Annotated in this window: 48 protein-coding genes and 1 tRNA gene (1 of these 49 running past the window's edge); 25 read left to right on the top strand and 24 right to left on the bottom strand. The window is 57.3% G+C overall.

The window, feature by feature from the left end; genetic code table 11:
- Both gabT (LIX91_RS24190) and gabD read right to left on the bottom strand, forming a co-directional pair.
- Positions 1-1,008, bottom strand: the 5' portion of a protein-coding gene (gene gabT / locus LIX91_RS24190; protein ID WP_003344741.1) for a 4-aminobutyrate--2-oxoglutarate transaminase. The gene continues 273 nt to the left of window position 1, outside the view; the window shows 1,008 of its 1,281 coding nt (coding positions 1-1,008); its start codon is at positions 1,006-1,008; its stop codon lies off the left edge, out of view.
- A gap of 179 nt (positions 1,009-1,187) precedes the next feature.
- Positions 1,188-2,630, bottom strand: a complete 1,443-nt coding sequence (gene gabD, locus LIX91_RS24185) for an NADP-dependent succinate-semialdehyde dehydrogenase (protein ID WP_003367662.1) — start codon at positions 2,628-2,630, stop codon at positions 1,188-1,190.
- Between the two features lie 334 nt (positions 2,631-2,964).
- On the opposite strand from gabD, the gene LIX91_RS24180 reads away from it, so the two are divergent.
- Entirely contained in the window at positions 2,965-3,318 is a 354-nt protein-coding gene (locus tag LIX91_RS24180; RefSeq protein ID WP_226489324.1) for a gamma-glutamylcyclotransferase family protein, read from the top strand.
- 68 nt (positions 3,319-3,386) lie between these two features.
- On the opposite strand, the gene LIX91_RS24175 is transcribed toward LIX91_RS24180, so the two are convergent.
- Positions 3,387-4,022, bottom strand: coding sequence for a LysE family translocator (locus tag LIX91_RS24175; protein ID WP_004408840.1), 636 nt, complete (start codon positions 4,020-4,022; stop codon positions 3,387-3,389).
- A gap of 45 nt (positions 4,023-4,067) precedes the next feature.
- Positions 4,068-5,453 carry an FAD-dependent monooxygenase gene (locus LIX91_RS24170; RefSeq protein ID WP_226489323.1) on the bottom strand — a complete coding sequence of 462 codons (1,386 nt, stop codon included), beginning with the start codon at positions 5,451-5,453 and terminating at the stop codon, positions 4,068-4,070.
- A 23-nt stretch (positions 5,454-5,476) separates the two neighbouring features.
- Here LIX91_RS24170 and LIX91_RS24165 point away from each other — a divergent pair.
- A tRNA-Arg gene (locus LIX91_RS24165) sits at positions 5,477-5,553 on the top strand.
- 284 nt (positions 5,554-5,837) lie between these two features.
- On the opposite strand, the gene LIX91_RS24160 is transcribed toward LIX91_RS24165, so the two are convergent.
- From LIX91_RS24160 to LIX91_RS24115, 10 genes are all read right to left on the bottom strand, one after another.
- A complete protein-coding gene (locus tag LIX91_RS24160) occupies positions 5,838-6,941 on the bottom strand; it encodes a hypothetical protein (RefSeq protein ID WP_226489322.1) in 1,104 nt (367 codons plus the stop codon).
- Between the two features lie 80 nt (positions 6,942-7,021).
- The gene (locus tag LIX91_RS24155; protein ID WP_226489321.1) at positions 7,022-8,818 is read right to left on the bottom strand and encodes a DUF262 domain-containing protein; all 1,797 of its coding nucleotides are present in this window, start codon (positions 8,816-8,818) and stop codon (positions 7,022-7,024) included.
- Between the two features lie 31 nt (positions 8,819-8,849).
- Complete coding sequence (locus LIX91_RS24150; protein ID WP_226489320.1) at positions 8,850-9,824, bottom strand: 5'-nucleotidase; 975 nt, start codon at positions 9,822-9,824, stop codon at positions 8,850-8,852.
- 257 nt (positions 9,825-10,081) lie between these two features.
- Entirely contained in the window at positions 10,082-10,975 is an 894-nt protein-coding gene (locus LIX91_RS24145) for a hypothetical protein (protein ID WP_226489319.1), read from the bottom strand.
- Positions 10,975-12,696 (bottom strand): AAA family ATPase, encoded by a 1,722-nt coding sequence (locus LIX91_RS24140; RefSeq protein WP_226489318.1) that lies wholly within the window; start codon positions 12,694-12,696, stop codon positions 10,975-10,977. Before LIX91_RS24140 ends, LIX91_RS24145 begins: the two co-directional genes overlap by 1 nt.
- A 308-nt stretch (positions 12,697-13,004) precedes the next feature.
- Positions 13,005-14,138, bottom strand: coding sequence for a restriction endonuclease subunit S (locus LIX91_RS24135; RefSeq protein WP_226489317.1), 1,134 nt, complete (start codon positions 14,136-14,138; stop codon positions 13,005-13,007).
- Positions 14,135-15,739: a class I SAM-dependent DNA methyltransferase gene (locus LIX91_RS24130; RefSeq protein WP_226489316.1), complete on the bottom strand. Its 1,605-nt coding sequence runs from the start codon at positions 15,737-15,739 to the stop codon at positions 14,135-14,137. Before LIX91_RS24130 ends, LIX91_RS24135 begins: the two co-directional genes overlap by 4 nt.
- 33 nt (positions 15,740-15,772) lie before the next feature.
- Entirely contained in the window at positions 15,773-17,629 is a 1,857-nt protein-coding gene (rmuC, locus tag LIX91_RS24125; protein ID WP_226489315.1) for a DNA recombination protein RmuC, read from the bottom strand.
- A gap of 2 nt (positions 17,630-17,631) precedes the next feature.
- Positions 17,632-21,018 carry a DEAD/DEAH box helicase family protein gene (locus tag LIX91_RS24120; protein ID WP_209996831.1) on the bottom strand — a complete coding sequence of 1,129 codons (3,387 nt, stop codon included), beginning with the start codon at positions 21,016-21,018 and terminating at the stop codon, positions 17,632-17,634.
- 50 nt (positions 21,019-21,068) lie between these two features.
- Entirely contained in the window at positions 21,069-22,550 is a 1,482-nt protein-coding gene (locus tag LIX91_RS24115) for a sigma-54 interaction domain-containing protein (RefSeq protein WP_226489314.1), read from the bottom strand.
- Positions 22,551-23,729: 1,179 nt separating this feature from the next.
- On the opposite strand from LIX91_RS24115, the gene LIX91_RS24110 reads away from it, so the two are divergent.
- Positions 23,730-25,088: an MFS transporter gene (locus LIX91_RS24110; RefSeq protein ID WP_024661156.1), complete on the top strand. Its 1,359-nt coding sequence runs from the start codon at positions 23,730-23,732 to the stop codon at positions 25,086-25,088.
- A gap of 364 nt (positions 25,089-25,452) precedes the next feature.
- On the opposite strand, the gene LIX91_RS24105 is transcribed toward LIX91_RS24110, so the two are convergent.
- A complete protein-coding gene (locus LIX91_RS24105) occupies positions 25,453-25,896 on the bottom strand; it encodes a hypothetical protein (RefSeq protein WP_057407505.1) in 444 nt (147 codons plus the stop codon).
- Between the two features lie 430 nt (positions 25,897-26,326).
- Positions 26,327-26,953 (bottom strand): TetR/AcrR family transcriptional regulator, encoded by a 627-nt coding sequence (locus LIX91_RS24100; protein ID WP_226489313.1) that lies wholly within the window; start codon positions 26,951-26,953, stop codon positions 26,327-26,329.
- Between the two features lie 113 nt (positions 26,954-27,066).
- Between LIX91_RS24100 and LIX91_RS24095 the strand changes: the two genes are divergently transcribed.
- The 10 genes from LIX91_RS24095 (at position 27,067) to LIX91_RS24050 (ending at position 33,997) form a co-directional block, all read left to right on the top strand.
- A complete protein-coding gene (locus LIX91_RS24095; RefSeq protein ID WP_226489312.1) occupies positions 27,067-27,987 on the top strand; it encodes an NmrA family NAD(P)-binding protein in 921 nt (306 codons plus the stop codon).
- On the top strand, positions 27,984-29,138 hold the full coding sequence (locus LIX91_RS24090; RefSeq protein ID WP_226489311.1) for an epoxide hydrolase family protein: 1,155 nt from the start codon (positions 27,984-27,986) through the stop codon (positions 29,136-29,138). The genes LIX91_RS24095 and LIX91_RS24090 overlap by 4 nt, the downstream gene beginning before the upstream one ends.
- 148 nt (positions 29,139-29,286) lie before the next feature.
- A complete protein-coding gene (locus LIX91_RS24085; RefSeq protein WP_003413907.1) occupies positions 29,287-30,051 on the top strand; it encodes a hypothetical protein in 765 nt (254 codons plus the stop codon).
- 58 nt (positions 30,052-30,109) lie between these two features.
- Positions 30,110-30,880 (top strand): SDR family NAD(P)-dependent oxidoreductase, encoded by a 771-nt coding sequence (locus tag LIX91_RS24080; RefSeq protein WP_226489310.1) that lies wholly within the window; start codon positions 30,110-30,112, stop codon positions 30,878-30,880.
- Between the two features lie 78 nt (positions 30,881-30,958).
- Positions 30,959-31,318: a hypothetical protein gene (locus LIX91_RS24075; protein WP_010428536.1), complete on the top strand. Its 360-nt coding sequence runs from the start codon at positions 30,959-30,961 to the stop codon at positions 31,316-31,318.
- A 319-nt stretch (positions 31,319-31,637) separates the two neighbouring features.
- Positions 31,638-31,994, top strand: a complete 357-nt coding sequence (locus tag LIX91_RS24070; RefSeq protein WP_003413911.1) for a DUF4190 domain-containing protein — start codon at positions 31,638-31,640, stop codon at positions 31,992-31,994.
- 16 nt (positions 31,995-32,010) lie between these two features.
- Complete coding sequence (locus LIX91_RS24065; protein ID WP_003413914.1) at positions 32,011-32,451, top strand: DUF805 domain-containing protein; 441 nt, start codon at positions 32,011-32,013, stop codon at positions 32,449-32,451.
- A gap of 85 nt (positions 32,452-32,536) precedes the next feature.
- Positions 32,537-32,974, top strand: a complete 438-nt coding sequence (locus tag LIX91_RS24060; RefSeq protein WP_226489309.1) for a GFA family protein — start codon at positions 32,537-32,539, stop codon at positions 32,972-32,974.
- Positions 32,975-33,202: 228 nt separating this feature from the next.
- Positions 33,203-33,568 (top strand): histone-like nucleoid-structuring protein, MvaT/MvaU family, encoded by a 366-nt coding sequence (locus LIX91_RS24055; protein ID WP_003413918.1) that lies wholly within the window; start codon positions 33,203-33,205, stop codon positions 33,566-33,568.
- 129 nt (positions 33,569-33,697) lie between these two features.
- The gene (locus tag LIX91_RS24050; protein ID WP_003413920.1) at positions 33,698-33,997 is read left to right on the top strand and encodes a hypothetical protein; all 300 of its coding nucleotides are present in this window, start codon (positions 33,698-33,700) and stop codon (positions 33,995-33,997) included.
- Positions 33,998-34,126: 129 nt separating this feature from the next.
- Here LIX91_RS24050 and LIX91_RS24045 read toward each other — a convergent pair whose 3' ends face one another.
- Positions 34,127-35,017 carry a hypothetical protein gene (locus LIX91_RS24045; protein WP_226489308.1) on the bottom strand — a complete coding sequence of 297 codons (891 nt, stop codon included), beginning with the start codon at positions 35,015-35,017 and terminating at the stop codon, positions 34,127-34,129.
- Positions 35,018-35,111: 94 nt separating this feature from the next.
- Positions 35,112-35,999, bottom strand: a complete 888-nt coding sequence (locus tag LIX91_RS24040; RefSeq protein WP_100073852.1) for an SDR family oxidoreductase — start codon at positions 35,997-35,999, stop codon at positions 35,112-35,114.
- Positions 36,000-36,096: 97 nt separating this feature from the next.
- Here LIX91_RS24040 and LIX91_RS24035 point away from each other — a divergent pair, with 97 nt between their 5' ends.
- Complete coding sequence (locus tag LIX91_RS24035; RefSeq protein WP_003413924.1) at positions 36,097-36,918, top strand: helix-turn-helix transcriptional regulator; 822 nt, start codon at positions 36,097-36,099, stop codon at positions 36,916-36,918.
- Positions 36,919-37,146: 228 nt separating this feature from the next.
- Positions 37,147-37,821 (top strand): HAD family hydrolase, encoded by a 675-nt coding sequence (locus LIX91_RS24030; RefSeq protein WP_226489307.1) that lies wholly within the window; start codon positions 37,147-37,149, stop codon positions 37,819-37,821.
- A 100-nt stretch (positions 37,822-37,921) separates the two neighbouring features.
- On the opposite strand, the gene LIX91_RS24025 is transcribed toward LIX91_RS24030, so the two are convergent.
- On the bottom strand, positions 37,922-38,170 hold the full coding sequence (locus LIX91_RS24025) for a hypothetical protein (RefSeq protein ID WP_003318137.1): 249 nt from the start codon (positions 38,168-38,170) through the stop codon (positions 37,922-37,924).
- Between the two features lie 83 nt (positions 38,171-38,253).
- The gene (locus LIX91_RS24020; protein WP_226489306.1) at positions 38,254-38,724 is read right to left on the bottom strand and encodes an Lrp/AsnC family transcriptional regulator; all 471 of its coding nucleotides are present in this window, start codon (positions 38,722-38,724) and stop codon (positions 38,254-38,256) included.
- 254 nt (positions 38,725-38,978) lie between these two features.
- On the opposite strand from LIX91_RS24020, the gene LIX91_RS24015 reads away from it, so the two are divergent.
- The 9 genes from LIX91_RS24015 (at position 38,979) to LIX91_RS23975 (ending at position 51,953) form a co-directional block, all read left to right on the top strand.
- Positions 38,979-40,133 (top strand): cysteine desulfurase family protein, encoded by a 1,155-nt coding sequence (locus LIX91_RS24015; protein ID WP_226489305.1) that lies wholly within the window; start codon positions 38,979-38,981, stop codon positions 40,131-40,133.
- A gap of 1,201 nt (positions 40,134-41,334) precedes the next feature.
- Positions 41,335-42,162: an energy transducer TonB gene (locus LIX91_RS24010; protein WP_410524764.1), complete on the top strand. Its 828-nt coding sequence runs from the start codon at positions 41,335-41,337 to the stop codon at positions 42,160-42,162.
- Positions 42,163-42,236: 74 nt separating this feature from the next.
- Entirely contained in the window at positions 42,237-42,923 is a 687-nt protein-coding gene (locus LIX91_RS24005) for a MotA/TolQ/ExbB proton channel family protein (protein ID WP_003425751.1), read from the top strand.
- A complete protein-coding gene (locus LIX91_RS24000; RefSeq protein ID WP_002555939.1) occupies positions 42,923-43,324 on the top strand; it encodes an ExbD/TolR family protein in 402 nt (133 codons plus the stop codon). The genes LIX91_RS24005 and LIX91_RS24000 overlap by 1 nt, the downstream gene beginning before the upstream one ends.
- Before the next feature lie 99 nt (positions 43,325-43,423).
- Entirely contained in the window at positions 43,424-46,249 is a 2,826-nt protein-coding gene (locus LIX91_RS23995) for a TonB-dependent receptor (protein WP_226489303.1), read from the top strand.
- A 144-nt stretch (positions 46,250-46,393) separates the two neighbouring features.
- Positions 46,394-48,277, top strand: a complete 1,884-nt coding sequence (locus LIX91_RS23990; protein WP_103751202.1) for an extracellular solute-binding protein — start codon at positions 46,394-46,396, stop codon at positions 48,275-48,277.
- Between the two features lies 1 nt (position 48,278).
- A complete protein-coding gene (locus tag LIX91_RS23985) occupies positions 48,279-49,346 on the top strand; it encodes a microcin C ABC transporter permease YejB (RefSeq protein ID WP_003413943.1) in 1,068 nt (355 codons plus the stop codon).
- Positions 49,346-50,368, top strand: coding sequence for an ABC transporter permease (locus LIX91_RS23980; RefSeq protein ID WP_004408873.1), 1,023 nt, complete (start codon positions 49,346-49,348; stop codon positions 50,366-50,368). The genes LIX91_RS23985 and LIX91_RS23980 overlap by 1 nt, the downstream gene beginning before the upstream one ends.
- Before the next feature lies 1 nt (position 50,369).
- Entirely contained in the window at positions 50,370-51,953 is a 1,584-nt protein-coding gene (locus tag LIX91_RS23975; protein WP_226489302.1) for an ABC transporter ATP-binding protein, read from the top strand.
- Between the two features lie 9 nt (positions 51,954-51,962).
- Here the strand turns inward: LIX91_RS23975 and LIX91_RS23970 are convergent, their stop codons facing one another.
- From LIX91_RS23970 to gabT (LIX91_RS23955), 4 genes are all read right to left on the bottom strand, one after another.
- A complete protein-coding gene (locus tag LIX91_RS23970) occupies positions 51,963-53,459 on the bottom strand; it encodes a methyl-accepting chemotaxis protein (RefSeq protein ID WP_003413951.1) in 1,497 nt (498 codons plus the stop codon).
- A 377-nt stretch (positions 53,460-53,836) separates the two neighbouring features.
- Positions 53,837-54,325: an Lrp/AsnC family transcriptional regulator gene (locus tag LIX91_RS23965; protein ID WP_002555947.1), complete on the bottom strand. Its 489-nt coding sequence runs from the start codon at positions 54,323-54,325 to the stop codon at positions 53,837-53,839.
- Positions 54,326-54,372: 47 nt separating this feature from the next.
- Positions 54,373-55,029 carry an HAD family hydrolase gene (locus LIX91_RS23960; protein ID WP_046236849.1) on the bottom strand — a complete coding sequence of 219 codons (657 nt, stop codon included), beginning with the start codon at positions 55,027-55,029 and terminating at the stop codon, positions 54,373-54,375.
- Between the two features lie 81 nt (positions 55,030-55,110).
- Positions 55,111-56,415: a 4-aminobutyrate--2-oxoglutarate transaminase gene (gene gabT / locus LIX91_RS23955; RefSeq protein ID WP_103696558.1), complete on the bottom strand. Its 1,305-nt coding sequence runs from the start codon at positions 56,413-56,415 to the stop codon at positions 55,111-55,113.
- A gap of 285 nt (positions 56,416-56,700) precedes the next feature.
- Between gabT (LIX91_RS23955) and LIX91_RS23950 the strand changes: the two genes are divergently transcribed.
- Complete coding sequence (locus LIX91_RS23950) at positions 56,701-57,630, top strand: 2-hydroxyacid dehydrogenase (RefSeq protein WP_226489301.1); 930 nt, start codon at positions 56,701-56,703, stop codon at positions 57,628-57,630.
- Positions 57,631-57,671 lie beyond the last annotated feature (41 nt).

Below are 57,671 nucleotides of genomic sequence, written 5' to 3'. Positions count from 1 at the left end.
GAGCGAGGTCACCAACTGCTCGCCAACCGCCTTGCAGCGTTCCAGCAGGTGCTCTTCTTCGAAGATGTCCAGCACCGCCAGCGCCGCAGCGCAGGCCACCGGGCTACCGGCATACGTGCCGCCCAGACCGCCGGGTGCGATGGCGTCCATGTATTCAGCCTTGCCGCACACGCCCGCCAGCGGGAAGCCGCCTGCGATGGACTTGGCGAAGGTGGTCAGGTCAGCCGCAACGCCCATCTGCTCCATCGCGAAGAACGTGCCGGTACGGCCAGCGCCGGTCTGCACTTCGTCAGCGATCAGCAGAATGCCGTGCTTGTCGCACAGCTCGCGCAGACGCAGCATGAAGGCCTTCGGCGCCACGTAGAAACCACCCTCGCCCTGTACGGGTTCGATGATGATCGCAGCGATGTCCTTGGGCTCGGCGTCGTTCTTGAAGATGCGCTCGATGCTGGCGATGGAATCATCCACGCTCACGCCATGCAGTTCGCACGGGTACAGCGCGCGGAAGATACCGCCTGGCATCAGGCCCATGCCGGCCGAGTACGGCACGACCTTGCCGGTCAGGCCCAGGGTCATCATGGTGCGGCCGTGGTAAGCGCCGGTGAAGGCGATAACGCCCGCACGACCCGTCGCAGCACGGGCGATCTTCACGGCGTTTTCCACCGCTTCGGAACCGGTGGTCACCAGCAGGGTTTTCTTGTCGAAATCGCCTGGGACTTTGGCGTTGATTTTTTCGCACAGCTCGACGTAAGGCTCGTAAGCCAGGACCTGGAAGCAGGTGTGGCTCAGCTTGGTCAGCTGTTCTTGCACGGCGGCGATGATCTTCGGGTGCAGGTGACCGGTGTTCAGAACGGCAATACCGCCCGCGAAGTCAATGAACTCACGACCTTCCACGTCGGTAACGGTCGCGTTCTTCGCCGAAGCAGCGAAGATCGGGTGGATCTGACCAACGCCACGCGGGACGGCTGCATGGCGGCGTTGCATCAGGGATTCGTTAGTCTTGCTCATGTATTCCTCATTCGCCGCTCATCGGTCGGCGTGGGTCAAGGATCAAGCGGACCGGATCAACTGCGGCAGCATACGATGATCGACTGCTGCAGCCTTCAGGCCACCAGGAAACTGCGGTACAACAAAAGCCGATGACACGTCGCTCTCGCGCGCCATCGGCTGCAATACCCGAGTGTCGGTCAGACCGACAGGCAGAGGTATTTGATTTCCAGATAGTCTTCGATGCCGTACTTGGAGCCTTCACGGCCCAGGCCGGACGACTTGATGCCGCCGAACGGTGCCAGCTCGTTGGAGATCAGGCCGGTGTTGATACCCACCATGCCATATTCCAGCGCTTCGGCGACACGAAACACGCGGCTCATGTTCTGCGCGTAGAAGTACGACGCCAGACCGAACTCGGTGTCATTGGCCATCGCGATCACTTCGGCCTCGTCCTTGAAGCGGAACAGCGGGGCCAGCGGACCAAAGGTTTCTTCCCGGGCCACAGCGGCGTCTTTCGACACGTTGACCAGAATGGTCGGCTCGAAGAACGAGCCTTCCAGGCTGTTGCCACCGGTCAACACGGTTGCGCCCTTGCTGACGGCGTCGGCGATGTGTTCCTTGACCTTGGCCACCGCCTTGTCGTCGATCAACGGGCCGGTGGTGACGCCTTCTTCCAGGCCGTTACCGATCTTCAGCTTGCCGACCGCCGCTTTGAGCTTCTCGGCGAACGCGTCATACACCGCGTCCTGCACGTAGATGCGGTTGGCGCACACGCAGGTCTGGCCGTTGTTGCGGTACTTGGAGATCATCGCGCCTTCGACCGCTTTGTCGAGGTCGGCATCGTCGAACACGATGAAAGGCGCGTTACCGCCCAGCTCCAGAGAAACCTTCTTGATGTCCTTGGCGCATTCGGCCATCAGCTGGCGACCAATGTCGGTCGAGCCGGTGAAGGACAGTTTGCGCACGATCGGGTTACCGGTCAGCTCGGCACCGATATCGCCTGCGCTGCCAGTCACCACGCTGAACACGCCAGCCGGGATACCCGCACGCTCGGCCAGTTCAGCCAGGGCCAGTGCCGAGAACGGCGTTTGCGACGCAGGCTTGAGCACCATGGTGCAGCCCGCCGCCAGTGCAGGACCGGCCTTGCGGGTGATCATCGCCGCCGGGAAGTTCCACGGGGTGATCGCCGCCGTCACACCAATCGGCTGCTTGAGCACGATCAGGCGCTTGTCCGGCTGGTGACCAGGGATCACGTCGCCATAGACGCGCTTGGCTTCTTCGGCGAACCACTCGATGAACGACGCGGCGTAGGTGATCTCGCCCTTTGCTTCGGCCAGTGGCTTGCCCTGCTCCAGCGTCATCAGCAGACCCAGGTCGTCCTGGTTCTCGATCATCAGCTCGAACCAGCGGCGCAGCTTGTTGCCACGCTCTTTGGCGGTCAGCGCTCGCCAGGCCGGCAGCGCCTTGTCAGCCGCCTCAATCGCCCGACGCGTCTCGGCTGCGCCCATTTTTGGCACAGTGCCGAGGATCTCGTTGTTGGCAGGGTTGTTGACCTTGATCGACTGACCACCGTCCGCGTCCAGCCATTGGCCGTTGATATAGGCCTGCTGGCGGAACAGTGTGGAATCTTTGAGCTGCATGTCGGCCTCCTAAACAGCATCGCCCGAAAGGCGACGCGAACAATTGATATCGATGCACCCCATTTGGAAGCCATCGTCAGGAAAACATTCCATCGGGTTCCAGCGCTGCGCAACGCATGAAGACAGGAAGACCGAACAAGAGCGTTTGAAATCTCAAACGAATCCTAGGCATTGCGGGGGGAAAGGACAATAGCCCGTTCGAAAAAAAGAACGGATACGGGTCGACTGCTTTTTTGCATCGGCGTTAAGCTTGGTCAGCCCATGGAAGTCATACAGCCTGACTGAGATGGATTTGAAGATTCTTAATGCGCTTATTGACGATTCGAAGGCAAAAATGACGCAACCTCAGAGTTTCACGATACTGCTCTTCTCCTACGGCACGTTGCAGGACAAGGCGGTACAACTGGCCAACTTCGGCCGGGAACTGACAGGCCACGCCGACCAGATGATCGGCTACAAGCAGTCCTACGTCGAAATCACCGACCCGCAGGTGCTTGCCGAGAGTGGCAAGACGCATCATCCCATCATCAGCCCGAGTGAGGATTTGAGCGATACCGTCTCAGGGACTGTTTTCCAGATCAGCGCGCAAGAACTGGCAGCGGCAGACGCTTATGAAGTTTCAGACTACAAGCGCATAGCCGTAGGCCTCGCCTCAGGCCTGACCGCGTGGGTCTATGTTGAGGCATAACCGTGTTCCCGAAAGGGTGCTTAAGGTCAGTGCCTGAACATATGCCTGTTCAAGCGCGGCTGGTTTTATCAGGCTGCCCTGCCCTTCAACGTGAACAGGCTTAGCCCCAGGCCAATGAACGACGCGCCAAACACCCGATTGACGTTCTGGCGCCTGCGGGCCGAATTGAGGTGGCGCTTGAGCGTCTGTGCCAGCAGCACATAAAAGACGTGAGCAACCACAGAGCAGCCGGCGAAGGTCACGATCAGCACGCCCGTCTGCTCCACCTGAAAGGTGCCGGGCTGGATGAATTGCGGCAGAAACGCGATGAAAAACAAGATCGCCTTGGGGTTGGTCAGCGCCACCGAGATGCCTTTGATAAACAGGCTGCCTGTGGACACCGCTTTGGGCACGTTGGCCAGCGCGTCGAATGCACTGCGCGCGCTACGCCACTGCTTGATCCCCAGATAAACCAGATACCCCGCGCCTGCGATTTTCAGGACCAGAAAGGCACTGGCGGACGCTACCAGGACCGCGCCCAGCCCGGCCGTTACCGCCGTGGCAACCACTATGAGCCCCAAGGCGTTGCCGAGCGAACCGACCATCGCCCTCGCCGGCCCGTGGGTGATTGAATTGGACAGCGCCATGATCACCGCCGGCCCCGGCGTGAGCGTAACGAACAAGGCAATCATCGCGAAGCTGAGCCACTGTTGTAGCGATTCCATTTTTTATTCTCCCTGTGGCGCAGGCATTAACCCACGCCTGTAGCGCTATCGATAATCCGGAAGCGTGAAAGCCTGCACCGCCGGGGTCAGCGCCCTGGCAGCACGCTTGCTGATAAAGGGTGTTGCCACCAACCGCTGCACGGCGCGCAGGATTTTCACCCCGGTCTGAGTGCGAGGATGGACCAGACGCGGCACAAGTTTTGGCACGCTCTGCGACTTTTTCACCACAGGGCGCAGGACATATTCGTACGAGGCAAGCGCCTCTGCAATCGTATCGGTCCGGGTGAGTTCACCCGCCAGTACATACGCGCCAATAAGCGACAACGAAGCACCGACCCCACCCAGCGGCGTGACACACCACGCCGCATCGCCCAGCAGCACCACCGGGCCATTCGACCAGCGATCGATCTTCACCTGACGCAAGTCATCGAACCAGAAATCCTCCGCAGCCTCCATCCCTTCCAGCAGACGAGGCACCTCCCAGCCCGCGCCTGCAAACGACGCCCGAAGAAACGCCTTCTGCTCGGCAACACTGTTGCCGACCGTCAGGTGGCTTCGGCCCTGCACATTAAAGAACGCACGCGTCGTACCGCGATTGTCCGGACGAACGCCCGCGCTGCGCCCGCCCACCGCGTTGTACCAGCGCGCGGTCTGACTATCGGTCGGCGCACGAGGCACGGTAAAGAACGCGCTGGCCAGGTCCATCCGGCGCGGCTGATTCTCGCCGGGGAACACCAGCTCCCGCGTGCGCGAACCGACACCTTCGGCAATGATCAGCAGATCAAAACGCTCCTCGCCACCGCCCTCGAACGTAACCGAAACGCCCTCCGCATCGTGCTCGACCGAGACGATGCGATCACCGAAGCGATAGAACGCATCAGCAGACGACGCCTCATACAGCAGACGCGCAAGGTCACCGCGCAACACCTCAAGCTCAGCCGTCGGGCCGTCTCCGTCCAGACCGGCCAGATCGATGCGCGCTGCCGTGCGGTTATCCTCATCGACCCACGCAAGCCCCGTCTCGCCGGTGTTGAGATCCTTCACCGCCTGCTCAAGCCCCATCAGGCGCAAGACCTCCCGAGCCGCGCCCCGCACATCCACATTCTGCCCACCATCGCGAAAGGCAGGCGCCTGCTCGACAACCGTGACATCGCAATCGCGCCGCGTCAGCCACCAGGCCGCGGCACAACCCGCGATACTGGCCCCGGTAATAAGAACGCGGCACGGGCTGCGCTCGATGCTTTTGAACTGATTGATAAGAGGCCCTCGGTGAGAACGAACTGACGGAGTGATATGGGGAGCATCATGCACCAGCTGGTGGTTGTGCCGGTAGCGGTGGGCTGTTCCTTTGTGGGTGGAGGTGGATGTGGGGTGATGGAAGGCGGATGATTTGTGTCGCACACCGCCCGCAACTGGACGCCCCGTACCCATGTGAGTATCATGGCGCCCGCGTCGCACCAGTAGCTCAGCTGGATAGAGTACTGCCCTCCGAAGGCAGGGGTCGTGGGTTCGAATCCCGCCTGGTGCACCATATAAGACAAGGGCTTAGGTGAAAACCTAGGCCCTTTTGTTTATGAATGTGCCCATTCTGTGCCTAAACCGTGCAGCGCCATCTCGCACCACCCATGCGTATAGCTTTAGTTAGAACACTAGCCACGCGGGCTGGAAGCGCCGAGAAAATGCATCCACCCCTGAAACCGGCTCAGCCCCACGCACCTTTCACATACCCCGAGTCCTGACTGGCGGCCAGGGGTATTAGGTCTACGGTTTGGCGGCGCAAGACTTACAATTGCTCATAACAGCTGTGGGAAGGTGTCAGAAACGCTGGCGGCTCAACTTGGCGATAAACATATCCACTATTTCCCCTGAATCCAGGTCAAATTTTTGCTCTTCACTGATGCTCCAATCATCGTCATACGGTGATTGCCATGCGGGCCAATTCAGTTCCGCTAGAGATGCCTCTAGAGAGCAGTTAGGCGCGGAGATCGAGAGCATAAGACCCAGCAGGATCTTTTCGCGCAGAACACCCCTTGGAACGCTATCAGCGGACTTCGCCAAAGCCTGAAAGAGCTTCTGGAGGTAGTTGATGAAGTGTTGCACTGCCTCGTCGTCTAGCGGCTCTGTGGTTCCAAGCTCGTAAACTTCCACGAAAAGGGAGGCTTTCTCATCGCGCACTTCTTCTGACGCTTGCTGATGGAAGCTATCCGTCAGGTGCAAGATATCGGTCGGCATCTCGCTTACGACGAAACTCCCCACGGAATACTTCGGCACCTCTCTCGAGCTGCCATAGAAAACTCTGGCCGCATCAGCGACCTCTTCGATTTTCTCACCTGGAAACGTTGCATGCACACCGAATCCTACTTGCTCAACATCAGCGAGCGTAGATCGGACTAACTCGATCAGCTCGACCCTATAGTTTCGATTGGTCGCGCCTTGGTAATCGAATATATGCCCATGTCCGACATTCTCAACCTTGCCCAGCAAGCGACGCAGACCTCGCCACCCGCCTGAGTAAAAGTTGCGCCAGCCCCATGAATCGCTAGTTTCAATCGAGGGGAGTGGAGTGGGAGCAGCTTGAGGAGGCGTCGACCGCTTCTCCGAGTTTTGATCCAACCTGGATTGCACCTCCTTGAGGGCCCGTTGTTGGCGGCGAAGTTCGCTGGCTAAACCCAGACCCAGTGAGCCAAGGCGCGTTTGGCCCGCAATCTCCTGATGGTTGATGGCAACCCGCGGGCGAAGCCCTGAGCCGAACACCTGCTCACACCAAGCGGCATAGGTCAAATTTTCGCCAGTGGTGCGGGGCAGTCTGTTCGCCAGCTTCTTAAGGAGGGAAGTCTCCAGATATGAGCAATCGACCAAAACGTCGAACCTCTTCAAAATCCTGAACTGAACCCACTGCTCTAACTCTTCACGGTCCATCCAGTTACTCCACATCAAGTAGGATCAATGTTCTGTCTAATCTTATTCAAACACCGGACAGCTTGGCCTCTGGGCGCGCCTCACAAACCCCAATAGTACTGCTTGATCTTCTGCGCCATGAGCCGGCGGCGCTCGGCTAGAAAGGCTTCAAATTGCTCAGGCTGATAGGCGGCCAGATCCTCAGGGAGGCAGTTGCTGGCTAGGTTGACTTTGAGATCATCCAGGCGCGTGATAGCTCCATAGCGCGCCAAGCCTCTATCACACTGAGCGAGCACATCGGCCATGTAGGCTGCCGGGGCGGTGTGGCCGATCTTGATGTTCACTTCCTGCTGCACGTACACGTAGTTGGCAACCTGGTTGTACTTGCTTCGTTGCAAACCCCGCTGCTTCAAGAAGTTTTTCGGGAAGATGTGGTGAATATCACCATGGTGCGTGAGCATGTCCCGGACGGTGATGTCTTTTGACAGGAAGCCTTTGTCGCCGCGATTAGCCTGCGCTGCCCAAAACACTTTGATTGCTGGCGCATTAACGGACGATGTAGTCAACGACTGTGGCAAACCGAAATCCCAGAAAGCGTCGGAAAGCTCAGCTGCCTCGATCTCGCCCAGCACCTCCTCGAACTTGCGCTCATGAACGGCCTTGATGTCCTTGTCGAAGCGCGACTCCGGCGAGCCCGAGTAACGCCCGGTCAACAGCGACATGACAAACCAGCGGCGGACCCAACTTTCGATATTAGGGTTGTTGCCCAAGTCGCGTTTGAGCTTGAGGTACAGGACGTAGGCGAAATTCAGCGCGTTGACCGAGCCGATCATGGAGCTGTCCACGAAGCCGGCCGAGCGAATGATCATCAAGAAGCGCTTGAAGTGCGTTTCGTTGATGAATTCCCTGACCCCTTCGCTCAGGACCCTGAACGACTCTTCCTCGATTTCTTTCTCATAGCTTCGCGTATCGAAGTTGCGACCCGAGAGCAGCCCGACCAGATCCGATAGGCGACCACGATTGAATTTGGTAGTGAAGGCCACGCGCAGCATGTCCGAGTAACTTGGGTCGTACAGATCATCGTTTTCACCCCTCAGCCAACGCATAGCCTTGAAGTAGTCCGTTTGGACGAAGGCTTTGTCGTTGTTCTCAATGTGGGCGTAGAACTCGGGCGCGATGGATAGGTGGCAGAAGTAATCGATGGCCTTGCGAAGGGTATTGCCGTCGAACTCCTCGTTGGCAGCGATCTTCGACATCACAAAGTCCGCCTGACTGAGCACAACACCTTTTGAGTTGATGCGAATGAAGATCTCCGTAACAGTCTCGATGTCCAGATCAGCCGCCAGCTCGATCAGACCGATCTGCTTTTTGGTGATATCGCAAAGCCTGTCCAATCGCTCATAGACAAGATCTTCATTCAAGTCAGGGTTTGCAGTCAGATAATCCCTGGCGGCTTTGTGCGACTTCAGCTCGCCGTTGACGATGGGCGCGATATCGGCGAACCACGCCTTGTCCTTCTCGATAGCTGGGTTGCTGACCTCGAAGCGCTCCTCGATGGGGTGGAAGGCAATGCGGATACGCACCTGCTGATAATCCTGGTTGATCACCTGCTGGCCAGCGATCGCCGCGGTCAACGCAGTGACGCGTTGCTGGCCGTCAATTAGTACCTTCTTGCCCTCGGCCAGCGAGCCGTCTTTGAGTTTAACCGTGGGGTTACGCCACGCAATGATGTAGCCGACCGGGAAACCTTGATACAGGCTGTCCATCAAGTCGCGGACCTTACTGGCATCCCAGACGAAAGGGCGCTGAATTTCCGGGATTGCAATTTCTCCAGACTTGACCCAGCTCAGGAGAGTTTCGATCAGGTGCTGGTTAACGGAGTACTTCTGGGCTGACATTGGCATTCCTTTGCATGCATAAGCGGCGAATCTATTCAGCCGGAGCCAGCAACTGATCCACGGGGTCAGGCCTGGTCAAGTATGGCACTTTGCCCGAGGGTACCAGATTTGCCGCAGCTTCCAAGTGGACGTCCTGGTCATCAAAGAAAATGTGGGGATTGAAGGCCGTAAGCACTTTGGGCTTGCCCACACCACCGAGGAAGAAAGCTTCATCAACGTACACGCCCCAGGCACGCAGAGTGTTGATCACGCGCATTTCCGATGGGGAGTTTCGAGCCGTGACAATGGCGATTCTGATCGGTGAATCCTTGCTACCGGTGGGTAAACGCTCCTGCAATTTGGCCAGTTTCATGAGCAGGCTGGCATAGGGTCCCTCTTCCATGGGGGTATGCTGCAGTGCATCTTCCTGCGCCTGAAAGGCATCCAGCCCTTGGGTTTTGTAGACCAGCTCGCTGGCGTCGGAAAACAGCACTGCGTCACCGTCAAAGGCGATTCGTACTTGCCCTTTAGGGATTTTGGGGGCGTTGGCTGGCGGCGCCTTGAGGATCGCAGCGGCGCATTGCTTGGAGTCGATAACCTTTTGAGCATCGTCCACGTTGGTCGTGAGAAACAGATCGACATCGAAGGCATCAATGTAGTCAGCCACCGACTCGCCACCGGTGAACGCCGAACGCGTGATCGCCAACTGATCCCGGCGAATGGTCTTGAGTACGCGAATACCGGTATCTGGGCTGTTGCGTGACATCACCACCACTTCCACCAGCGGTGCATGGTCGCCACTTTTCATATGTCGATTAAGATCAAGCAGTGCCTTCACCAGATGATATCCGGTACCCGGTGTCAGCGGATCACCCTCACGCTCTTGCATGTAGCGGCGATAGTTGTCGATCACGCTTTCCGGATCAGCCTCAAGCCCAGCCTTGAACATCTGGTCGGACTCGCTCATGTCGAATAGCGCAGTGGCGGAGATCCCAACGACCAACGTGTTACTTAAATCAAACGCCATTGTAGCCATCCTTTGTGCCTGCAAAACAACCCAGTATAAGTTGGGTAAAAACCCTTGAAGTAAGTCCAAGGACAGATAAAATAATTTATTAGGTCACAGAGGTTCTCGCCGCGCCGAATAACTTTAAATCTTACGCTTAGTGATAAGCTGCTCCTAGAGCTTAGCTCGTCCACATCACGACTGCGACTTTTCAGATATAACACTTTACCTAGTGATTTCTTGCCCTTATCACAATACCTGCAGAAGGCCTCAATTTTTCAAAAGCTGAGCTGATCAAAAATCTTCAAACACTCCTGTCTTTCAATAAAGCGAGTCCACAACTCATTGACAACTGCAGTATCCAGGCAAATCACGTCAGTGTCATGTTCACGTTCATCATAAGCTTCGGGCTCAACAAAACCTCGATCAAAGCGCAGGCCTGCGCGTTGATTAAATAGGTAGCGTGCATGGAAATCTTGATCCAACTGATCACCTGCCACCCGAGAAACGTTAAATCTGACGCCTTGGTCTATCCATGCGCTAAGCAGCCTCTCATACTCATCCTTCACAACTGCCGCGCTACGGGAGTCGTTAGTGTAATCTGAAAATATGATCATTTGGCTCGGTAATGCACCATTTGCCTGGCAAATATGAAGCATAGAATCAAGAACTTTTGTATATTTGCGCCTAGGCTGAAAATAGGGGTCAACAATTACGATCTTATCCGAGACTGCGAGTACGTACTTAGCCGCCTCCGCCAGGGCACTCGCATTACGTTTCACATGAACTTCCCGTCGATTTTCAAAGAGGTTTTCGTGAGCATCATCGATATTATAAAGCTTATCTGAGGTAGGCTGGCTTTTTATCAATACAGCGAATAGTTCATTTAAAACGGATTCATCATTAACACTTGTCAGCCAATTAGCCCCCTCGTAGCGCAGCCCCATACGCACAAGACGATCATCCTTGACGGTTCGTAACTTTTCCTCAACCCGCGCCAACTCAATGTCGCCCACCCCATTTGAGTGACAAGCATCCATTACCATCTTCATCCAGCTTTTCGGATAGCGTGCGATTAGCAAGCCCTTGCTATAACCAAACTTTTCCAAGACATAGCGCAGATCTTTCCAGTTGTTGATAGCATCCGGCTCTATAGCGAATATGGCGTGCATCAGAACAGTTCCTCCCGACGCTCAGCGAAGAAACCATTGGGCCAGCGAGTGGTAAACTCGCCAGAGCTATCAATTTCGATACGCCGGGTTCTGACCCCAGCCTCTCCTGGCTCCATATAGACGATTGAAACATCAGTTGGAGAAACAGGCTGCAGCCCCTCCGGTAACACACCTTCGGAGGTTTCACGGATTCGGCGCAGGATCCGCAGGACAAGGTGCTCGCTGTGGGTTTCGATCAGGAATGTGCTGTTGTTGTTGGCTTGAGTGAGCAAATCGCCGATACCGATTTGAATCCTCGGATGAACATGCAGCTCTGGCTGCTCGCAGGCGATGATGCCCTGCTTGGATTGCAGGGCCGCAACCACCAGCGGGAATAGCTGAGAAATCCCAACACCCACCTCCGAAAAGGCCACCTCGATCTTGTTGAGCTCATCCCACAGTACCCACTTGCTGTAGTGCTCCTTATCTACAAGCTGTCGGGCTTTGGCTCCAGCAGGCCTAGTCTCTGCCTCAAGAATTTTCTTGAGTACACCTAGGTCAATCGAGCGCTCCTCAAGCAGCGGATTATCCTCAGCATCAGCACCCGTAAAAGTGAGGCTAAGCTCATCCCCCAAAGTCTCAAAAAATGTCCCCAACTCATCGAGCGTGTCGCCGCCTCCCGAGTAAATGACCTGGCTGATCACGGCCTTCGAACGCAGCGAATATCCAAGGCTCAAAGTGCGGGGATTATTCAACCAGCTATTCATCTCTGCCATACTGGCATCGTTCAACCCAGCAGTTACATCCCAAGCGGCAGAACCGGAATACCAATCTTTTTGCTTCGGGTAGGGGTTGGGCTGATGCAGGGCGTCCGGGATAAGGCGCAACGGGCCAATGCACAGGCTTTCGTTGAGCAATGCCAAAAGATTGTCGAGGGGAGCGACCACGACATCCGATAGGATCTCGTGTAGACGCGCCGTCAGGATTGGGTCATCCGCGTCGATTACCGTCTCAAGCCGTTTGCCTAGCATAGGCAAAGCACCTGCGAGACCTTTGAAACCGATGACGGCATGCTCATAAGAAACATCTACGTTTTGCTCTAGATCCCTTCTAGAAACTGTTTCAGGCTTGCGATCGGCGTTGAGAAGTTCGTGCAGACGGCTGACAATTTCTCCTTCCGCATGGTTGTCCATATCAGCATCGGTCAACAAAGCCGGGTACCGATAATTGAGCCATGTGATTACAGGCTGCTTGAGACCTGAATCGCTAACAAGTTCAGCGATCAGACTGTCATTTAGCCAAATCTTATAACAGGCCACATAAGCTGTATTTTTAGCCTTTGACCAAGCGATATGAAATTCAACCGCCAGCCGATCTGCATCGGCAGTAGGGCTATCGACGGGCAGCGAAAAATCGTCCCCTACCAGATCTACCACTTGGTTGTAGCTGGAGCCGATAGACCCAGATTTATCGAGGGTCAGCTTGATAACCATCCGCTTGGTGGTGTCCCTGCCGTTAACCAGTCTCTTAAACCCCCCCACATGCTTTTCACCTAAAGCATCGATGCGTTGAGGATCGCATTGCCCTTTTTCCAACATCTGCTGGATATAGAACAATGCCATAAGCACTGAGCTTTTGCCTACGCTGTTCGGCCCGAACAGCAATGTCACAGGTGCCAGCGCAATAGTTTGGGTAGCCTGAAAGGAGCGAAAGTTGGTAAGGGCGATTTCAGTGATGCGCATAATTTCTTTGCTCCGCTGCTTTCAATAGGGCAGCTCATGGCTGGAGAGTGAGTATGTGATGATTAAGCCGCTGCCGCGCGCCATCTGGAAGAATCCAAATAGCTTCGTACTCTGACCGCCGCCTCGGGCTGAAAATTCGCGCAATCCCGTACGCGGTAAACCATTGCCCAGTCGAAAGCCGCTCATACTGGCCTTGAAGGCTGGGACGGCACAGATGGTGTTTTTTCATCATCACGACCAAAGAATCTTCGGCAATAGCTTCGCTGACTTCTGCGTTTTAAGGCCAAGGCGCACGAGCACTTTCTTATCTACAAAAGGCCTGAAAAAGCTCGGTGCGAGAGACATTGAAAGGTGCGCTCATTAGCGAACCGAAGCGTCTTTTTCTTATAATCCAACACCCTAGAAACTATCGCCTCAAATTGAACTTGTACGTGTTTAGGTGGAAGCATAATCGGCACACTATTACAAACTGACTTATTCATATACGGAAGGGTTGTACTTGAAGCCATTTTCAGCATATAACTTTTCTGCCAAGCCAAAGAGTAAGATAAGAATGTGGGACTCAATTCTTCACTAGGTAAGAAAGCATGTAACTGCTGATTAATCACCATGTCCTCCCCTGCGATAGTGACTACACCAAGATCTCCCACACAGGTCATGATAACAGAATACTTCGGAACAACCCTTGCTCGAACTTCTGCAATCTCGTCTGCAGACAAACCAATGCCCTCCTCCTTTTTAAAAGTAACACCTAAGTGGCTAAGCTCATTAGTCGTAATCCATGGAGTCGAGCCAGAAAATGACTTTGGCTTATCTCTTCCTGGAACAACACAATCACAGATATCGCCAACTGGCTTGACCTCCCAACCCTTGGGATTGGTGACAGGGTTGCCGAACATTTCCAGAAACAGACTCCTGAGAAATTCGTCGGCGAGCTTAATGGACCGCTCGCGTTTGGTAGATATATCGTCTGCCTTGTCGAGAATAGAGGCGATCCGCCTTTGTTCGGGCAGGGGTGGGAGCGGAATCTCAACAGCTTCCAGCTTTCCCTTAGTAATATGCTTCAACCCTACTCCACCATGAGCTTGATCAATAATTTGGTCGAGCTTTGAATTAATTGCATACCTTAAATAGTTTTTGTCTGCACGATGGTGATCTACATCCACTCTAAAGATGTGCTGATTCAAATAAGCCTTTCCTCGACGCCAGAAAAAGGCGCCGAACGAAGTGCCTGGAGTGCCTGACCACGAAAAGAGCAAGTCTCCTGAGTGGATGTGGAAGCGCTGCTCCACCTCAAAGTCACAGTAATTAAACGGCTTCGTTTCATCATTTAGATTCTGAATTCGCACAATAGGTGTGCCGGCGTCTGACCACTCCTCCGACTTAAATGCCCTTCCATTCTGCAAGGTGCAGGTACTTCCAAAGGCAACAGTACTTATCATAGCATCCCCTCCAGCTCATCCAAATCCGCCAGAATTTCCTGCTCCAGTCCTTTCAGCCGTTTAAAAATCATCTTCGGATCTTCGTATTGCTCCTGCTGGTACACCAACTCTCTGTAGCGGTTGATAGAGAGGTCATACTTGCTGGCCACGATATCCTCGGCGGGTACGACAAAGGCTTGTTTGCGCTTGTCGCCAAACAGAGTGTTTATCGTATTAGCACTGATATTGCTTTCGAGCATGTGGCGGTATTTTTTCCACTGGGCTATGGCGTCAGGAAGGTCGTTAGTGCCCTCGCCTTTTAGCTCAGTACGCTTGTCGTCCAGCGAATAGCCATCGGCCTGCAGGTCGTAGAACCATACACGTTCGGTGGTGCCGCCCTTAGTGAAGATGAGGATGGCTGTGCTGACACCGGCGTAGGGTTTAAACACGCCGCTGGGCAGGCTGACGATGCCTTCGAGTTGATTGTCGTCGATTAGCTGTTGGCGCAATTGCTGGTGGGCCTTGCTGGAGCCGAACAGTACTCCGTCCGGCACAATCACCGCTGCACGGCCGCCAAGCTTGAGCGAGCGCAGTATATGAGCAACAAACAGCAGCTCGGTCTTCTTAGTTTTCACCAGGCCCAGCACGTCTGGGTTAGTGTTGCTTTCGTCAAGAGTGCCTTTAAACGGCGGATTGGCCAGCACCACATCGAAGAAGTCCTGCTCCTGACGCGGGTAGTACTCTTTGATGGATTTGCTCAGGGAGTCCTGATAGCGAATGTTCGCGCCATTCACCCCGTGCAGCATCATGTTCATACTGGACACCCGCAGCATGGTGGTGTCGAAGTCGAAACCCCAGAACATGTCCTTGTTGATATGGTCGCGATACGGCTCAAGCAGGTCACCGCTGTAATGCGGATTACCGTCCTCATCCTTGAAGATACCGGCGTCACTGGAATGCACTTTGTTGAGGTATTCCATGGTACGAGCCAGGAAGCCTGCGGTGCCGCAGGACGGGTCGCAAATCACATCGGTGGGCTGTGGCGCGATCAGTTCGATCATGGCATCAATGATATGCCGGGGCGTGCGGAACTGGCCGTTGATGCCGGCGGTGGTGAGTTTGCTCAGCAGATATTCGTAGATATCGCCCTTAACATCGCTCTGGGTGAGCGGCAGCGCGTTGACCATCTCGACAGCGGAAGTTAGCACTGACTCGTTTTTGATCTCCAAGTCTGCGTCCTGCATGTATTCGCCGATATGGCCCAGACCTTCCAGCGCACTGCCTTCATCGCCCAGGCCGTCCGCCGCATCGGACTTCTTGCCCAGTTTGGCGAAGTAGGGATAGACGTTCTGCTTGAGATGCTTGTGCAACTCCTTGCCACTTAGGTGGTGGAAATTCTTCCAACGCAGCAACCGGCCTTCCGGCGTATTGGGGAACAGGCGATCGAAAGACTTGCCGGTACGATTGGCCTTACGCTCGGCCACGTCTTCCTGCATATCGAGCATACGGGCGAACATCAGGTAGCTGATCTGTTCGATCACGGTCAGCGGGTTGGTGATACCGCCAGTCCAGAACTTTTCCCAGAGCTTGTCGATATCATTGCGGATTTTGCCAGTAAGCATTATTTGCTACTTCTCTTTTATCTGAATTCGGAATTACTGCTGGGCGGACAATTCGCCAGCAAAAGGATCATGTGCGCCAGCGAGCAAAGGCCCGTTTGACGCGGGAGTTTCTTCGATTGCTTCGACGATCAGGGATAGACGCTCCGCCTCGAAATCCATATGGACTGGCTCAAGCTGCGGCAGAGTCTTGCTGACTTTTGCAGACAGTTTGTCGAAGCGCTCCACCTTGCCATAGAGGCCCTGCTGACCTGCCAGGGCCTTCACGGTCGCGTTGTAATGATTACTCGCCGTATTGAGGCTACCGCCCAGTTTGCTGAGTCGCTCTGCAACAATGCAGACCTGGTTGTAAATTTCCCCGGCCTTTTCACTGATTTCACGCGCATCGGCATTGCTGCGTTCAAGCATCCATAGATTGGAGACGGTGCGCAGAATCGGGATCAGCGTGGTGTGTGAGACCAGCACGATGCCTTTCTTGTAACCGTACTCAAACAGGTCCTTATTATGCTTCATGGCCTCGATATAAGCTGGCTCGATGGGCATGAACATCAGCACAAAGCTCGGGCTACGCATACCAATCAGGTTGGTGTAATCCTTGGACGCCAAGTCGTCGATGTGTCTGCGCACAGACTTTACGTGCTCCACCAATGCGAGCTGATATTCCTCCGGTGTGTTGGCTGAGACGGCGCGATCATATGCGACCAGCGAAACTTTGCTGTCGATAATCATGTGCTTGCCGTCTGGGATCTTGATCAGGTAGTCCGTCTGCTTGCTCCGGCCTTCAGAATCCTTGAATGCGCTCTGCACTTCGTAGTGCGCCTCCTCGACCAGCCCGCTCATTTCCAACGTGCGACGCAATTGTGCTTCGCCCCACGCGCCACGTTGCTGAGAATCACCCTTGAGGGCCGAGGTCAGGTTGTTGGCCTCGCTGCTCATCTTCAGCCCAATATCCAGCACCTTCTTGATCTCGGCATTTAAGCTAGTGTTGCCTTGCAGAGAAGCATCGTGAACATCGTTGATGCGCTTCTGAAAGCCCTCGATCTGATCACGGAAGGGTTTGAGCATGCCGTCAATGCTGGTCTGGCTGGTCTGGGTGAAGGTCTTGCCTTTTTCCTCGAAGATCTTGTTAGCCAGATTTTCGAATTCCTGAGTCAGCGATTTACGGGTATCGGCCAGCTGAAGCATTTGCTCCTGGAAGTGCTCTTCTCGCTTTTGCAGAGTGGTTTTAAGCTCAGTGTGTTCGGACGACAGTCCGCCGAAACGCTCCTGCAGTGCATTGAGTGCTTGCGCTCGCTCAATCAACACCTGCTTGGCTTCACCCAACTGCTCACGAACGTCACGATCGGAAGTTTCAAGTGACTTGGCCCGCTTACCCTCATTAGCCAGCTCATCCTTGAGGCGGTCCCGGTCTGCCTGCAGATGCTCGTTGGAAGTCTGCGCTTTTTCCAGGCGATCACGCAGCTCAGTGATCCGCTCTTGAAGTGCCCGCCCCTCCGCCTGGGCGGTATCCAAGCGTTTAGCGGCTTCATGATGCTGCTGGTTTGCCTCTTCCAACTTCACTTGCACAGCAGCAATGGCGTCCCGGCTATGCTGTTGCTCGGTGTTCAGCCGCGTCACGTTTTCGAAGGCGGACTGTAATTGCGCGTTCAACTTGCTTTCTGCAACTTGCAGCACATGGCCGCGCCCGTCTGCCACCTTGAGCTGCTCAGTGAGAGCAGCCTTCTCTGCGCTGATCGATGCCTGAGCCGTGTGTGACTGCTCAAGCTGTGCTGTCAGTTGGCTTAGTTGCCGCCCCTGGCGCAGCGCTGCTGCGAAGTAACCCAGCAGCGCAGAAGCCACTGCGAGCACTGTAGTGATAACAACGATATCCGTAGTCCATTGACTGGATTGCATGGTCACTCCTGAACGCCAGATGGCGAGTTGTTCTCGCGAAGGAAGGGTTTGAGCACTGCGACCAACTGATCAATATCCGTCGGCTTGAACACGCCGTCTATTCCCTTATGGGAAATTCTGTTGAAGGGTGCGTCGTAGAGTTTTTCGATGACGATGCTGCCGTGCTGGGCAATATAGTTCTTCAACAGATTCATGAAGCTCACCTGCTGGGCAGTGAGAGTTGGGTGGCTGTGAAGGAATTTCTTGAAGTGCTCTTCGATGGCCTGCGCATCCTGTCCGATCATCTCGCGAATCGTGACGTGTAGCTGCTCTGCCGTACGACCGTAGAACTCATTCAGCACATCCAGGCTTACCCCGGGATGGCTGGTGAGAATGGTCGATGTCAGGGTTTTCAAGTCTGGATCGGCAATTGGCTCGCCTTTGTGGATTTTTTGCAGAATTGGATTGGCGGCAAGCATGTCTGTGAGGATTTTTTTCAGTCGACCGCGATAAAGCATCGCCTCGCTGGCACCCATGATCACTACTCGACGTTCCTCAGCTACCACGTGGTCATCCTTGGCCTTAGTGGTTCCAATCCCGTAACTGATTGTGCTCCCCGTCTGCCGGTATTTCATGATGCTGCGCAGTTCCTGGCGGGCACTTTCCAGCTTGCCAATGCTCGGCTGCTGCCAGAAAGCCGCACTGCGTACCTCGGCGAGAATCTCATCCTTCTGGCGCACGGCCTGGATATTTACCGCGAGCTTGTCCAGTTCAGCCAGAAGCGCGATTTTGCCGTCCTCGAAACAACTGGCCTGCTCCACCATGCAGCGCTCAATGTTAGCCACCAGCTTGTCCAGCGCGGTGGCGTGTTTATCGTGCAGTACCCGAGCGGACATCAACGGTGCAATGGTGTTGCTCAAGAGATGCTGAGTACTTGCGTCGAAACGCTTCAGCAGACCCGTCTGCTGCAATTGGTGCACGTTACGCAGCTCGCGCTTGACCGCCACGCTGGTTTCCGGAAGGTCATTGATGTCAGCGCGCAACAAGTCAGTGGCAGCATCGAAAGCTTCGGCATGGTTGAGTCTCAGTGCGGCTTGGGCCAGCTCTAGGCGAGCTTCGAAAGTCGTCTGCAGCAGGGACTTGCCGCCAGTATCTTCCGGCTCTTGGTACTCCTGCTCGAAGAAATCGAAGTTGCCATAGTGATCGAAGATCAGGAACTCTTGCTTGTCTTTCCCCTGACCAAACAGATTGGGACGCAGGCGCGTGCCCCTACCAATCATCTGCCAGAACTTGACCCAGGATTTCACCGGCTTGGCGAACACAAGGTTGACCACCTCCGGCACGTCGATACCGGTGTCCAGCATGTCGACTGAAATGGCTATCCGAAATTCGTTATCTGGCTTTTTGAATTCCTTGATCAATGAGCCCACATGGGCGATGCCGTTATGGATAACCTTGCAAACCTTGGTCCCGTACTGCGGGTAGAGTTTGCAAAAGAGCTTTTCGAGATGCTCGGCGTGATCCTGGCGTTGAGCGAAAATGATTGTCTTGCCTACCAGAGAGCCGGTTTCATCCTTGATACCGTTATCGATCAGGTTTTCCAGAATGATACGATCGGTGTCTTCACTGAAGATCTTGCGGCCAATGTCCTTGCCGGCGATCGTTGTACGCTGGGCCTCCTCTTCGCCGAGATCTTCCTCGAGCTGTGCCTTTTGTTCGTCACTCAGATCTGTATAATGGATGCCATCACGCAGAAAGTCGGTGGTTAAATCCTTGACGCGAAACGGCACCAGGTAAGGCGGTTCGTTGTTGATGGCGGCATCCAGACCAAACTCGAACGTAGGGTCGGTGGTTTCGCAGTCGAAGATGTCGAAGGTGTTGCGGCTGATGAATTTGACTGGTGTGGCAGTCAGGCCAACTTGCAGCGCATCAAAGTAGTCGAAGATATCGCGGAATCTGTTGTAGATACTGCGGTGGCTCTCGTCAGCAATGATCAGGTCGAAGAAGCCCACATCGAGCTGAGCGAGGCGGTTCATCATTCCTGGGTAGGTGGCGATGAAAATTCGCGCCGTCTGATCCACCCTGGTGGTTTCACCAATTACGCAGCGTGGCTCGCTGGGCAAGTTCTGCTTGAAGGCATCGTCAGCCTGCACACGCAGTTCCTTGCGATCACAGAGAAACAACACTCGCTTGGCCCATCCGGTGCGCAGCAGTAGTTCGGCCAAGGCAATGGCTACACGGGTTTTACCGGTGCCCGTGGCCTGGATGATGAGGGCCTTGCGCCGCTGCTTCTGGAAATGCGCGGCAACGGTCTTGATCGCCTCGATCTGATAAGGGCGGTCCGCAATGCTCAAGTCAGGGTTGTGCTGCTCCAGCTCGGCAATACGATACTGGCGCTGATAAGCCAGGTACTCAAGGCTGCTCTTGCTGTAGAAGCCGTACACCGGACGATAAGTGTTGTACTGAGTGTCGTCCCAGATGAAGGTTTCGTAGCCGTTGCTGTAGAAGATCACCGGCCTTTGCATGCCCATACTCTCGAAACCATCGGCATACATGCGTGCCTGTTCGCGACCGGCCTGCAGGCTCACATTGCCGGATTTCTTGGCTTCGATCACGGCTAACGGTTGGCCATTATCCCCCCACAGCACGTAGTCCGCTCGGCCCTTGCCACTAGTGTTGTCAGGAAAATCGACTTCTATCTCTTGGCCAACCTGCGCGGAATCACTCACATTCCAACCGGCCTGTTGCAGCATCAAATCGATCATGAGTTTGCGAGTCTTCGACTCGCTCCATTGCAGCCTGTCAGAAACTTGCTGACTCTGCAGACGACGCTTCTGCTGGTCTGGCTTGGCGGGCGGATCAAGCTTGTCGAGATTGCGAATGCGCTCTTGCTCAAGCTTGTCCATCACACGCTGGAGCTCTTCCTGCTGCTGATTCAGCTCCTTTTCATAGCTGAAGACAGTCTTCTTCAGGCTAGCCAACGCCGCAGTTGGATCCTGCACATTGGCAAACTCAGGGATCGCAGCCTGATTGACATCGTAATATCTAATCGCCATATACATGGCCAGCTGATGTGCAGTCTTAAGCGCCCGCTGCGCATTGTGCAAATCACCTTCGGCACCATGGGCCGTATAGTTGCCCTGAATGCGTAAAAAGTTGATTTGGTGAACAAGAGGTTTACTGACACAGTTAATGAAGACTGGGCTTTTCACCAGGTCGTAGAAGGTTGACTGCGGCATACGCGGCAGCAGCTCCTCCTTGTAGACGGACTTGGTAAGTTCCTCAGCGAAGCTGCGAAGGCGGGTTAGCGCACTGCCCGGATCGATGTGCAGCACCGCCTCGGCCAAGCCAGCAAGATTCGCCAGCAATTCATTGCCGGAGCGGAGGAATTCGAAATTGACTGATTTCATAGAGGCTATTCTGTCCATACCGGTCCTATAGCGAGGACCGTGCCAAATTTTTAGTCGATGCCGTACTTGTTCATCCAGTTGCTCAGCGTCTGCTGGCTTTTGAGGCCTAATAGGCCCGCCGCTTGGGTTTTGTTGTTGCCGGTAATCTTGAGTGCCTGACGAAGATAATGATCAGCCACACTAGAAATTACTTCTTGCAAATCAATGCCTTGGGAAACATCAAGGGACATCGGACTTTGCTTATCCTGAGGCAGTTGAAACAGCGCCTGCTCGATGTCAAGCGTGTTTATCACGCTGCCTGTACACCAGAGCGCTGCTCGCAATAGAGTGGATTGCAGTTCCCGGACATTACCTCGCCAAGGGTGGCGTAGAATAAGATTTTTTGCATCAATGGAAATTTTCTTATCTCTGAAGGAGTTGTCCTGGGCGGTGATCTCCTTCAATAGGTAATCCGCCAGCAATAGCAGATCGCCCCCACGCTCACGCAGCGCAGGCAGATGCAGTACACCTACGGCCACGCGGTAAAAAAGGTCTTCCCTAAAGCGCCCGTCCGCTACGGCCTGCATAAGGTTGCGATGGGTTGCAGTAATCACGCGCACATCTACCTTGACGTCCTGACTAGCTCCGACCGGATTTACAACGCCTTCTTGCAGGACCCGCAACAGGCGTACCTGTGCATCTGGCGCGAGTTCACCGAACTCATCCAGAAAAAGGGTTCCCCCATGAGCTTGCTGGAAAACACCGACTCGATTCTCGACAGCCCCGGTGAAAGCTCCCTTGCGATGACCGAAAAGCGTAGAGTCGATCAGCTCTGGCGGGATGGCACCACAGTTGACGGCAATGAAATGCTTGGATGAGCGAGGGCCTGCATTGTGGATTGCCCTGGCAAAAAGCTCTTTTCCTGTGCCAGTCTCACCATAGATCAGTACCGGAACCTGTTTTTGAGCAAGAATCTGAGCTTGAGATTTAAGAATCAGCATGCGGCTGCTTTGCGCGATTATGCTGTCGAACGCAGCGTTGACTGGAGCCTGCCCCTCAGAAAGCTGTAGCAGTTTTTCACCGGTAATGGTGTTAGCTGCAGGCACATATTCCGCAGTGATCTCGAACGGGACTTCAACTGTCTGAACGCCCTGCTCTAAAGAGGACTGATAGAAGGTAGCTGGATAGCGTGTTTTGCCTAGCAAAATCCAGATTGCCTGCATCGCAGGCGTGCCAGGACTGATCAGTATTGAAAGATCTGTCCGAGGGGAGGACAGCCGTTCCAAGTGCTTATTCGCTGCCTTGTAGATTTCACCGAAATGCACCGGGGAGCTCAGCGACTCGTAGTGGAGTTCAATGCCTATGTCCACACCTGCCTTCAGCCATGCAAGGTATGGTTCAACACGTTCGGCAGGATACGAGCTGAGCAGCTCAACACGGTCAAATGAGGCCGATCGCAGGGTCGATAGAATAGGGCCGACCTCACCACCCCCTGGCGCCTTAAGATCATTCCCTCCGACCCAACAAGTCAATACACGCTGATTCTTGGACACGGTCCTTGTTCCCCCGACTTATACTCCCGCTGGATCCAGACAGGGAAAGTTTTGCTGTAACTCTTGGGCCGGATACTAAACTATCGGGCCGGGTTAAGCCTCGTAAACCGCAATGTCTCAACTCTCACGCCTCCGCATCAGACAGATTGACGTTACCGCCAATCTGTCTGATGCTAGCGCAAGGCTACCATGCCAGTCGTTAACTGAAAGCCAAAGCGGATGATGCTTATGCTGCACGAGCTTTCGTCAGCTGGTCGGCAGGTGATCCATTCAGCAAGTGGATGTGAATCAAAGGGTCAATTCGGTCACCACCCACGCTGCCAAATAACAGCGGCAGTCTTCCAATGCCTCAAATTTGCCACACTCACCTAGATAATTGTGGCGAAAACCCGCCACCCTCAACTAACATAACCCGTTGATTTTCCAGATAATCCCCGCTAATTATTGATTCTAAAAGTCGACTTTTAGGACTCCGAAGGCAGAGGTCGTGGGTTCGAATCCCGCCTTGTGCACCATATTTTGCACTCTGGATATGTCTTGAATTGTGGACAGTCTATGAAATGTCCGAAGCCCGCCTTGTGCGGGCTTTGTTATTCCTGGCTTTTGGTGCCGGATGAGATCGTTGTGTGCGCTCCGCACGTCACGGCGAGAAGATGTTGGCCCAGCAAATGGCCCAAGCGAACAAGGAACTGAAAGCGAGCATCGAGGTACGCATGCTCGCCCCCCCCAACCGATGCCAGCAAAAGCCTCGGTATGTTCGCCGCCCTGAACGGTTCCGAAGATGCAGCAGCACTGGCACACCGCTCACCGCTTTTCTCACAGCCCCAAGAAAAAGATGTATTTATTTTCATACACAATTCGAAACACCTCATCCCCCTAAATCCGAACCCCTCAGACAATACAACCGGACATATTGTCGCACCCCAAAAAATGGCTTGCGGTTGTGATGAATCGTTTCATCTGGCATAAAAGGTCGGCTTCGGGCTCGAAAATCTAGGAAAACATAGATTAATGGGGCGACGATAGCTGCTCCAATGTCTGACCCCGCGCGTCAAATAATCAAGCCAGTTTTGCTCGCTGCCCGAAGCGGATGCCTGTGCTATCCAATCTGTCTTTCAACCTCATCGAGGCCATTCCTACGGCGCGCCCAAACGCCGTGCAACAAAAAGGACCGGAAAATTGAGCGATCAATCCACTCCGAACACTCCACTCGTTAGATTCTGCGACAAAGTTGGTATTCCCTATCCCATGTTCTGGGGTTTTGTCGGCCTGTTGATCTTCATGATCGGCGATGGCGTAGAACTCGGATACCTCTCGCCCTTCCTCAGTGAACGCGGCATGCCCGGCGATGAAGTCGCCATGATCTTCACCATCTATGGCGTCACGGTCGGTATTTCATCGTGGCTCGCCGGCGCGCTCTCCAATATCTGGGGCCCGAAACGGGTGATGTTCCTGGGATTGATCATCTGGAGCGTGTTCGAAGTGCTCTTCCTGGTCTACGGGCTGCAGGAATTGAGCTATTCCATGATTCTGCTGACCTATGGTTTGCGCGGTTTCGGTTATCCGCTCTTCGCCTACGGTTTCCTGGTCTGGATCGCGGCTTCCACGCCGTCCCGCAAGATGGGCATGGCCGTGGGCTGGTTCTGGGTGGCTTACGCCGCGGGCCTGCCAATGCTGGGCTCTCTGGTGGCGAGCATCGCTATTCCGCTGATTGGCGCATTGCTGACCTTCTGGCTGTCCTTCGCCCTGGTGGTCATCGGTGGTGTGATTGGTCTGGTCGGGATGCGCGAAGCTCATGGCATGCGCCGACTGGCACCGGAAGGCGAGCGTCCGCTGGTGTCGATGGCCAAGAACATCACCATCATGTGGACCCGTCCTAAAGTGTCGTTGGCCGGTATCGTCCGCGTCATCAACACCTCGTCGATGTTTGGCTTTCTGGTGGTCATGCCAGGGTTCTTCATGCAAACCGTTGGCTTCACCCTGGAAGAGTGGCTGCGCCTGCTGACCATCGTGTTTGTGTTCAACATCATCGGCAACCTGGGCTCCAGCGTCATCAGCACCAAGATCGGTTATCGCAACACGATCCTGTGGTTTGGCGCAGTGGGCAGCACGATCAGCACGCCGCTGTTCTTCTTCATGCCGCAGGCGTTTCCGAACGACTTCCTGATCGCCTCGATCTTCGGCGCCTTCTATGGCCTGACCCTGGCGTGCTTCGTGCCGCTGTCGGCGCTTGCCCCTGCTTTGGCACCGAACAACAAAGCGGCTGCCTTGTCGGTGTTGAGCCTGGGTGCAGGCGCGTCGACGTGGGTTGGCCCGGCTGTTGTTGCGATCTTCAATGAAAGTTACGGCATTGAAGGCGTGGTCTGGGCGTTCTCCGGGTTATACGCACTGAGTGCTGTGCTGACCGTATTCCTGAAAGATCCGGAGCCGGTGCATGACCCGATTCTGATCAAGATCAAGCGTCGGATCAAAGTGTTCGCGCCGCGTCTGGATTATCGTTGGGCTCACGCTGAGGATCCGAAGCAAGGGCAAAGCTGATTCAGAGCCCCAGGCTTCGCAGAAAAGAGCCGCCGCAGACTGCACACGCACTCTGCGGCGGCTTCGTTTTACAGGAAGAGTTGTATCTACCAAAGCAAAGACTGCCACTGCGCGTCTGGGTGAAGTGATCGCCAGCATCGAAGGTCTTGCCGTTACCAACTGGACGGCTAGTGCTTATTACTATAATTGGCACCTAGAAAAAACCGCTAGGTAGTGACCAAGGCTTTCCTACGCTTTCAGTCATCTTTTGCTCGAAACTAGCCATGTCTGATAGATATCGGCTAAAAGCGGAGAGTAAAGTCGCGACCATATATTGGCGAATAGTTCCTTAGATTGCAGGAATTACTTAAGTTTCGATTTTTCGTTACTTGATAGGCGGAGCTTGGACATAAACGATCTGCTTATCTCTTCCCACCAATAATCCGATGATAAGAAAAATCACCCCCAGAAAAAAGCCGACAAATCCTAAAAAGCCACTGACCAGTGTGCCACCAATGGCCGCACCCGCTTTTTCAGCGCCAGAATGAGCACCACTAAGATTTGTAGCAATATGGGTGCCGGTAAAAATTATGCCGGACAGAGGGAGCATGAATGCCGCTATGCCAGACATCACCAGCAGCCGGCGCCACGCCTTGCCAGCTGTTGGAGCGTAGATCGCAATCACGAGCGCTACGACCCAAGCCACAAAGAAAACGATAGCCCCTCTGGCACCACTGGTCTCCGGCGAAGCTGCGCCCGCGATTCCAACAATCATTGAAACCAAAATGGCGAGAATCAAACCGCCGACTATCCCTGCCAGAATTTTCAAAACCAATTCCCTTGTGATGCGGAGCACTAAATATGTCCGAGCACGCTGTATAGCAGCAAATCGCCAGCTCCGCTACCGAGTCACCGCAGAGAAAAACTCAAAATGTGGGGTAAGCACCTTTGGTCGTGTCTGCCGACCTGTATTGCAAGCGCGGGAAAATCGCTGCGGGCCTCATAAACAGAGTATTCAATCATCGAGTACTACCCCCGTCTGGCACTCTTCTTTCTGCCTTATTTCGCAACTGTTGCCGTCACTGCCAAAAAACTGTCTTGGCCCCGGCCGTGCATTATCACCTACAGCATGGTGGGAGTGGTCAATGTGGCGCCTATCAGCTATCGCGGCTCAGCTATTAGTAATGTTCAGTAGCAAGTCCCATGAATCAATGCCCCCATGAGGTTTTCACAGTTCAGGCCTATTGCCTCACAACCCCTCACCCCAACAACCCAGCACCCCCAACCATCTTCACCCCCCATTCCACCCGCTCCGGAATACCCTGAATCAGCACCCCCCGATCCTCCCCCAGCAGCGCTCTAAGCTGATGGGGAGCGAACACCAGATCAATGAATTGGCGGGCCAGCGCGTCAGGGTCGGTGGGTTGGTCCGGGCCTGCCAATATCGCCGAACGTACTCTGATGAAACCGCCTTCCCACCCGATTCGGTTGACCTCAGCCGCCAGCAGCGGCGTGCGGTTAGAGGTGGCGATTACCAGGCGCATCATGGCCAGGGTATCGGCTTGCAGTGCGTGTTCGAGGATGCCGTGGCCCACGTGCCGCAGGCGGCCTTCGAGGGGGAGCGCGGGAGTCGTTTCGGCGGGCGCCAGCAAGGTGGCTACGTGGCGTCGCACCACGGCCTCGAACAGCGCTTCTTTGTTGGCGTAACGGGCATAGAGGGTGGCTTTGCTGGCGCCGGCGGCGCGGGCGATGTCTTCGCATGACGTGCCTTCGAAACCACAGGCCAGAAAGCGCTGCAGCGCGGCATCCAGCAATCGACGCTCGGCCTCGCCCGCCTGGTCTTGCCTGGGCCTGCCGCCTTTGGATTTGGTCTTGATCGCTGTCATGGCCGGCAACTTACAGCCCGCTTGTTTGTTCGTCAACTAAACGGTAACGTTCAGTTAAATGGAAGCAGGTAAACGCCGTTTCTACCTATTCATAACGACCAAGGAAGCGCTTTGTGAATGACGCGACTGCTTTACCCATTGTGGTTGCCGGCGCTACGGGAGATTTGGGTCGCCGCGTCGTGCTGGCCTTGGCAGAGCGCAGTGCCCATGTCATAGCGCTGGTTCGGCCGGGCACTGAACCAGCCAGGCTGAATGGCCTGCGCAACAGCAGCACGACGATCACGCCGGTTTCACTGGATGACGCTGAGGGCCTGCGCCGTGCCATTGCCGGCTCGGGTTGTGTGGTGTCTACGCTCAACGGCCTTGAAGAGGTGATCATCGGGCAGCAGGGCAGGCTGTTGGAGGCTGCGGTAGCCGCTGGCGTGCCCAGGTTCATTCCCTCGGATTATTCGCTCGACTACACCCGTACCCGGCCTGGCGATAATCGCAACCTGGACCTTCGGCGACGCTTTCTCACCCAGCTCGATGCGGCCGACATCAACGTGACCTCGATCCTCAACGGTGGTTTTCTGGAGCTGCTCGAAGGCGATGCGCCGATCGTGCTGCCCGGACGCCGGGTGCTGCATTTCGGTGATGCACAACAGTTGCTGGACTTCACCGCCAAGGACGACGTAGCCGCCTTCACCGCCGATGCCGCGCTGGATCCCCACACGCCGCGCTTTCTGCGCATTGCCGGTAACAGCCTGTCGCCTGCGCAGATCGCCAGCCTCCTCACCGAGCTGACCGGGCAGCGCTACCGTACCCTGCGCCCCGGCAATATCGGCACGCTGTCCACGCTTATCGGCGTGGTGCGCGCGCTCACGCCTGCCAGTGACAAGCCGTTCCCGGCTTGGCAGGGCATGCAATACCTGCGCGACATGATGAGCGGGCGCGGCAAGCTGCTCAATCTGGATAACGACCGCTATGGTCAACGTGAATGGGCGTCCGTGCGTGACACGCTGGCCCGTACCCATGTGCAAGGGAGCAACCAATGACCTACCTTATCGAGCCTTTTCCTCCTCAAGTCCCCCAGGCGCAACTCGATGATCTTGCCCAGCGCTTGGCGCAAACCCGCTGGCCTGATCCTGAAACGGTCTCCGACAACAGTCAGGGACCACGGCTCGAGCGACTGCGCGCGCTGGTAGAGCGCTGGCGCAGTGGCTATGACTGGCGCGCCACCGAAGCCCAGCTCAACCAGTGGAACAGCAGCCGGGTCGAGATCGACGGCCTTGGTATTCACTTTCTGCACATCCGCTCGCCTCACGCTGACGCCTTACCCTTGCTGATGACCCACGGTTGGCCGGGCTCGATTCTTGAGTTCAGGAAGATGATCGGGCCACTCACCGACCCTGTCGCCCACGGTGGGCAGGCCAGCGATGCGTTTCATTTGGTGATCCCGGCGCTACCGGGTTTTGGTTTCAGTGATAAGCCGCGTTCTACAGGCTGGGGCGTGGGCAAAACTGCTGCGGCCTGGGCGCAGTTGATGGACGGTTTGGGCTATGGCCAGCGCTGGGCCGCTCAGGGTGGGGATTGGGGCGCGGCCGTGACCACCGCCCTTGGGCACATGCGCCCGCCTGGCCTGATCGGCATTCACCTGAACATGGTGATGTACCAAGCCACCGAGGCGGAAATCGCCCAGGCCACGCCTGAAGAACAGCGCATGTTGGCCGATGCGCAGCGCTACGACCGAGAGCTTTCCGGCTACATGAAAGTGCACAGCACCCGGCCGCAGTCAGTAGGCTTCGCCCTGTCGGATTCGCCCGTTGGCCTGGCGGCGTGGGTGTATGCGCTGTTTCAGGATGCCTCCGACAGCGGCGGCGAGCCCGAGCGGGTCATCGAGCTCGATGCGCTGATCGACGACATCATGCTGTACTGGCTGCCCAATGCCGGCCCCAGCTCGATCCGTTTCTATTGGGAAGGGATGCGTGAAATGCACAAGCAAGGCCCTGCCCCCGCGATGCCAATCCCTGCCGGCGTGAGCATGTTTCCGGGCGAGCTGCTGCGCCTGTCACGGCGCTGGGCGCAGGCGCGTTTCGACGATCTGCGGTTCTTCGCGGAAGCCGAGCACGGCGGCCACTTCGCGGCCATGGAAAACCCAACGACGCTCACTGAGCATGTGCGTGAGACCTTCCGCCTGCTGCGTTAATACTTTTGCAGGCGTACTGAACATCTCGGAGGTGGAGCGGCTCGCTACAACATGCGCTGTCGAGCGATGGAGTAAGCGCTGACATGCATCGTTACCCACCGCCAAAAGGTTTAGCATTCAGCCCACCTTCGGATGTGAAGTTTTCTGCATGACGGCCTTCTACCTCAAGTTACTCATCACCCCCGCGCTCATGCTGGCCATCTCATTGGCGGCCAGGCGCTGGGGCACCGGCGTGGCAGGGCTGCTTTCCGGCCTGCCGATGACCTCGGCGCTGGTCATGCTGTTTCTCAGCCTTGAGCAAGGCACCCTATTCGCCTCGATGGCGGTGCCTGGGGCATTGGCCGGGCTGGCGGCGATTCAGGCGACTTACCTGTTTTATTTCCTGGTTACTCGACGCGTTTCAGCGTTGACGGGATGCGTCCTGGCCCTCGCGGTGTATGGCGCAACAGCCTTTCTGATGAACCAGTTGGGCTTACTGGCGCTGTCGATCATGTTCACGCTGCTGATGGTTGCGCTGATCATCGTTGCCACCTCGAAACAGACACCGCCGGACGTAGCGTCATACGTGGCACTGCCGCGCTGGGTCATCCCGATGCGAATGCTGACCGCCACCCTTCTGCTGCTGGCGATTACCGCAAGTGCCACTTGGCTCGGGCCGGTGGTCAGTGGGCTGCTCGCGCCAATCCCGGTGATCGCCTGGCCGCTTGCAGTGTTCGTCCACGTGCAAGGCGGGCGTTATGAACTGGCGGCGATAATCCGCGGCAATGCCATTGGCGCCGTCGGAGTGGTGAGTTTCTACCTGACCCTCAGGTACTCCATATTGCAATGGGGCGCGCTTCTGTCTATTGCGGTTGCCGTTTTGCTGGCTGTTGTGGTGACGGCTGGGTTGGCGCGGCTGTTGGCGAGGCGTTAGGGCTATAGTTGCCTCAAAGAAGTCAAAAACACTTCAACCATGCTCCTCAAGGTGCCTTATGAGTTTGATACCCGAACTGAACAGCGAGGCCAACGTGCTGATATGCGGGGCCAGCCGAGGTATCGGCCTGGCACTGTGCGCGGCGTTGCTTGCTCGCGATGATGTGGCTCAGGTATGGGCGGTCGCGCGACAAGCCAGCACTTCCACAGAACTGGCAACGCTTGCAGAGCAATATGGCCAACGCATCAAACGCGTCGACTGCGACGCGCGCAATGAACAATCCCTCGAAGCACTCGTGAGCGAGACACTTGATGGATGCGAGCATCTGCACCTCGTCATCAGTACGCTAGGCATTCTTCATCAGGACGGCGCAAAAGCAGAAAAGGGCCTGGCACAACTGACACTTGCGAGCCTGCAAGCGAGTTTCGCAACCAATACCTTTGCGCCGATCCTACTGCTCAAACACCTACTCCCTTTATTGCGCAAACAACCTTCTACCTTCGCGGCGCTCTCCGCGCGGGTTGGCTCTATTGGTGATAACCGACTGGGTGGCTGGTACAGCTACAGAGCCAGCAAAGCAGCGCTAAACCAGTTGCTGCACACGGCCAGTATCGAATTGAAACGCCTTAACCCGGCCTCTACTGTCTTGGCAATACACCCAGGCACGACTGACACGGAGCTGTCTCAGCCATTCCAGGCGAACGTGCCCGAAGGCCAACTGTTCGAACCGGTTTTCTCGGCGGATCGCATCATTGAGGTGGTAGGTGCACATGGACCGGCCGACAGCGGGACCTTTTGGGATTGGGACGATAAGCCTATTGCCTGGTGACTTATTTCACTTTTGAAAATTTAGAACCTATTAGGCCTATGATATTTTCGATATCCACGGGTACGAACAGAGCTCGGCATGATGATAAGTGATGCAGATTTGGCGGAAATGCTTCCTTCCGCGCTAACTGGCGTCACTGTCGGGATCGGTTCGCAGATCCTGCTTTTTGGTGATACAGCTAGCGTAGTAATTCAGTGCCCATTCGTCACTGATATCGATAGGGTATGCAAGTGGGGACATGGTGAAGACGCTGCCACAAGTCTTTTGCTGTTTGATTTTTTGAACCTCGATGTGGAGGCTGTTTCAATTGATAGTTTTGGGGTATTAACCATCACCTTCAGTACGCAGACAGTCTTGAAACTCTTTCCTGAGAGGAATGGATTGGAGTCGTATGTGGTGAATACGCGGCGCGATATATTTCCAATTTTGGTGTGGTAAACAGAAAAATACGATGGCTATCAGGGGCGAATACGGCGCGAGCCCAGGCTTGCTAATGACTCCGAAGGCTTACATTGTCGATTCGATTGCAGCACGTGGAGGAGGCGCAAGCTCGTTTAGCCCCTTGCCCATCGCCACGCTAGCTAGCGATCAAACCAACGTAAACAACTGACTGCAAAACACCTCAAAACGTCGTGCAGTCGCCAAATCTATAAATAAAACTAACTAATTCTTGGCAATACAAACCTTTTAACCCAGAATTTGCGGGCGTTCAATCGCTTGCTAGTGGTCTGAAAGCTACTCTATATAAGGAAATAAAATGGCGATGGTCTTCTGTCGTGGCTGCGCAAAGGAAATACATGAAACGGCACTCAACTGCCCGCAATGTGGCGCCAGTCAGGTGTCCGCAACTCCCGCGCAACAGCTACAACAGACTGGCTCTCCGTGGATGGCTATCGTCTCTCTGGTGCTGGGCATCCTCTGCTCGCTGGCGCTGTTCGACGATGGTGAATGGGATCTGGATACCGTCGTCGGGCTCGGCATGTGCTCGATAGCCGGACTGGTTCTGGGCGTCATCAGCATCAACAAAAAGTTGCCTGGCAACGGAATAGCGATAGCAGGCACTGTCTTGTCAGCGGTATCGCTGCTGATATTTTTTGGATTAATAGCTAACTGATTTAGGGAAGAATGAGATGGTATTTTGTCGTGGTTGTGCAAAGGAAATCAGTGATGACGCTGGTACGTGTCCGCACTGCGGGGCACCGCAGCTGGTTGTTTCGCCAGCCAGTGCGAGCACCGATAACCCGCCTGCATGGAGCTGGTACACAGACGTTCTGAAAAAATACGCGGTGTTCACCGGCAGGGCACGCAGAAAAGAATACTGGATGTTCTTTCTGTTCAACATCTTGATCTCGATAGTCCTCGGCTTTATCGGTGGGCTGATAGGTGATGGCGGCATTATCGCTAACCTTTACTCCCTGGCCGTGTTGGTACCGGGTATCGCGGTGGGTGTTCGCAGGTTGCACGACACGGATCGCAGCGGCTGGTGGCTGCTGGTACCGATTGCCAACCTCGTGTTTCTGATTCAGGAAGGTCATCCAGGACCTAATCGTTTCGGGCCAAGTCCTAAGTAAAAACGGTGTGAAGATGTGGTCGTCTGGCCACATCTTCACAGGCTTTTCGCTGCGGCGCAGCCCATAGACGGAGTCACTGTTTTATATGGACACCTCTGACGGAACGTTACAAGGCACCTGCCATTGCGGCGCTGTACGATTTCAAGTTCGGCTTACTGACGGATTCAAGACCGTCCGGCGCTGCAACTGCTCCTATTGCCGGATGCGCGGTGCGATCGCGGTTTCAGCAGCCCTGGAGGATATTGAGATCACTTCCGGCGAGGCGATGCTCAAGCTCTATCAGTTCAACACCCTGCAAGCGAAGCATTATTTCTGCTCACAATGCGGGATATATACACATCACCAACGCCGCTCCAACCCGGCCCAGTACGGCGTTAATGTGGCTTGTCTCGAAGGAATCAGTCCATTTGATTTTGAAGAGGTGCCAGTCAACGAAGGGCGAATTCATCCCAAGGATAAAGCTGCTGGAAACGGGTCGGACATCGCTGGATACCTACGCTATATCCCTACCACTACTTCCTGAGATGAGGTAAATCGCTCAAGCGACCTCAGTGACCGCTCTGATCGAAAGCTACTGACGCGCGCCCGGAAAATCGCATTTTCTGAAAATAACTGGAAGCCCGGGCAATCTGGCTTATCGTGTTACTACAGCGTATTGGAAGCCACTGCGCCTCTACGGAAAATAGGCTGAACTTGTGACGGGCACGATCTCTCTCACTAACTACGCACACCTGTTTATAAGGAAAATACCATGTCTAAACTCGCAGAATACCGTCAGCTGGAAAAGCATCTCGCCGAGCAACTCAAAGCACTGGAGACGATGAAAGGCGACCAGGGGCTCAAAAAGGAAATCGAGTTCGAAACCAAGCTGCGCAAGCTGCTTGAACACTATGGCTTCAGCCTGAAGCACATCATCAATCTGCTGGACCCACAGACTTCGGCTCGTGGACAGACCGCTGATAAGCCTGCGGGCAAGCGCAAGCCGCGCGAACTCAAGGTTTATAAAAATCCGAAAACCGGTGAAGTGATCGAGACCAAGGGTGGGAATCACAAGATTCTGAAGGAATGGAAAGCGGAGCATGGTTCCGATGTTGTCGAGGGTTGGCTAAAGAAGTAAAGCCTTGCCTGTCGATTGATTCAGGGCGTCGACTCTTCACCGTTGGCGCTGTTGAACAGCCGACGCCGGGAACGATCCGCGCCGGCTGTTCGTCTGACCTGTATCGACTCACTGAAAAGGTACAGCGCAATGGACAAGACGATCACTGTGGACCAACTGGCTTCCACTGACCTCAGATCAGTCAACGAAATATGGCTCGGCGGTACTCATACCGAGCTATGTCTGTGGCGTGGCAAACAAGTCCCTACCCACGACATGCTCAGCGAGGGCACCCACGATCAGAACGCCCGGCGCCTGTGCCTGCAACTGGTCGACCCCGACGATAAGGCTGCAGTAGCCAACGTCGAAGCACTCGTTCGCGAGCGGCTGGAAAGGATGGGGAGCCAGGGCGAGTTTTATCCGGCTGAGAATGCGGACACTCACCAGTAAATCGTTCTGATTTCACGCGATTCTGTAGGCCTTGGGGCCGTCTTGCCAGACTGTAGCTTTGTGACGCAGAGCGTCACGAACTGCATGCCAACGCGGAGCATTGGCACGGTGGTCATTCCAACATCTAACTCAAGCCCCTATCGCCGAGCCTGTCAAAAAACACGTCCGCACCTTTGCCCATACCTCGCCAACGGGCATAAAGAACAAAGAGCTCATCTTCAGCAATCCACGCGTTGCCTTGGGAACAGGCGTTACAGGCTCACTCGCACCATGTACTGCAAGCAAATACCGATAAACTCGACGGCTGCTCATGGGCAGCAGTCCAAGCTGTTCAAGCAATGAAGGGCCTATCTCGCTGATCATGCCGGTGACCATGATCCAAAGCCACACGATTTCGGCGCATAAGAACGTGCCGAGTAGGATATTGAAGCCTATTGTTCTCCAGTCTTTTACGGCGGCGAAAATGGCGTCGATGTTGCTGCCCAAGGTGATCATTGTTGTAAAGATCGCGGCGATGGCAAACAGCGTCCCGATGAATCGGGCAGGGTCTGGAAGACGAAAGAAAGCGGCGATGCGTGGCCCCATCGTATCGTTGCTGGCCAGCCGCTTGAGCTCTTGACGTTCTTCCCACAAGTGTCTCATCACCCTTGCCTTATCGACGAGCTCGGCAGAACTACAGCTATAACGGGTGCAAAACCATTGTTGCCGCAATTGCGAACGCACCAAAGGTGTCGTGAGCGGTCCAGCGCCCATCTGATCTGCACGGACCAACTCATAGATCTCAGCCAATCGAACTGCGCAGATCATGGATATCAGAAGCACAGGAACCAATGCCGGCATGTAGTCAGCTAGCTTGGTCCAAGGCAAAAATATCAGCGTCGCGGAGAGTGCCAATATCAATGCGATCATCCAGATCAGACAGATACGAGCATCACGCCGACGCCAAGCCTCTTTGAAAGGCGCACGCTCAAATCGCTGAAAGTGTTCTTCTACATCCTTACGCAACTGGTGGATGCTCATGGTTTGCTTCCCTTGCATGGCAAACGCACGATTTTAGGTCGCCTGTTCGGTAACGTAATTAAACAAATTGTAAAAAGCAGCGTGCCTGCAAACACTACCCCTTCAAACACCTTCCCAAATCCTCAATCAAACCTGGGCCCTTGGGCTGCCATCCCAAGCGCTCGCGTGTCTTGTGACTCAAGCTGCTCATGTCCTTGGCCACGAATGTCGACAGCCAGCCAAAGTGTGCGGTGGCTTCATGGGTGGGCACGGCCAAGGTGGGCAGGCCGAGGTGTTCTCCGATGGTTTCGGCAATCAGGCGGAAAGTAATGCCTGATTCGGCAGTCGCGTGATAACGAGCCCCCGGCTGATGTTTCTCCAGAGCCAGACGATACAGGCGCGCCGTGTCTTCAAGGTGCGCTGCAGACCACTGATTGAGGCCTTGGTCGATATAGGCTGAGCAGCCTTTTTCCTGCGCCTGTTTGATGACTTCGCTGACCAGGCCTTGTTTGGCCGGGTTGTGAACTTGCGAGAGTCGCATCACGACTACGTTGACGCCGCGTTGCAACAGCGCCTGCCCGGCGATTTCCGATGCAACGCGAGGGTTGGGGTGCGCCGGGTCGAAATGATCTTCGTCTGCGGCCTGCCCAGGTGCTGACGAGCCCATCGCCGTGCTGGAGGTGATAACCAGTGGTCGCTTGGAACCTGCCAGTGCAGAACCCAATGCGTCGATGACGCGAGCGTCTTTCTGGCAGTTGGCGACGAAGTGCGCGAAGTTGTGATCAAACGCCGTGTGAATCACCGCGTCGCACTTCTCTACGCCACGCTGAAGGCCGGACAGGTCTTCGATATCACCGCGATGCGGTTCGGCTCCCATGGCAAGCAGAGCTCGATCCCCCTCTTGCGAACGTGTCAGACCTACTACCTGATGGCCTGCGTTGATCAGTTCCCCAGTGACGCGAGTGCCAATAAAGCCTGTGGCGCCGGTTATAAATACGCGCATAGTCAAATCTCTCTTTGCTGAAGTCGGCAGAGTGCGCGTAACGTTTATCCCGTAAAAGACGTGACATTATCAGGGTATAAAAACCAACAGGATCATCATGGCCAACCCGCTGGGAACATATTTGAAGGACTGTCGGGCGCGTCTGGACCCAGCGAGTCTGGGGCTTTCCACCACGCGTCGACGCACGCCAGGTTTGCGTCGTGAAGAAGTTGCCCAGCGCGCCAATATCAGCGCGACGTGGTACACGTGGCTGGAACAAGGTCGCGGTGGCGCGCCTTCTGCTCAGGTTCTGGACCGGATCGCGCAAAGTCTCCTGATGACCGAGCCCGAGCGGCAACACCTGTTCATGCTCGCTTTTGGTCACCTGCCCGAAGTGGTCTACAGCGCGCCCGAAGGCGTATCGCCGCGCTTGCAGCGCATTCTGGATACGCTCGCGTTCAGCCCTGCTTTTATCAAGACTGCCACTTGGGATGTTCTGGCCTGGAACAACGCTGCGGCAGCTGTATTTACTGACTACAGCCTGCTGCCCGTAGAGCAGCGCAACATCCTGCGCCTGATGTTTTGCAACGCTGGCACGCGTGCAAAGCAGGACGACTGGCAGGCCGTCGCGCGCTTTATCGTCGCCTCATTCAGAGCCGACGCGACCCGTGCCGGTGCTGCCTCGGAACTCCGCGAACTTGCTGACGAACTCTGCACGCTCAGTGCCGATTTCGCTGCGTTGTGGCGCGACAACGATGTGCGTTCACAGGGCGAAGGCACCAAGCGCCTGCGGCATCCGGTTCATGGGCTGATTGAACTGGAGTATTCGGGGTTCGCAGTGGATGGCCGGCCCGATCTGTCGATGATTGTTTATAACCCGGTCACCGAGGATGACGCGGCGCGGGTTCAGGCGCTGGTGGAGGGTTACGTACAGCGTTAATGCGCCTTTAGAACCATCAGGCTTTTCTGCTGCCAGATCGCCCTCCCGCCCGAAAGATCGAACCGCCATTCCATCACGTACTCGAAAGTGTGTGACCTCAAAAAACCAACCCTTTCCCGCCATTTGGCAACGCCGTATTGAAGCCCCCCGGTACCGCCGAACAGGTATCGACTCACAACGCTCCGGACCTCGCCAGATGGTCAATTCGCATTCAAAAAGAGTAACCCTATGAGACCCCAGACTTCCTTCATCTTCGACCTGGACGGCACGCTGACCGACAGCGTTTATCAAAACGTCGCCGCCTGGAAAGAAGCGCTGGATGCAGAAAAGATTCCGCTTGCGATGTGGCGTATTCACCGCAAGATCGGCATGAGCGGCGGGCTGATGTTGAAATCACTGTCGCGTGAAACCGGCTTGAACATCGGCGAAGAACAAGCCGAACGGCTCAGCGAGAAACATGCTCAGGCTTACGAGCGGCTGCAAGGACAGATCATCGCATTGCCCGGCGCTGTCGAGTTGCTGGAGACGCTCGACAAGGAAAACCTCAAGTGGTGCATCGCCACCAGCGGTGGGATCGATACGGCGACGATCAACCTCAAAGCGCTGAAACTGGACATCAACAAGATCAACATCGTTACGCGCGATGACGTGAGCTACGGCAAGCCTGACCCCGACCTGTTCCTGGCGGCTGCAAATAAGATAAACGCTCCGATCGACGAGTGCCTGGTGATCGGCGATGCGATCTGGGACATGCTGGCGGCGCGTCGCTGCAAGGCAACCGGCGTTGGCTTGCTGTCGGGTGGCTACGACATTGGCGAGCTTGAGCGCGCTGGCGCGTTGAGGGTGTATGAAGACCCGCTGGATCTGCTGAATCATCTGGACGAGATTGCTTCGCGGCCTTGAGTCTGTGGATTCATCGTTTCCAATTCATGTGAGCAGCTCAACGTACCTGCAGAAACACGTTTGAGCTGTTACACCACCTCAGCGCCATATTTGTGCTCCCTCAGCCCGGCAGAGTGCCGCCGCCCTCATCCGAGACGCTGTCGGCGTCGTCCACTTCCGGCTCACCTTCATCGTAAGTTTCGTCGTGTTCCGTACGCTTCTTCACCTCGTCGCCTTTTTTCGGGCCGACACCGGGTCTGTTCGCGTTCATGGCGAGGACCGGGTCTGCTTCGCGGTCGTACTGGCCGAGTTGCGGGCTGGCTGGGTCTTCTTTGGGTACGCTGTCTGTGAGTATGTGATCGGTTGTCATGTCAGCCACCTTTTTCGTTTGCCAAAGAAAGTGGACGTGGCATCGGGCTGAGGGTTCGATTCAATCGATGAGCGTGGCTGCGCTCAGCCGCCAAACGATGCGTATTGCAAGGGCAGGCCGGTGGTGAATTTGATTTGTTCCATGGCGAAGCTCGAGCTCACGTCGCTGATGCCGGGGATGCTGATCAGTTGCTTGTACACCTCGTCGTACCCTGCGATGTCGGCCACCACGATGCGCAGCATGTAGTCGGTGTCGCCCGCCATGCGGTAGCACTCGACCACTTCAGGCAGTTCGCCGACGGCTGCGTGAAACTGTTCGAGCCAGGTGGCGTTGTGCTGGTTGGTGCGGATGGCGGCGAAGACGCTGACTGAGACGTTCAGCCGTTGCGCATTGAGCAGCGCAACCCGGCGGTCGATGATGCCGGCCTCTTCCAGCTTCTGGATACGTCGCCAGCACGCGGTACTGCCCAGGCCGATACGCTCGGCGATGTCCGCCACCGAACGGGTGCAGTCGGTTTGCAGGATGTCGAGAATTGCCCGGTCGAATTTGTCCATTAGCGGTTTCCTGCGTTAGTCGCTCTACACTGATCGTGAGGAACGATGGGTGTCTGGATGCGATTCTGCGCCTGATGCAGCATCCTAGAATTTTTAATCGTATAAATCCAAGTGAAAGCGAATAATTTTTCGCATTGGTTGCCCATACCCGTGCAAATATCAATAAATTTTCGCGCGCGGATCAGTAATCTTTCAAGCAATCGGTCTGGTAATGCCAGTCCTTGATTTTGACTCGATTACAAAGCGAATTGCCCATGACCACTTCTGCGCTCTATCTGGATTACGCCGCCACCACACCTGTCGATGAACAGGTCATCGAAGCCATGGTTGCCTGTATGGGGCGCGAAGGTCATTTCGGTAATCCGGCATCCAGCGGGCACGGTTATGGGCAGGTGGCGCGGCAGGCCGTTGAACAGGCGCGCACACAGGTGGCCGATGCGGTGGGTGCGCCTGCGGATACCATCGTCTGGACCTCCGGCGCTACCGAGTCCAACAACCTGGCGATCAAGGGCATCGCTCAGGATGCCAGCGCGCAACGCCGGCACATCATCACCAGCGTCCTGGAACACAAGGCCGTGCTCGACACCGTCAGCACGCTGGAGCGTCAGGGCTTTCCCGTCACCTGGCTGAAACCGGACGCTCAAGGCCTGATCCAGCCTCAAGCCGTACAGGCTGCCTTGCGCGAAGACACGCTGCTGGTGTCGCTGATGCTGGTGAACAATGAGCTGGGTACGCTGACCGATATCGCCAGCATTGGCGCCTTGGTGCGCGAGCACGGTGCGCTGTTTCATGTGGACGCTGCGCAGGGCGTCGGCAAGGTGAAGATCGATCTGGCGAGCCTGGCCGTCGACCTGATGTCGTTCTCGGCGCACAAGGCTTACGGCCCCAAGGGCATTGGCGCGCTGTACGTGGGCCCGCGTGCGCATTCACTGTTGAAAGCGCAAATCCACGGCGGCGGACATGAAGGCGGCTTTCGTTCGGGCACCTTGGCCACCCATCAGATCGTCGGCATGGGGACGGCCTTTGCGTTGGCGATCAGCCAGGCCGACACTGAAAACCGTCGTATCGAAGGGCTGAGTCGTCACCTGCGCGAAGGCCTGTTGAGTCTGCCGGATGTGCAACTCAATGGCTGTCCGCAACAACGCATACCGCACACCCTGAACCTGTGCATCACCCGCAGCGGCTTCACCAGCGCCCAGTTGTCCCACAGCCTGGCGTTGTCCTCGACGTCCGCGTGCAACTCGGCCAGCAATGCACCCTCGCATGTGCTGCTTGCTCTGGGCATGGACTCTCCCAAGGCCCTGGCCAGCGTGCGCGTCAGCCTTGGCCGCTACACCACGCAGGCAGATGTCGAACGCGCCATCGAGGTGTTCAGCAAGGCGCTCAGCGCACCTGCTGCGTTCTGGTAATTGACGACACCTACAGGCCGCCCGAATCCAGGGCGGCTCTCTCCCGGCGCATCCGCGCCAATCTGCCGAGTTGATACCCGCCGGGGTCAGTGACTGCGCCTTGCAGCCGCAAAAACTCGTCTCCAGATGAAAATGTACTCCTCCAGATACAAAAAGACACAAATTGGCACAGTTCTTTCAAGTGGAACGGTCGTGCCATAAACCAATGGTGCACGCTGCATTCATGGGGTGCCTACACGCACCAAAGTGCAGTTCACGGACGTCAGAGCGTCCACAAACAGTGCAGGGGAGCAGACCACAAGTCTCACTGCCCGCCAGGAAAGGAATCTAGCTGTGCCCTATCAGTCTTGCGTCAGACCACCGTTACGCCGGCAATCCACAGCTTGGGCAGCACCTGCCTCAAGCGATGCCTGCACGGTCGCTTCACCCTTGTCCCGATCTGCGTGTTGTTATTCGACGGCCCTGCACGTCTGGACTTAAGACATTTTGCGTGTGCCTTGAAAGTTCTGATGATGAATCAGGACCGTGTGCACCCGTGCGCGTAATAAGTACACAAGAGGCTGTTTTTAATTAAAAGACGGTCGACCTATAAAGAGTGTCCGACACTTTATTTTAAGTGGTTTCATTTTGCCATCACCTATGGAATGGCTTTTATTTCAACAACGCTAACTGTCCACACAACCGCGTACCTACACGGAGCATTGTTTTTATGAAGCGCTGATCAACTAACGCACCAACGTGATCCTCGTGACACAGTATTGGTGCATCAAACAAAGTGACTTGCAGGTCATGATTTTCGAACGCGTCTGCTCAAGCAGAGGGTCATTGTTTGTCTGTTTTTTTGTTCGACGTTTTATTCATCTGTGCGGTTTTGAAGTCAATGAAGTCGGGAATCGATAAATAGTTATACGAATGCGACACCCGCTCTGCATCAATGGTTCCAGCCGGGGCGTTCTGGCACAGCGGTTGCAATGTAAGCATTCAGGAACATCGCTGTACGTCCCCGTACATGACGATAAGAAAGCAAGGATCTGCAATGTCAGTGCCCTGATTCAAGACGTCCTTTAACCGTTTGAGTTCGCCGTGTGCGCACCCACCGCGTTGCCCTGCCCATCAACAATGTGCAGGTCTTCATCAATCGAACAGTTACCCATTGTTCGAGCGGATTTTTATTGCCCTTTAACTACCCGAGGGAGCGTTAATGAATGATGCGGTAATAATGAAAGCGGTTCCCTCTCCCTCGCCCGATGACACTTCGACGGCGTGGCAGGGTATTCCTTTCAGCGCCAATACGTCACGCCCGGGCGGCCTTAACAAGCCGCAAGTAATGGTGTTGATTGCTGCGTCGGTACTTATTCATGGTGTGATCTGGTGGTACATGCAAACGGCCCAGCCAGAGGTGCCGGAAGTTGCGCCACAAGTTCCGGAAATGACCATTGAACTGACCAGCCCGACACCACCCGCCCCGGAACCGCCGCCGCCCGAGCCACCACCTCCGCCGCCGCCGCCTCCACCGCCTCCCCCCGAACCGGAACAACCGGTCGAGGACCCGGACGCGGTCGAACCGCCGCCCAAACCGGTGGAAAAACCCAAGGTCGAGAAGCCCAAGCCGGTCAAGAAAGTCGAGCCGGTGAAAAAGCCGACGCCGCCTGCGCCCAAGCCTGCCGCTGCGCCCAGCCCGCCCGCGCCGCCAACACCTGCGCCCGCGCCGCCGGCACCTGCTGCGCCGCCGGCTCCGGTCAAGGAAAGCGCTGCGGTATCCGGGCTCGCCAGCCTGGGCAATCCACCGCCGGAATACCCGGGGCTGGCGTTGCGACGCAGTTGGGAAGGTCGCGTGATTCTGCGCATCAAGGTGCTGCCCAACGGTCGCGCCGGGGCTGTCGAGGTGACCAAATCCAGCGGCAAACCGGTACTGGACGAAGCGGCCGTGGAGGCTGTGCGCAACTGGAAGTTCATACCGGCCAAACGCGGTGACACGCCGATAGAAGGCTTCGCGACGCAGACCATCGACTTCAAGTTGCCGGAATAATCCGGCGCATGACAACCGACTATTCAATTATCAAAGCTGGTGAGGTTTAAACCATGAACGCATCGCTCTCTTCCATGATCGTCCCAGCCGTGCTCTGGGCACTGATTCTGTTTTCCGTATTGAGTTGGGCACTTTTGCTGATCAAGTCGGCGCAGTATGTCCGCCAGAAGTCCCAGAACAAACAATTCACCAAAGTGTTCTGGAGCGCACCGGACCTGCTCACCGCTGCCGAGCATTCTGCGCAATACCCTGGCGCGCTGGCGCGTATCGCCAACAGCGGCTTCGAAGCCATGGCGGTCGATGAGTCGCCGCGCACCACGCAACAACTGGCGCACACCATCAACCGCTCGGACCGTCTGGAGCGCAACCTGCGCCAGCAGATACAAAAAGAGCGTCGAGCGCTGGAAAGTGGCCAGGCGATTCTCGCCAGTATCGGCAGCACCGCGCCCTTCATCGGCCTGTTCGGTACGGTCTGGGGGATCATGGAAGCGCTGCAAAGCATCGGCGTGACCGGCTCGGCGAGCCTTGAAGCGGTCGCCGGGCCTATCGGTCACGCGCTGGTCGCCACCGGCGTGGGTATCGCCGTCGCCGTGCCGGCAGTGCTGATCTACAACTTCTTCCTGCGCCGCCTCAAGCTCGCCGTGGCCGACATGGATGACTTCGCCCACGACTTCGACGCCCTCGCCCAGCGCAGCGCCTTTGCCGTTACGCGCCAGCCCATCGCCAGCAAGAATGGCCATGCCGTTCGGGAGGCCAGCTAATGTCTTTCTCCACTCAGGACAGCGATGAAGTGCTCAGCGAAATGAACGTCACGCCGCTGGTCGACGTGATGCTCGTGCTGCTGGTGGTGTTCATCGTCACCACGCCGCTGATGACCAACGCGATCAAGGTCAACTTGCCCAAGACCGACGCAGTCGCCCCCGCCGAGAAGAAAAACCCGGTGGTGGTCAGCGTCGATCAGGACGGCAAGTTCTACCTCGCCAAATCGGAAATCGCCCCGGAGCTGCTGGAAAAAAGCCTGCAGGACGAAAAGGCCAAGGACCCGGAAATCCGCGTCCAGTTGCAGGCCGACACCGCCGTGAATTATGGCCAGGTGGCCAAGGCCATGGCCTCCATCGAACGCTCTGGCATTACCAAGATATCCGTCATGACAGCGAAATGACGCTCGACTGACCGGGTGGCTTCGCCTCGCGAAGCCGTCTGACCCGACCCCCGTGAATGCGGTTGTCCGTGGGCTGAAAAGCCCCTGGAGGGGAGCGGCTTGCTGGAAAAAGAAGAAGTGGAACTCCCGCTCGGCACAACCGCGTCGGGAACAGAGGGCTCACAAGGCCATTTCAATAATGTCTGGATCAAGTCGGAACTAACCATGCTGATGAATCTTCCCGGTTGCACCCTCAAACCACTGGCCCTCGCGGTCCGGCGTCATCCACGTGCCCTGCTCTGTGCATTGGCCATGGGCATGAGCGGTGCCCAGGCGGCAGACGCCGTCGATGCAGACACCAGCGGCTCGGCCGTGTCCACCAGCGCAGCGGTTGTGCCTGCCACGACCCAGCTGCAACGTGTAGAAGTGACCGGTTCGGCGATCCGCCGGGTCGATGCCGAAACCGCCGTGCCGATTACCATCCTGCGCGCCGACGACCTGAAGAAACAGGGCGTGACCACCACCCAGGAAATGGTCCAGCGCATTACCGGCAGCCAGTCGATCCAGAACAGCGCGGGCTCGATCGGTGCCAGCACCGGCGGCGCCTCTTTCGCCGACATGCGCGGCATCGGTGCGAACAAAACGCTGGTGCTGCTCAATGGCCGGCGTCTGGCCAACAACGCGATTTCCGGTGTGGGCACGCCCAACGGCAGCGCCATCGACCTGAACATGATTCCGTTCGCCGCCATCGACCGCGTGGAAGTGCTGCGTGATGGCGCCTCGGCGCTGTACGGCACAGACGCCATCGGCGGTGTGATCAACTTCATCACCAAAAAGTCCCTGACTGACGGCACCCTGACGCTGGGTGGCGAGACGCCGACTGCCAGTGGCGGCGGTGCGACCAAGGACATGAGCGCCAGCTGGGGCTTCGGTGATCTGGAAGAAGACCGCTTCAACGTCATGGGCGTGGTCAACTACAACAAGCAGCAGAATCTGGACGCCAACGACCGCTCGTTCACGCGGGATTACCAGCCGGGACGCGGGCTCAACCAGACTTCCGGTACGGCCTACCCGGCCAACTATTATCAGGGCGACAACTCTGCCAACCCGCTGGGCAGAAACTGCGGCGGCTCCAGCCTGATCGCCAGCAACGGCATCTGCCGGTTCAGTACCCGTGAATACATCGACCTGATCCCGCAGACCGAAAAAACCTCGTTCTTCGGCAAGGCCACCGGCAAGCTGGCCGATGATCACAACGTCAGCCTCGAATACTTCTGGGCTCGCAACAACAACCACACCGGCATCGGTCCGGCACCGCTGACCGGTCTGTCACTCGACTCCTCATCGCCCTTCTACCCCGGCAACGGCATTACCCCGGCACCGACCGATTTCACCCTCGACCCGACACAGCCGGTCAGCACCGCATGGCGCGAAACGGCAGCCGGCGCACGAGGTTCAAGTGACCAGAACACCAGCCAGCGCTTTCTGCTGAATTTCGACGGTCTAGTAGGTGGCTGGGACTATAACGTCGGCGCTTCGTACAACCAGAACAAGGTACTGTCCTCAGTGACCAGCGGCTTTGTCAGCGACTCGGCGATGCTGAACGGCCTTGCCAATGGCGTCCTCAACCCGTTCGGCCCGCAGACGGCACAAGGGCAGGCGCTGATCGATGCCAGCGAATACCACGGTCAGTACTCCAGCGCTGTGGGCCGTGTGGCCGGGCTGGATGCGCGCATCAGCCGGGAAATCGGCGACTGGTTCGGCGCGGGCCCGTCCGGTCTGGCGCTCGGTGGTGAATACCGCAAGGAGAAGATGCATCAGGACTTTGATCCCTTCGTCAACGACATCAGCAGCCTGGGTCTGGACGCAGCCGGCAGCGTAGAAGGCGACCGCAGTGTCAAAGCCGAATACGCCGAACTGAACGTACCGGTACTGGACAGCCTGGAGCTGACCGCTGCTGTTCGTCACGATAAATACAGCGACTTCGGCAGCACCACCAACCCGAAATATTCGTTCCGCTACCAGCCGTTCAAGCAACTGGTGGTGCGTGGTGCCTACAGTGAAGGCTTCCGTGCGCCTTCGCTTTATGAACTCTATGCGCCGCGCAGCCTGAGCTACACCCAGGGCTACTACAACGACCCGGTACTCTGTGCCGGTGGCACCGTGCAACCCGGCGGTAACGCGGGTCGCGATTGCGCGCAGCAGTTCCTCAACAACAGTGGCGGCAACACCGAGCTGGCCCCGGAAAAAGCCCGCAACATGACCCTGGGCTTCGTCTATCAGCCGGTCAACAACCTGTCGATGGGCCTGGATTTCTGGTGGATTCACATCTCCAACCAGATTCAGTCGTTCCCCGAGTCGACCGTGTTCGATGACCCCAACACCTACGCCGACCGCTACGTGCGCGCTGCCGACGGTTCAATCGCCAACATCGTCACCGGCAACGCCAACCTGGGCATCGTCAAGACCAGCGGTGTCGACGTAACCCTCGACTATCGCTTCCCGAACACGCCGTACGGTCAGTTCGGTCTGGGCATGACCGGCACTTACGTCACCCGTTATGACTTCCAGAACATCATCGACGGCCCGTACACCGACAAGGTCGGCGACTTCCAGGGCGACGGCGTGATTTCGCGCTGGAAACACGTCCTGACCGGTACCTGGGCACTGGGTGATACCCGCGCCTCCATCACCAACCGCTTCACCAGCGGCTACAACGATTACGACCGCACCACCAATGCGCGGGTCGCGTCGTATGCGCTGTGGGACATGTCGGTGGGTCATACCTTCGACAAGGTGCTGGATATCGACGCTGGTGTGCGCAACATGTTCGACCGCAACCCGCCGTTCTCCAACCAGGCCTACAACTTCCAGTCCGGCTACGACCCTCGTTACGCCGACCCGCTGGGCCGCACCCTGTTCGCCCGCGCGACTTACCACTTCTGAGTGTGACGACGTGGCCCATACACGCTCCGTGGGCCAGGTCAGATTGCGAGCTCGCCCCCTCCGGCCCAGGTTTCATCCGCCTTCCCCGGCCGGGGGCTTTTTCGCAGTGTTCCGTCATTCAGTGCGCACGAGGAAAGCCCTACCATGTCGCGTCTTAACCGTTTTCTGCAGCGCCTGCTTCTGGGTGTTGCGCTGTGCAGTGGCTGGCAGACTGTGCTGGCGACGCCGACCCACGCCTTGACCGTCTATGGCGAGGCGCCGAAGTACCCGGCCGGCTTCCAGCACTTCGATTACGTCAACCCGAACGCCCCCAAGGGTGGTTCGCTGACCCGGTCGGCGGAAGAAATCGGCCAGTTCAATTACCTCAATCCCTATGTCGATCAGGGCATCAATGTGCGCGAGGTCGACAGCTGGGTGTACTCGCCACTGGCCTATCGCTCGCTGGATGAGCCGTACACGGTGTATGGCCTGATCGCGGAAAAGATGGAGATGGACCCGGACGGTCTGTGGATTCGTTTTTTCCTCAACCCCAAGGCGCGTTTCGAGGACGGCAAGCCCGTCACCGCCGGAGACGTGCGCTACACCTTCGAGCTGATGACCACCAAGGGCAGCTTCAGCTATCGACCGATGTTCGCCGACGTCAAAGAGGTGACCATCGAAGGCCCGCTGCAGATTCGCTTCGACTTCAAGAACAACCTCAACCGCATGCTGGCGCTGGACATTGCCAGCCTGCACATCCTCCCCGAACACTGGTGGAAGACCCGCGACTTCGCCAACGGCGGCGGTTTCGAGCCGCCGCTGGGCAACGGGCCGTACCGGGTCGCCAAGGTCGATGCCGGACGCAGCGTCACCTTCGAACGGGTCAAGGACTGGTGGGGCAAGGACCTGCCGGTCAGCCGTGGTCTGTACAACTTCGACACGCTCACCGTGAACTACTACGGCGACACCGAGATCGCCCGCCAGCTGCTGCAGGCCGGGACGTTCGACTACAACCGCGAGTTCTCCTCTTCAGGCTTCGTGGTCGGCTACAGCGGCCCGGCGATTGACGACGGGCGCCTGCAAAAACGCATCCTCGCACCGCAACGTCCGGTCGCCGCGCAGGGCTTTGTGTTCAATCTGGACAAGCCCATGTTCAAGGACCGCCGCGTGCGCGAGGCGCTGTCATTGCTGTGGGATTTCGACTGGATCAATCGCCGGGTCATGCGCAATTTCTACGTGCGTGAACAAAGCTATTTCCCGAAAAGCGACATGGCCGCCACCGAGCTACCGACCCCGGCCGAGCTGAAAATTCTCGAGCCCTTGCGCGGGCAGGTGCCGGATGAGGTGTTCAGCAAGGTCTATCAGCCACCGAAAACCGACGGCAGCGGTTACATCCGTGACAAGCAGTTGCAGGCCCTCAAGCTGCTGGCCGAAGCTGGCTGGCACCCGAAAGACAACAAGCTGGTCAACGCGGCGGGCGAGCCGATGGTGTTCAGTTTTCTCGATGGTCAGGGCGGCTTCGACCGACTGATTCTGCCCTTCAAGCGCACCCTGGCGCAGATCGGCATCACCCTGGATTTCCTGCGCATCGATTCGGCGCAGTACATCAACCGGCTCAATGCGCGGGACTACGACATGATCGTGGTCAGCCTGCCGAAAAACGGCAATCCGATCATCTCCCCGGGCCGTGAGCTGTACAACCTGTACGGCTCGCAAAGCGCCACCGAAGTGGGCAGCTCCAACGCCATGGTGCTGCGCAATCCTGCGGTGGACACGCTGATCGACGGGCTGGTCAGCGCCAATACGCGCAACGACATGGTGCTCTACGCGCGGGCGCTGGATCGGGTCCTGCAGTGGGGGTACTACATGATCCCCAACTACTACTCCAAGGGCACGCCGCTGGTGTTCGCCAACCGTTTCGGCATGCCGGACGTGGCACCGATCTATGACGTGGGCCTGGAAACCTGGTGGCAGATCAGCCCGACGCCGCTGACCAATGCTCAGGCCACTGCGCTGACCGGCAAACCTGCCGCCGCCAAGGAGTACTGAGATGCTGGCTTATGTGATTCGACGCCTGCTGCTGATCATTCCCACGCTGCTGGCCATTCTGATCGTCAACTTCCTGATCGTGCAGGCCGCCCCCGGCGGACCGGTCGAGCAGGCCATCGCGCGCATTCAGGGCTTCAGCCCCAACGGTGTGGGCGGCGGCGGGGGCGAAGTGGCTGCCTCCGGCACCGCCAGCCGCAGCACCCGCGGGCTGGACCCGGCGCTGATCGAGCAGATCAAGCAACACTACGGTTTCGACAAACCGATGCACGAGCGGCTGTGGCTGATGCTCAAGAACTACGCGCAACTGGACTTCGGCACCAGCTTCTTCCGCGGTGCACCGGTCACCGAACTGATCGCGCAAAAGCTGCCGGTGTCGCTGTCTCTCGGGCTCTGGGCGACGCTGATCACGTACCTGATTTCCATCCCGCTGGGCATTCGCAAAGCGGTGCGGCATGGCAGCGCATTCGATGTCTGGAGCAGCACGCTGGTGATTATCGGTTACGCCACACCCGCGTTTCTGTTCGCCATTCTGCTGATCGTGGTGTTCGCCGGGGGCAGTTACCTGAGCTGGTTTCCAGCGCAGGGACTGTTCTCGGACAACTTCGACAGCCTGAGCACCTGGGGCAAGGTAAAGGACTATCTGTGGCACCTGGTGCTGCCGGTCAGTTCGCTGGTGATCGGCGGGTTCGCCACGCTGACCATCCTCACCAAGAACAGCTTTCTCAACGAGATCAGCCGCCAGTACGTGGTCACGGCGCGCGCCAAGGGCCTGACCGAGCACCGCGTGCTGTACGGCCATGTGTTTCGCAACGCCATGTTGTTGGTGATCGCCGGTATTCCACAGGCCTTGATCGAAGTGTTCTTCGCCGGCTCGCTGCTGATCGAAACCATCTTCGGCCTCGATGGTTTGGGGCGCATGAGTTACGAAGCAGCCGTCTCGCGCGACTACCCCATCGTGTTCGGCACGCTGTTTCTGTTCACGCTGTTCGGCCTGCTGATCAAACTGATCGGTGACCTGTGTTACACGCTGGTCGACCCACGCATCGACTTTTCCGCGAGGAGCGCCTGATGTTCGAGTTCTCTCCCCAGACCCGGCGCCGCTTCGACCTGTTCAAGGCCAACCGTCGCGGTTGGTGGTCGCTGTGGATCTTCATCGGCCTGCTGCTGGTGTGCCTGTGCGGCGAACTGATCGCCAACGACAAACCGCTGCTGATCCGCTACGACGGGCAGTTGTATTACCCGGTGCTGCATACCTACATGGAAACCGATTTCGGCGGCGAGCTGCCGTTCGAACCGGACTATGCCAGCGACTATGTGCGCAAGCTGATCGCCGCGAAAAACGGCTGGATGCTGTTCGCGCCGATCCCGTTCAGCTACGACACCATCAACTATGACCTGGACGCGCCGTCCCCCAGCCCGCCTGATGCGATCAACTGGCTGGGCACGGACGAACAGGCTCGCGATGTGTTGGCACGTGTGCTGTTCGGCGCGCGGATATCCATTCTGTTCGCGCTGCTGCTGACCGCGATCAGCACGGTGATCGGCGTGTGTGCCGGGGCGATTCAGGGTTACTACGGCGGCATGACCGACCTGATCGGCCAGCGCATTCAGGAGATCTGGTCGGGGCTGCCGGTGCTGTACCTGCTGATCATTCTGTCCGGCTTTGTGTCGCCCAGTTTCTGGTGGCTGCTGGGGATCATGGCGCTATTCTCCTGGCTGTCGCTGGTGGACGTGGTGCGTGCCGAGTTCCTGCGTGGGCGCAATCTGGAGTACGTCAAAGCTGCCCGCGCATTGGGGCTGACCGACGCTGCGCTGATGTGGCGACACATCCTGCCCAACGCGATGACCAGCACCCTGACCTACCTGCCGTTCATCATCACCGGCGCCATCGCCACCCTCACTGCGCTGGATTTTCTCGGCTTCGGCATGCCGGCGGGCAGTGCGTCGCTGGGCGAGCTGATCGGCGAGGCCAAGCGTAATCTGCAAGCGCCCTGGCTGGGGCTGACGGCGTTCGTGGTGCTTGCCCTCATTCTTTCTCTGCTGGTGTTCATCGGCGAAGCCTGCCGCGACGCGTTCGATCCTCGGAGCTGACATGCACGACAACCTGATTGAAATTCGCGACCTGCGGGTCGCCTTCAACGGCCGCGAAGTGGTGCATGGCGTCAGCCTCGACATCCGCCGTGGCGAGTGCCTGGCGCTGGTGGGCGAATCCGGCTCGGGCAAGTCGGTCACGGCGCATTCGATTCTGCGTCTGCTGCCGGCGAAAACTGTCAGCACCCAGGGCTCGATTCGTTACGACGGGCTGGACCTGGTCAGCGCCAGCGACAAGCAGTTGCGCAGCCTGCGCGGCAACCGGGTGGCGATGATTTTTCAGGAGCCCATGAGTTCGCTGAACCCGCTGCACACGGTTGAAAAACAGATCGGCGAAATCCTCGTCACCCACAAGGGCCTGAAGGGCAAGGCCGCGCTGAGCCGTACTCTGGAGCTGCTGGAACTGGTCGGCATTCGTGATCCGCTGTCACGTCTCAAGGCGTATCCGCATCAACTGTCGGGCGGGCAACGGCAGCGCATCATGATTGCCATGGCGCTGGCCAACGAGCCGGATCTGCTGATCGCCGACGAGCCGACCACCGCGCTGGACGTGACCGTGCAGGTGAAGATTCTGGAGTTGCTCAAGTCCCTGCAACATCGGCTGAACATGTCGCTGCTGCTGATCAGCCACGACCTCAATCTGGTGCGGCGCATCGCCCAGCGGGTCTGCGTGATGCGTGAGGGCGAGATCGTCGAGCAGGCCGATTGCCAGACCCTGTTCGACAGCCCGCAGCACCCTTACAGCCGTCTACTGATCAATGCCGAGCCGGATGGCGAACCGGTGCCGTCCACGCACAGCAACACGCTGTTGTCGGTGCAGGACTTGAAGGTCTGGTTCCCGCTGGGCAAGGCCTGGTTCAAGCGTGAACCGCAGTATGTGAAGGCAGTGGACGGGGTGAGTTTCGAGCTGCTCAAGGGCAAGACGCTGGGCATTGTCGGCGAGTCGGGTTCGGGTAAATCGACGCTGGGCCAGGCGATTTTGCGCCTGGTCGATTCAGAGGGCAGCATCCGCTTCGGCACCAAGGAACTGAGCCTGCACAGCCAGCACCTGATGCGCCCGTTGCGCCGCCAGTTGCAGGTGGTGTTTCAGGACCCGTTCGGCAGTCTCAGCCCGCGCATGACCGTGGAACAGATCATTGCCGAGGGCCTGGTGACGCACAACATCGGTACGCCGAAAGAGCGTGAACAGACGGTGATCCGCGTGTTGCAGGAAGTCGGCCTGGACCCGGCCACCCGGCATCGTTACCCGCACGAGTTTTCCGGCGGTCAGCGTCAGCGTATTTCCATCGCACGGGCGCTGGTGCTTGAACCGGATCTGATCCTGCTCGACGAACCGACCTCGGCGCTCGACCGGACCGTGCAAAAGCAGATCGTCGCCCTGCTGCGCGATCTGCAAATCCGGCATGGCCTGACGTACCTGTTCATCAGCCATGACCTGGCGGTGGTTCACGCCCTGGCCCATGACCTGATCGTCATCAAGGACGGCAAGGTGGTCGAGCAGGGCCCGTCCCGCGAGATCTTCGCCGCACCGCAGCAGGCCTACACTCAGGAACTGCTGCGTTCGTCGGGGCTGGTGTTCGCCTGAGCGCGAAAACTACGCGTGAAAGCTCTGGCCCAGCGCTTCCAGGCGGATAGCCAGTGGCGACAGGCTCTGGCTGCTGGTCGCCAGCACACCGATATTGGCGGCGGTGTGTTCGGCGATGGTCTGCACCGAGCGCAACTGGTCGGCCATTTCCCGGCTGACGGCGGACTGCTGTTCGGTCGTCGTGGCAATCAAGCCGTTGAGCCGGGTGATATGGCCGATGCCTTCGCCGACGGCGCGCAGGGATTGCGAAGCGCGCTGGCTGTCCTCGACACAACGCCCGACGCCCTGCAGGCTGTCGTTCATGGCCGTAGCGGCCTGACGACTGCCTTTTTGCAGGTCTTCGATGATGGTCTGGATTTCCTTGGTCGACGACGCTGTGCGCTGCGCCAGGTTGCGCACTTCATCGGCCACCACCGCAAAGCCTCGGCCCTGCTCACCGGCTCGGGCGGCTTCGATTGCGGCGTTGAGGGCCAGCAGGTTGGTCTGCTCGGCAATGCTGCCGATCACGTCCAGCACCTTGCCGATCTGTTCTGACTGGTTGGCCAGGGCCTGCACGGTTTCATCGGTGGTCGTGATGCGCGCGGCAAGCTGGGTGATTTCGCTCTGCGCACGGTCGACACTGTCGCGCCCGTGAGCGACCTGATCGCTGGCGTCACCGGCCCGCTGCACGGCTTGCGCGACGTGGCTGGAGATATCGTTCATGGCATCGCCCATGCGCTGCATCGCGCCGGTCATGCGCGCGATTTCACTGAGCTGATGCTGCGCACCGGTTTCCAGCGTACTGCTGGCCTTGGCAAGGTCATGACCCAGTTCGCCAAGCCCGCGAGTGTCACGCACCACGCCGTCGACCAGGCCGGTGATCTGCGCCAGAAACTGCTCGAAACGCTGCGCCAGCGAGACATGTTTGCCCGACTGCTGGCTGGACTGGCTATCGGTAGAGAACTGGTTGGTGGTGGCCAGCATCCGGTCCAGCATGTCCTGATTCTCGACCGCCTCGGCCTGATTCTGCACGGCCAGGTAGACCAGAATCGCGCTTTCAACGACCACATACACCGCATGCACAAGCACCATGCTCCAGCCGAAGCCGTGGTGCATGACATACACCGGGAAGCCGGAATGCTGCAGGGCATGGAAACCGATGTGGTGGAGGGCGATGGTGACGGCAGCGACCAGAATCGGCAGCCAGTCGCGGTAGAAGGTCAGCACCGCCAGCAGGACGAAGATGCCGAAATGTATCTCGACCTGCCCGTGGGTCTGATTGATGTGCAGCGCGGTCATGACCATCAGCCCGACGCCGAAACAGCAACGCATCAATCGGGTGCCGCCGATGGCCCGATACAGCCCGGTCAGCACCACCGCGGTGCCGCCACCGACGACGACTGCCTGGGTGAAGGTGTCGAACCAGAACGCCAACCCGAGCGCGTAGATGAACAACAGCCAGATCAGACCCAGCATGATCCGGTCGGCCTTGCGGTAATGGTCAAGGAAACGAGGGGCTACGGGCATCGAACACATCCTTTTGAAATCCATGGCGACAGGGGCCCCTGCCGGTTTTTCAAATCTGCACGAGCAAAAGCCCGGCCAAAGTGCCGTCCGGATAGTAGCCCTATGCCAGAAATTCAGACATACCTATTCTTTGCCCAGTATTCACGGCTGCGTATGCGGTGCGGCGCAGATCTGTGACGCGGAGCGTCACGCAAGGCAGTCCACTGGAGCGTGAGGAACGATAGTCGTCAGGTAGATCGCGGAACGGGTGGGGCACGATGTGTCCGGGCGAACGCTATCGTGGCTCAGCGCTATACACACCGTGCGAACGCCATCGTGCCCATGCTCCGCGTGGGTATGCCGTTCTGGACGCTCCGCGTCCTCTCTTGGCTAGTGTTTCAATGGCGCAACAGTTTGCGCAGCGGTACGCCGTCTTTCATGACCGGGGATTTGATGACGATGTAGCTGAAGTACTTGGAGATGCCGATGTTCTTGTCCAGCAGCTCTTCGATCACTTCCTGGTAATGCTGAATGCTGCGGGTCATGAAGCGCACCAGGTAATCGTAGCCGCCGCTGATCAGGTGGCATTCCAGCACTTCGTCGACGTGACGGATGTTGGCTTCAAATTTGGCGAAGTCTTCGCGCTTGTGGTCGCTGAGGGAGATTTCCGTGAACACGGTGACCGATTCAGTGATCTTGGCCAGATTAAGGTGCGCTTTATAGCTGGAAATGTAACCTGCCGACTCCAGACGTTTGACGCGTTGCAGGCAAGGGCTCGCGGAAAGTCCGACGGCATCGGCCAGGCTGACGTTGGTCATGCGCCCGTCTTTCTGGAGTTCTACCAAAATATTGATATCAATCCGATCCAGTTTGACCAAGCCTTCCATTACCTACCTCATGTATTGCCATTCACGGTGCCTACCTTCTAGCAAAATCAGCGCCGTAAAGACAGCTGATGCTGAGCGACCAGATCAGCCATGCTGTTGATGCAGATATCCGCCGTGCAGGGCTTGCTGTGCTGTTCCCGACCACGCCGGATCAGGCACAACCCACCGCTCGCCAACGCCGAGGCCGGTGGGCGTGACACTATCAGGGTTTCACGCGGCTCCAGATCCATATCGGCAAGCCAGCCCGTGTCGTCCAGCGGGTGAGTGGTCAATGACAGCAGGCTGTCGGGCTCAAGCCCCAGTCGCTCGCACAGCAGGCCGCGATCCTGCAGGTCGCGGTCGGCGTACACCAGCAAACGATAGAACTTGCGCAGGTAGAGCATCGCGCCGGGCGCATCCTCGAACAGCGTCCAGTTCGGCACCGAGCGGGCGAAACTCATGCCTTCCTCCCAACTCGCCTTGATCCCCAGTCGTTCGGCCAGCTGGCGATGCGCAAAGCACAGCAGCCCGCTGAAACCCAATTCGTCAAAGCGCGGGTACAACGTGCGGATGACATCATGGAATTCAGTGAGTACCTGGTCTTTGCCGGGTGTGTTCAGACCGTTGTCCAGCAACGGCTGCAACGCCGTCCATACACCGGAATCACGGTCCACCAGCACTTCATCACAATCGATCAGCAGTGCGCGGTAATCAATAAGCCCCATGGCAGGCAACGTCTCCATTCAACAATGATCCCCAGCGCGGGTGATCGCAGCGTCTCACGACAGCCGCGACCACGCTTGCACTCAGCTGGACTTCAATACTCGTGCCAAGGCAGTGTCAAGAATGCCCAGCGCTTCATCGATCTGCTGCTCGGTGGTCACCAGCGGGGCCAGGAAGCGCAGGACGTTGCGGTACACGCCGCACTTGATCACCAGCAGGCCACCGAGGCGCGCCTGGTCGATGATCTTCTGGTTGAGGTCGGCGTCCGGGCTGCGGGCTGCGTCATTCTTGACCATCTCCATGGCGAGCATGAAACCGGTGCCGCGCACGTCGCCGATGCAGCTGTAACGCTCTTTAAGCGCGAGCAGACCGGCACGCAGGCGTTCGCCCAACTGTTCGCCGCGCGCCAGCAGATTTTCCTGCTCGTAGGTGTCGATCACTGCCAGTGCCGCGGCGCAGGACAGCGCATTACCGCCGTAAGTGCCGCCCAGGCCGCCCGGAAGCGGTGCATCCATGATCTCGGCACGCCCGACCACGCCCGACAGCGGCATGCCGCCCGCAAGGCTCTTGGCCACGGTCACCAGATCTGGCTGGATACCCGAATGCTCGAAGCCGAACCACTTGCCGGTCCGCCCGAAACCGGACTGGATTTCATCGGCAATCAGCACGATGCCGTGTTGTTCGGTCAGCGCACGCAAGGCCTTCATGAACTCGACTGGCGCAGTCAGGAAGCCGCCGTCACCCTGCATCGGCTCGATCAGAATCGCCGCCACACGCTCCGGTGCGACCTGAGTGGCCAACAGCTCGTGCAACGCCGCCAGCGCCACTTCGGTGGTCACGCCGCGGTATTCGTTCGGGTACGGGGTGTGGAACACCTCAGGCGCCATCGGGCCGAAATTCTGTTTGTACGGCTGGCTCATGCCGGTCAGCGTGGTGCCGAGCAGCGTACGGCCATGAAAGCCGCCCCGGAACGAGATGATCGCCGGGCGATTGGTGTGGGCGCGGGCGATTTTCACCGCGTTTTCCACGGCTTCGGCGCCGGAGGTGAAAAGCACTGCCTTGTGGTCGATGCCGCTCTGGCCTGCGATCAACAGGCTCAAGCGTTTGGCCAGGTCGATATAGGGCTGGTAGGAGGCCACCTGAAAGCAGGCGTGGGTGACTTTGGTCAGCTGCGCCTGAATCGCCGCGACCACGTTCGGGTGGTTGTGGCCGATGTTCAACACGCCGATACCGCCGACGAAATCCAGATAGCGCTTGCCATCGACGTCCCACAATTCAGAACCCTGGGCGCGGTCGATGACCAGCGGGTGGGCCGTGACAATGCCACGCGGCACAAACTGGTCGCGCTGGCGGATCAGATGAGGGGTGTCGTCGACTTTGCTGTTCATGGTTTTACCTATCATGGGCCAGGCAGCCGGCGGGGGTGGCTGCGATGCTGTTCAGGTTAAGCGTTCAGCGAAATGATCTACGCCGAACTTGCACCCTCAGATGTCCATATCGACTGTTTTTCGCCTCGCAAACGGCAGATTCCTTCATGCCCGCACATCACCATGCAATCTGCCGGGCAGCGGCGCTTTTCGGACATCGGAGAGGCCTGGAAGCAGGCGTTTCGACAGATCCTGCTTTGCTTTTGCGGCATGATGGGGCTCCCCTTTCATGCTCAGGAAATGCCCATGCCCGCCCTGCTCTACAAAGCCGATCCCGCACGTGCCGAACGCTGGCGCGTCCTGTTTGCCGAGCACGCGCCGGACATTGAATGGCGGGTATGGCCGGACATCGGCGACCCGGCTGACATCCACTATCTGGGCGCCTGGCTGGCGCCCGATGATCTTCAAGAAATGCTGCCCAACCTGAAAGTGCTGTTTGCCCTGTCGGCAGGTGTGGACCAGTTGGACCTGAGCCGTATTCCGAAATCACTGCCGGTGGTGCGTTTGCTGGACCCTGGCATCAGTCACGCGATGTGTGAGTACGCAACCTTTGCCGTGCTGAGCCTGCACCGGGAAATGCTGCGTTATCGGCAGCAGCAGGTTGAAGGCGTCTGGAAAGCCCACCCGCTGATACCCGCGAACCAACGACGAGTCGGCGTGATGGGGCTGGGCTTGCAGGCGCAGCATATTCTGTCGAGCCTCAAACCCTTCGGTTTCCAACTGTCGGGCTGGGCGCGCAGCGAGCATCGAATCGACGCTGTGCAGTGCTATGCAGGGGAAGAGCAACTGGAGGCATTTCTGGGGCAGTGCGACATTTTGCTGTGTGTGCTGCCGCTGACCGGCCAGACCGAAGGCATCCTCAATCGCCGGCTTTTCGAGCAATTGCCCAAGGGGGCCGCGCTGATCAATATGGGCCGTGGCGGGCATCTGCTGGAAGCGGACCTGCTGGACGCGCTGGACAGCGGTCAACTCAGCGCTGCAGTGCTGGATGTGCTGCAGCAGGAGCCAGCGTCAGCCGACCATCCGTTCTGGACACACCCGAAGATCCTGCTGACCCCGCATGTGGCGGCCATGACCCAGCCGGAAAGCGCCTTTCCTGGCCTGCTCGATAACATTCGCCGCTTTGAACGCGGTGAAGCGATGCAAGGACAGGTGGATCGCGGCCAGGGTTATTAACTGACGCTCGCCCCCACGCTCGCACCCCGCGTCATACACAA

The organism is Pseudomonas sp. B20, assembly GCF_020515755.1.
In the GTDB taxonomy this organism is placed as follows: Bacteria; Pseudomonadota; Gammaproteobacteria; order Pseudomonadales; family Pseudomonadaceae; genus Aquipseudomonas; species Aquipseudomonas syringae.
This window is presented reverse-complemented; position numbering and strand designations above follow the sequence as displayed.

What these genes read in the sequence shown, in the direction of transcription:
- gabD (WP_003367662.1), bottom strand. Translation starts at nt 2,630, where the DNA reads ATGCAGCTCAAAGATTCCACACTGTTCCGCCAGCAGGCCTATATCAAC.
- LIX91_RS24180 (WP_226489324.1), top strand. Translation starts at nt 2,965, where the DNA reads ATGACGCAACCTCAGAGTTTCACGATACTGCTCTTCTCCTACGGCACG.
- LIX91_RS24175 (WP_004408840.1), bottom strand. Translation starts at nt 4,022, where the DNA reads ATGGAATCGCTACAACAGTGGCTCAGCTTCGCGATGATTGCCTTGTTC.
- LIX91_RS24170 (WP_226489323.1), bottom strand. Translation starts at nt 5,453, where the DNA reads ATGGGTACGGGGCGTCCAGTTGCGGGCGGTGTGCGACACAAATCATCC.
- LIX91_RS24160 (WP_226489322.1), bottom strand. Translation starts at nt 6,941, where the DNA reads ATGGACCGTGAAGAGTTAGAGCAGTGGGTTCAGTTCAGGATTTTGAAG.
- LIX91_RS24155 (WP_226489321.1), bottom strand. Translation starts at nt 8,818, where the DNA reads ATGTCAGCCCAGAAGTACTCCGTTAACCAGCACCTGATCGAAACTCTC.
- LIX91_RS24150 (WP_226489320.1), bottom strand. Translation starts at nt 9,824, where the DNA reads ATGGCGTTTGATTTAAGTAACACGTTGGTCGTTGGGATCTCCGCCACT.
- LIX91_RS24145 (WP_226489319.1), bottom strand. Translation starts at nt 10,975, where the DNA reads ATGCACGCCATATTCGCTATAGAGCCGGATGCTATCAACAACTGGAAA.
- LIX91_RS24140 (WP_226489318.1), bottom strand. Translation starts at nt 12,696, where the DNA reads ATGCGCATCACTGAAATCGCCCTTACCAACTTTCGCTCCTTTCAGGCT.
- LIX91_RS24135 (WP_226489317.1), bottom strand. Translation starts at nt 14,138, where the DNA reads ATGATAAGTACTGTTGCCTTTGGAAGTACCTGCACCTTGCAGAATGGA.
- LIX91_RS24130 (WP_226489316.1), bottom strand. Translation starts at nt 15,739, where the DNA reads ATGCTTACTGGCAAAATCCGCAATGATATCGACAAGCTCTGGGAAAAG.
- rmuC (WP_226489315.1), bottom strand. Translation starts at nt 17,629, where the DNA reads ATGCAATCCAGTCAATGGACTACGGATATCGTTGTTATCACTACAGTG.
- LIX91_RS24120 (WP_209996831.1), bottom strand. Translation starts at nt 21,018, where the DNA reads ATGAAATCAGTCAATTTCGAATTCCTCCGCTCCGGCAATGAATTGCTG.
- LIX91_RS24100 (WP_226489313.1), bottom strand. Translation starts at nt 26,953, where the DNA reads ATGACAGCGATCAAGACCAAATCCAAAGGCGGCAGGCCCAGGCAAGAC.
- LIX91_RS24090 (WP_226489311.1), top strand. Translation starts at nt 27,984, where the DNA reads ATGACCTACCTTATCGAGCCTTTTCCTCCTCAAGTCCCCCAGGCGCAA.
- LIX91_RS24085 (WP_003413907.1), top strand. Translation starts at nt 29,287, where the DNA reads ATGACGGCCTTCTACCTCAAGTTACTCATCACCCCCGCGCTCATGCTG.
- LIX91_RS24080 (WP_226489310.1), top strand. Translation starts at nt 30,110, where the DNA reads ATGAGTTTGATACCCGAACTGAACAGCGAGGCCAACGTGCTGATATGC.
- LIX91_RS24075 (WP_010428536.1), top strand. Translation starts at nt 30,959, where the DNA reads ATGATGATAAGTGATGCAGATTTGGCGGAAATGCTTCCTTCCGCGCTA.
- LIX91_RS24070 (WP_003413911.1), top strand. Translation starts at nt 31,638, where the DNA reads ATGGCGATGGTCTTCTGTCGTGGCTGCGCAAAGGAAATACATGAAACG.
- LIX91_RS24065 (WP_003413914.1), top strand. Translation starts at nt 32,011, where the DNA reads ATGGTATTTTGTCGTGGTTGTGCAAAGGAAATCAGTGATGACGCTGGT.
- LIX91_RS24060 (WP_226489309.1), top strand. Translation starts at nt 32,537, where the DNA reads ATGGACACCTCTGACGGAACGTTACAAGGCACCTGCCATTGCGGCGCT.
- LIX91_RS24055 (WP_003413918.1), top strand. Translation starts at nt 33,203, where the DNA reads ATGTCTAAACTCGCAGAATACCGTCAGCTGGAAAAGCATCTCGCCGAG.
- LIX91_RS24050 (WP_003413920.1), top strand. Translation starts at nt 33,698, where the DNA reads ATGGACAAGACGATCACTGTGGACCAACTGGCTTCCACTGACCTCAGA.
- LIX91_RS24045 (WP_226489308.1), bottom strand. Translation starts at nt 35,017, where the DNA reads ATGAGCATCCACCAGTTGCGTAAGGATGTAGAAGAACACTTTCAGCGA.
- LIX91_RS24040 (WP_100073852.1), bottom strand. Translation starts at nt 35,999, where the DNA reads ATGCGCGTATTTATAACCGGCGCCACAGGCTTTATTGGCACTCGCGTC.
- LIX91_RS24035 (WP_003413924.1), top strand. Translation starts at nt 36,097, where the DNA reads ATGGCCAACCCGCTGGGAACATATTTGAAGGACTGTCGGGCGCGTCTG.
- LIX91_RS24030 (WP_226489307.1), top strand. Translation starts at nt 37,147, where the DNA reads ATGAGACCCCAGACTTCCTTCATCTTCGACCTGGACGGCACGCTGACC.
- LIX91_RS24025 (WP_003318137.1), bottom strand. Translation starts at nt 38,170, where the DNA reads ATGACAACCGATCACATACTCACAGACAGCGTACCCAAAGAAGACCCA.
- LIX91_RS24020 (WP_226489306.1), bottom strand. Translation starts at nt 38,724, where the DNA reads ATGGACAAATTCGACCGGGCAATTCTCGACATCCTGCAAACCGACTGC.
- LIX91_RS24015 (WP_226489305.1), top strand. Translation starts at nt 38,979, where the DNA reads ATGACCACTTCTGCGCTCTATCTGGATTACGCCGCCACCACACCTGTC.
- LIX91_RS24010 (WP_410524764.1), top strand. Translation starts at nt 41,335, where the DNA reads ATGAATGATGCGGTAATAATGAAAGCGGTTCCCTCTCCCTCGCCCGAT.
- LIX91_RS24005 (WP_003425751.1), top strand. Translation starts at nt 42,237, where the DNA reads ATGATCGTCCCAGCCGTGCTCTGGGCACTGATTCTGTTTTCCGTATTG.
- LIX91_RS24000 (WP_002555939.1), top strand. Translation starts at nt 42,923, where the DNA reads ATGTCTTTCTCCACTCAGGACAGCGATGAAGTGCTCAGCGAAATGAAC.
- LIX91_RS23990 (WP_103751202.1), top strand. Translation starts at nt 46,394, where the DNA reads ATGTCGCGTCTTAACCGTTTTCTGCAGCGCCTGCTTCTGGGTGTTGCG.
- LIX91_RS23985 (WP_003413943.1), top strand. Translation starts at nt 48,279, where the DNA reads ATGCTGGCTTATGTGATTCGACGCCTGCTGCTGATCATTCCCACGCTG.
- LIX91_RS23980 (WP_004408873.1), top strand. Translation starts at nt 49,346, where the DNA reads ATGTTCGAGTTCTCTCCCCAGACCCGGCGCCGCTTCGACCTGTTCAAG.
- LIX91_RS23975 (WP_226489302.1), top strand. Translation starts at nt 50,370, where the DNA reads ATGCACGACAACCTGATTGAAATTCGCGACCTGCGGGTCGCCTTCAAC.
- LIX91_RS23970 (WP_003413951.1), bottom strand. Translation starts at nt 53,459, where the DNA reads ATGCCCGTAGCCCCTCGTTTCCTTGACCATTACCGCAAGGCCGACCGG.
- LIX91_RS23965 (WP_002555947.1), bottom strand. Translation starts at nt 54,325, where the DNA reads ATGGAAGGCTTGGTCAAACTGGATCGGATTGATATCAATATTTTGGTA.
- LIX91_RS23960 (WP_046236849.1), bottom strand. Translation starts at nt 55,029, where the DNA reads ATGGGGCTTATTGATTACCGCGCACTGCTGATCGATTGTGATGAAGTG.
- gabT (WP_103696558.1), bottom strand. Translation starts at nt 56,415, where the DNA reads ATGAACAGCAAAGTCGACGACACCCCTCATCTGATCCGCCAGCGCGAC.
- LIX91_RS23950 (WP_226489301.1), top strand. Translation starts at nt 56,701, where the DNA reads ATGCCCGCCCTGCTCTACAAAGCCGATCCCGCACGTGCCGAACGCTGG.